The organism is Alteromonas marina (genome assembly GCF_000808575.1).
Classification (GTDB): Bacteria; Pseudomonadota; Gammaproteobacteria; order Enterobacterales; family Alteromonadaceae; genus Alteromonas; species Alteromonas marina_A.
In genome coordinates this window covers 1-57,671 of sequence record NZ_JWLW01000067.1, presented here as the reverse complement: position 1 = coordinate 57,671, position 57,671 = coordinate 1, and the positions used below count along the sequence as shown (strand labels likewise).

The 57,671-nt window shown below is 42.2% G+C and carries 49 protein-coding genes (1 of these 49 running past the window's edge); 20 read left to right on the top strand and 29 right to left on the bottom strand.

Annotation, left to right across the window (positions count from 1 at the left end; genetic code table 11):
- Positions 1-292, bottom strand: the 5' portion of a protein-coding gene (locus tag RJ41_RS18045; RefSeq protein ID WP_039223813.1) for a phosphoribosyltransferase. Its footprint begins 272 nt before the window's first position; only the first 292 of its 564 coding nucleotides appear in the window; its start codon is at positions 290-292; its stop codon lies off the left edge, out of view.
- Between the two features lie 77 nt (positions 293-369).
- The gene (locus RJ41_RS18040) at positions 370-1,731 is read right to left on the bottom strand and encodes an FtsX-like permease family protein (RefSeq protein ID WP_039223811.1); all 1,362 of its coding nucleotides are present in this window, start codon (positions 1,729-1,731) and stop codon (positions 370-372) included.
- Between the two features lie 190 nt (positions 1,732-1,921).
- Here RJ41_RS18040 and RJ41_RS18035 point away from each other — a divergent pair, with 190 nt between their 5' ends.
- From RJ41_RS18035 to RJ41_RS18020, 4 genes are all read left to right on the top strand, one after another.
- Entirely contained in the window at positions 1,922-2,524 is a 603-nt protein-coding gene (locus RJ41_RS18035; protein ID WP_039223807.1) for a PilZ domain-containing protein, read from the top strand.
- Between the two features lie 58 nt (positions 2,525-2,582).
- On the top strand, positions 2,583-6,080 hold the full coding sequence (gene mfd, locus RJ41_RS18030; RefSeq protein ID WP_039223805.1) for a transcription-repair coupling factor: 3,498 nt from the start codon (positions 2,583-2,585) through the stop codon (positions 6,078-6,080).
- Position 6,081: 1 nt separating this feature from the next.
- Complete coding sequence (locus tag RJ41_RS18025) at positions 6,082-7,650, top strand: CsiV family protein (RefSeq protein WP_039223801.1); 1,569 nt, start codon at positions 6,082-6,084, stop codon at positions 7,648-7,650.
- A 127-nt stretch (positions 7,651-7,777) separates the two neighbouring features.
- Positions 7,778-8,293 (top strand): cob(I)yrinic acid a,c-diamide adenosyltransferase, encoded by a 516-nt coding sequence (locus tag RJ41_RS18020; protein ID WP_039223797.1) that lies wholly within the window; start codon positions 7,778-7,780, stop codon positions 8,291-8,293.
- 130 nt (positions 8,294-8,423) lie between these two features.
- Here RJ41_RS18020 and nagZ read toward each other — a convergent pair whose 3' ends face one another.
- Positions 8,424-9,434: a beta-N-acetylhexosaminidase gene (gene nagZ / locus RJ41_RS18015; protein ID WP_039224112.1), complete on the bottom strand. Its 1,011-nt coding sequence runs from the start codon at positions 9,432-9,434 to the stop codon at positions 8,424-8,426.
- 98 nt (positions 9,435-9,532) lie between these two features.
- Between nagZ and RJ41_RS18010 the strand changes: the two genes are divergently transcribed.
- Together RJ41_RS18010 and ybaK are read left to right on the top strand one after the other, a co-directional pair.
- A complete protein-coding gene (locus tag RJ41_RS18010) occupies positions 9,533-11,962 on the top strand; it encodes a penicillin acylase family protein (protein WP_039223794.1) in 2,430 nt (809 codons plus the stop codon).
- Positions 11,959-12,429, top strand: coding sequence for a Cys-tRNA(Pro) deacylase (gene ybaK, locus RJ41_RS18005; protein ID WP_039223791.1), 471 nt, complete (start codon positions 11,959-11,961; stop codon positions 12,427-12,429). Before RJ41_RS18010 ends, ybaK begins: the two co-directional genes overlap by 4 nt.
- A 60-nt stretch (positions 12,430-12,489) precedes the next feature.
- Here the strand turns inward: ybaK and RJ41_RS18000 are convergent, their stop codons facing one another.
- The 5 genes from RJ41_RS18000 to pheS form a co-directional block, all read right to left on the bottom strand.
- Entirely contained in the window at positions 12,490-13,083 is a 594-nt protein-coding gene (locus tag RJ41_RS18000) for a hypothetical protein (protein ID WP_039223788.1), read from the bottom strand.
- A gap of 473 nt (positions 13,084-13,556) precedes the next feature.
- Positions 13,557-14,102, bottom strand: a complete 546-nt coding sequence (locus RJ41_RS17990) for a hypothetical protein (protein WP_039223785.1) — start codon at positions 14,100-14,102, stop codon at positions 13,557-13,559.
- A gap of 115 nt (positions 14,103-14,217) precedes the next feature.
- Complete coding sequence (gene ihfA, locus RJ41_RS17985; protein WP_012518129.1) at positions 14,218-14,517, bottom strand: integration host factor subunit alpha; 300 nt, start codon at positions 14,515-14,517, stop codon at positions 14,218-14,220.
- A gap of 3 nt (positions 14,518-14,520) precedes the next feature.
- Positions 14,521-16,908, bottom strand: coding sequence for a phenylalanine--tRNA ligase subunit beta (gene pheT / locus RJ41_RS17980; RefSeq protein WP_039223782.1), 2,388 nt, complete (start codon positions 16,906-16,908; stop codon positions 14,521-14,523).
- Between the two features lie 14 nt (positions 16,909-16,922).
- Positions 16,923-17,903, bottom strand: a complete 981-nt coding sequence (gene pheS / locus RJ41_RS17975) for a phenylalanine--tRNA ligase subunit alpha (protein WP_012518127.1) — start codon at positions 17,901-17,903, stop codon at positions 16,923-16,925.
- 329 nt (positions 17,904-18,232) lie between these two features.
- Between pheS and RJ41_RS18790 the strand changes: the two genes are divergently transcribed.
- A complete protein-coding gene (locus RJ41_RS18790) occupies positions 18,233-19,618 on the top strand; it encodes a glycoside hydrolase family 5 protein (RefSeq protein WP_052235515.1) in 1,386 nt (461 codons plus the stop codon).
- A gap of 103 nt (positions 19,619-19,721) precedes the next feature.
- On the opposite strand, the gene RJ41_RS17965 is transcribed toward RJ41_RS18790, so the two are convergent.
- The 10 genes from RJ41_RS17965 to RJ41_RS17920 all read right to left on the bottom strand — a co-directional run bounded on the left by RJ41_RS17965 (position 19,722) and on the right by RJ41_RS17920 (position 31,464).
- Complete coding sequence (locus tag RJ41_RS17965; protein ID WP_039223779.1) at positions 19,722-20,810, bottom strand: acyltransferase family protein; 1,089 nt, start codon at positions 20,808-20,810, stop codon at positions 19,722-19,724.
- Positions 20,811-20,861: 51 nt separating this feature from the next.
- Positions 20,862-21,575 carry a sulfotransferase family 2 domain-containing protein gene (locus tag RJ41_RS17960; RefSeq protein ID WP_039223776.1) on the bottom strand — a complete coding sequence of 238 codons (714 nt, stop codon included), beginning with the start codon at positions 21,573-21,575 and terminating at the stop codon, positions 20,862-20,864.
- A 42-nt stretch (positions 21,576-21,617) separates the two neighbouring features.
- Positions 21,618-23,450 carry a WecB/TagA/CpsF family glycosyltransferase gene (locus RJ41_RS17955; protein WP_052235514.1) on the bottom strand — a complete coding sequence of 611 codons (1,833 nt, stop codon included), beginning with the start codon at positions 23,448-23,450 and terminating at the stop codon, positions 21,618-21,620.
- 258 nt (positions 23,451-23,708) lie between these two features.
- Entirely contained in the window at positions 23,709-24,326 is a 618-nt protein-coding gene (locus tag RJ41_RS17950; protein WP_039223773.1) for a hypothetical protein, read from the bottom strand.
- A 145-nt stretch (positions 24,327-24,471) separates the two neighbouring features.
- Positions 24,472-25,632 (bottom strand): polysaccharide pyruvyl transferase family protein, encoded by a 1,161-nt coding sequence (locus RJ41_RS17945; RefSeq protein WP_039223770.1) that lies wholly within the window; start codon positions 25,630-25,632, stop codon positions 24,472-24,474.
- 2 nt (positions 25,633-25,634) lie between these two features.
- Positions 25,635-26,696, bottom strand: coding sequence for a nitroreductase family protein (locus RJ41_RS17940; RefSeq protein ID WP_039223768.1), 1,062 nt, complete (start codon positions 26,694-26,696; stop codon positions 25,635-25,637).
- On the bottom strand, positions 26,681-27,997 hold the full coding sequence (locus RJ41_RS17935; protein WP_039223765.1) for a flippase: 1,317 nt from the start codon (positions 27,995-27,997) through the stop codon (positions 26,681-26,683). Before RJ41_RS17935 ends, RJ41_RS17940 begins: the two co-directional genes overlap by 16 nt.
- Before the next feature lie 85 nt (positions 27,998-28,082).
- Positions 28,083-29,108, bottom strand: a complete 1,026-nt coding sequence (locus tag RJ41_RS17930; RefSeq protein ID WP_039223762.1) for an acyltransferase family protein — start codon at positions 29,106-29,108, stop codon at positions 28,083-28,085.
- A complete protein-coding gene (locus RJ41_RS17925; RefSeq protein WP_039223761.1) occupies positions 29,109-30,224 on the bottom strand; it encodes a glycosyltransferase family protein in 1,116 nt (371 codons plus the stop codon).
- A gap of 13 nt (positions 30,225-30,237) precedes the next feature.
- Entirely contained in the window at positions 30,238-31,464 is a 1,227-nt protein-coding gene (locus tag RJ41_RS17920; protein WP_039223759.1) for a hypothetical protein, read from the bottom strand.
- 331 nt (positions 31,465-31,795) lie between these two features.
- Here RJ41_RS17920 and RJ41_RS17915 point away from each other — a divergent pair, with 331 nt between their 5' ends.
- The 5 genes from RJ41_RS17915 to RJ41_RS17895 all read left to right on the top strand — a co-directional run bounded on the left by RJ41_RS17915 (position 31,796) and on the right by RJ41_RS17895 (position 36,914).
- The gene (locus RJ41_RS17915; RefSeq protein WP_240485827.1) at positions 31,796-32,407 is read left to right on the top strand and encodes a transglutaminase-like cysteine peptidase; all 612 of its coding nucleotides are present in this window, start codon (positions 31,796-31,798) and stop codon (positions 32,405-32,407) included.
- The gene (locus RJ41_RS17910) at positions 32,407-34,344 is read left to right on the top strand and encodes a bifunctional diguanylate cyclase/phosphodiesterase (RefSeq protein ID WP_039223758.1); all 1,938 of its coding nucleotides are present in this window, start codon (positions 32,407-32,409) and stop codon (positions 34,342-34,344) included. The genes RJ41_RS17915 and RJ41_RS17910 overlap by 1 nt, the downstream gene beginning before the upstream one ends.
- 132 nt (positions 34,345-34,476) lie before the next feature.
- Positions 34,477-35,046 (top strand): hypothetical protein, encoded by a 570-nt coding sequence (locus RJ41_RS17905; protein ID WP_039223756.1) that lies wholly within the window; start codon positions 34,477-34,479, stop codon positions 35,044-35,046.
- A 34-nt stretch (positions 35,047-35,080) separates the two neighbouring features.
- On the top strand, positions 35,081-36,499 hold the full coding sequence (locus RJ41_RS17900; RefSeq protein ID WP_039223753.1) for an O-antigen ligase family protein: 1,419 nt from the start codon (positions 35,081-35,083) through the stop codon (positions 36,497-36,499).
- Between the two features lie 4 nt (positions 36,500-36,503).
- Positions 36,504-36,914, top strand: a complete 411-nt coding sequence (locus RJ41_RS17895; RefSeq protein ID WP_039223751.1) for a hypothetical protein — start codon at positions 36,504-36,506, stop codon at positions 36,912-36,914.
- Between the two features lie 11 nt (positions 36,915-36,925).
- Here the strand turns inward: RJ41_RS17895 and RJ41_RS17890 are convergent, their stop codons facing one another.
- The 5 genes from RJ41_RS17890 to RJ41_RS17870 are packed head-to-tail and all read right to left on the bottom strand — an operon-like array spanning position 36,926 to position 42,372.
- Complete coding sequence (locus tag RJ41_RS17890) at positions 36,926-37,648, bottom strand: VpsP family polysaccharide biosynthesis protein (protein WP_052235513.1); 723 nt, start codon at positions 37,646-37,648, stop codon at positions 36,926-36,928.
- Entirely contained in the window at positions 37,645-38,370 is a 726-nt protein-coding gene (locus RJ41_RS17885) for a tyrosine-protein phosphatase (RefSeq protein WP_039223748.1), read from the bottom strand. Before RJ41_RS17885 ends, RJ41_RS17890 begins: the two co-directional genes overlap by 4 nt.
- A gap of 10 nt (positions 38,371-38,380) precedes the next feature.
- Positions 38,381-40,594 (bottom strand): GumC family protein, encoded by a 2,214-nt coding sequence (locus RJ41_RS17880; protein WP_039223745.1) that lies wholly within the window; start codon positions 40,592-40,594, stop codon positions 38,381-38,383.
- 21 nt (positions 40,595-40,615) lie between these two features.
- Positions 40,616-41,116, bottom strand: coding sequence for a polysaccharide biosynthesis/export family protein (locus tag RJ41_RS17875; protein ID WP_039224092.1), 501 nt, complete (start codon positions 41,114-41,116; stop codon positions 40,616-40,618).
- A gap of 44 nt (positions 41,117-41,160) precedes the next feature.
- Positions 41,161-42,372 (bottom strand): outer membrane beta-barrel protein, encoded by a 1,212-nt coding sequence (locus RJ41_RS17870; RefSeq protein WP_039223741.1) that lies wholly within the window; start codon positions 42,370-42,372, stop codon positions 41,161-41,163.
- 461 nt (positions 42,373-42,833) lie between these two features.
- On the opposite strand from RJ41_RS17870, the gene RJ41_RS17865 reads away from it, so the two are divergent.
- From RJ41_RS17865 to RJ41_RS17855, 3 genes are all read left to right on the top strand, one after another.
- A complete protein-coding gene (locus RJ41_RS17865) occupies positions 42,834-44,288 on the top strand; it encodes an undecaprenyl-phosphate glucose phosphotransferase (RefSeq protein WP_052235512.1) in 1,455 nt (484 codons plus the stop codon).
- A 29-nt stretch (positions 44,289-44,317) separates the two neighbouring features.
- On the top strand, positions 44,318-45,727 hold the full coding sequence (locus RJ41_RS17860) for a mannose-1-phosphate guanylyltransferase/mannose-6-phosphate isomerase (RefSeq protein WP_039223739.1): 1,410 nt from the start codon (positions 44,318-44,320) through the stop codon (positions 45,725-45,727).
- Positions 45,728-46,066: 339 nt separating this feature from the next.
- Entirely contained in the window at positions 46,067-46,438 is a 372-nt protein-coding gene (locus RJ41_RS17855) for a glutathione S-transferase N-terminal domain-containing protein (RefSeq protein ID WP_039223738.1), read from the top strand.
- 151 nt (positions 46,439-46,589) lie between these two features.
- On the opposite strand, the gene rplT is transcribed toward RJ41_RS17855, so the two are convergent.
- The 4 genes from rplT to thrS all read right to left on the bottom strand — a co-directional run bounded on the left by rplT (position 46,590) and on the right by thrS (position 49,848).
- Positions 46,590-46,946 (bottom strand): 50S ribosomal protein L20, encoded by a 357-nt coding sequence (gene rplT / locus RJ41_RS17850; protein ID WP_012518092.1) that lies wholly within the window; start codon positions 46,944-46,946, stop codon positions 46,590-46,592.
- Positions 46,947-46,964: 18 nt separating this feature from the next.
- Positions 46,965-47,162 carry a 50S ribosomal protein L35 gene (gene rpmI, locus RJ41_RS17845; RefSeq protein ID WP_012518091.1) on the bottom strand — a complete coding sequence of 66 codons (198 nt, stop codon included), beginning with the start codon at positions 47,160-47,162 and terminating at the stop codon, positions 46,965-46,967.
- 118 nt (positions 47,163-47,280) lie between these two features.
- On the bottom strand, positions 47,281-47,820 hold the full coding sequence (gene infC, locus RJ41_RS17840; RefSeq protein WP_071814473.1) for a translation initiation factor IF-3: 540 nt from the start codon (positions 47,818-47,820) through the stop codon (positions 47,281-47,283).
- Between the two features lie 111 nt (positions 47,821-47,931).
- Complete coding sequence (gene thrS, locus RJ41_RS17835; RefSeq protein WP_039223730.1) at positions 47,932-49,848, bottom strand: threonine--tRNA ligase; 1,917 nt, start codon at positions 49,846-49,848, stop codon at positions 47,932-47,934.
- 484 nt (positions 49,849-50,332) lie between these two features.
- Here thrS and RJ41_RS17830 point away from each other — a divergent pair, with 484 nt between their 5' ends.
- From RJ41_RS17830 to RJ41_RS17820, 3 genes are all read left to right on the top strand, one after another.
- Entirely contained in the window at positions 50,333-51,217 is an 885-nt protein-coding gene (locus RJ41_RS17830; protein WP_039223729.1) for a fructosamine kinase family protein, read from the top strand.
- A gap of 170 nt (positions 51,218-51,387) precedes the next feature.
- Positions 51,388-52,149, top strand: a complete 762-nt coding sequence (locus RJ41_RS17825) for a pteridine reductase (protein ID WP_039223728.1) — start codon at positions 51,388-51,390, stop codon at positions 52,147-52,149.
- Entirely contained in the window at positions 52,146-53,333 is a 1,188-nt protein-coding gene (locus RJ41_RS17820; protein ID WP_240485826.1) for a DUF3080 family protein, read from the top strand. Before RJ41_RS17825 ends, RJ41_RS17820 begins: the two co-directional genes overlap by 4 nt.
- A 133-nt stretch (positions 53,334-53,466) precedes the next feature.
- Here RJ41_RS17820 and RJ41_RS17815 read toward each other — a convergent pair whose 3' ends face one another.
- Entirely contained in the window at positions 53,467-54,813 is a 1,347-nt protein-coding gene (locus RJ41_RS17815; RefSeq protein WP_039223727.1) for a mechanosensitive ion channel family protein, read from the bottom strand.
- Between the two features lie 47 nt (positions 54,814-54,860).
- Positions 54,861-55,487: a CPBP family intramembrane glutamic endopeptidase gene (locus tag RJ41_RS17810; RefSeq protein ID WP_039223726.1), complete on the bottom strand. Its 627-nt coding sequence runs from the start codon at positions 55,485-55,487 to the stop codon at positions 54,861-54,863.
- A 425-nt stretch (positions 55,488-55,912) separates the two neighbouring features.
- Between RJ41_RS17810 and RJ41_RS17805 the strand changes: the two genes are divergently transcribed.
- The gene (locus tag RJ41_RS17805) at positions 55,913-56,746 is read left to right on the top strand and encodes a MurR/RpiR family transcriptional regulator (RefSeq protein WP_039223725.1); all 834 of its coding nucleotides are present in this window, start codon (positions 55,913-55,915) and stop codon (positions 56,744-56,746) included.
- A gap of 155 nt (positions 56,747-56,901) precedes the next feature.
- Positions 56,902-57,465: a DUF924 family protein gene (locus RJ41_RS17800; protein WP_039223719.1), complete on the top strand. Its 564-nt coding sequence runs from the start codon at positions 56,902-56,904 to the stop codon at positions 57,463-57,465.
- The last annotated feature ends 206 nt before the right edge of the window (positions 57,466-57,671 follow it).

Sequence of the window (57,671 nt, the reverse complement as noted above, 5' to 3'; positions counted from 1 at the left end):
CAATCAAAAGCTTGTCGTCAGCATTGGCATTTTCAACCAAGTAATGTAACCCGTGAACACGGATTTCTTTCGACTGTTTATTGATTCCATAGTAAGACGATGTACGTACTGCGATATGGTCGGTTGACGTATTCTTAAATTCGAAGAACTCTTGAACTGCGATACCAATTGGAGCACCACCACGCCAAATACCAATAATAAAGTCAGGGCGAAAGCCGTCTTCATACACCTTTGCCGCTAAGCGAAAGGAATCCTGTAGAAGCGATTGCGAGGTGATAAAATTCTTGTTCATGACGTCTCACTGGGCAAAGTTTAAAAGACCGCGAGTATAGTGAATTTCGCGGCCTTTTGCACGGTAAATTCAACTATTTATTCGTTTTGAAGCGCTTGTGAAGGAGCTATTTTCATCGCTTTGCGTGCAGGATAAACACTGGCTAAAACGCATAACAACAAAGACAACAATGTGATGCTTGTTATTTGCACTACGTCCATGTCAATTGGCAGGCCTCTACCGTCTGCAGAAAGCGCTAATGGCGAACCTATCGCGTCCAAGATATTGTTTAAATTAAGCGTAATAATTACACCTAAAAGCAGACCAATACCCGCACCTTTCACCCCGTTAAATAAACCATTTAATACAAATATCCACATAACCGAACTCGGCAACATGCCCTGAGTTTGAAGTACCGCAATATCGCCCTGCTTTTCGGTGACCACCATTACCAGTGCCGACACTATGTTAAAAGCCGCCACCGCAATTATGAGCAGCAGCATAAGCGTCATCATGTTTTTTTCCATTTTTACTGCATCAAACAGCGGCCCCTGACGCTCCCGCCACGTTCGAACGTTACTTGCAGAGACACCCACCCTATCCGTTAACTCATCAACAACGGCTTGGTAGTTAAACGCATCTTTTAAAAACAACCTGAGCGATTGTTCGCTCCCTTTAGGGTCACGCATTAGGCGATTCACATCCGCAAGGTTCATGTACATCACCTTATCATCCATCTGCGAGCCCATATCGAAGACACCCACCACTGTCACAAGCCGTTGACTTGGCATTCTTCCAAACGGAGTATAAACACTGGCGCCAGCAACCATAACTCGCAAGCGGTCGCCAACGCGCGCTTCAAGCTTAATGGCAAGAGAGCGCCCAATTATGGCGGCGAAGCTCCCTTCCGTTAAATCAATAAATCGACCTTGTTCCATATGATTTGCAACCAAAGTATGCTCAATCATCACATCAGGTTGAACGCCGTGAACCTGCACGCCTCGAAGGTCTGAGCGAGATTGCACAACTGCCTCTGCCTCTCTGTACCCCATGGTGGTCACGACACCTTCCATGGGTGTCATGCTAATTTCCTCTATAGCTAAACGCTTCAAGTTGGACGGTTTTTGAGTGGGTGTCTCGCTAACTGACCCAGTATTAACGCTTGTGTTGGGTGTCTCTGTAACGTCGTTGTTAAAGCTGTTTTGAATGGGTGTCTTGCTAAGGCTTGTTGTTGCGATGGGTGTCTTTGTAATTTCGATATGGGGGACTATGCCTAAAATGCGCTGTTTTAACTGCCCTTCTAGGCCGTTCATAACTGATACGACAATAATAAGCGCCATTAATCCCAGTGCGATGCCAGCCACTGAAAATCGATTGATAAATGAGACGAAACTGGTTTGGCTTGCTTTGTTAGACTTGGCATAACGATAAGCAATGAATGCAGAAAGAGGATAAAACATAGCGCCTTGCTTTTCAGTAATACGGTAATCTGCCTTACATTTAGCTATGCTTAATGAATAAATAATTCAGATAAGTAGCCCAAAGGCGAGATGACGGGTTAACCCCAAAATAGTAAAGTGGGTATACTACGTGGTCGGTATACTACTTATAAGTTACTAACTGCACAAGAATTAGTGGCAGAGGAATAATGTGAGCGAACTAAGCCTAGAACAAAAAAAAGCCCAATTCGATGAATACTTTTCTATTGCACACAGCATAAATGCAAACGTGCGCCCATTAGGTGCCAATGAAAAAGTACCTGATGAAGAAAACCTAGAAGAATCGATGCCCTATGCATTTCGCATTGCCAGTGAAATGGCCGCTTTAGAAGCGCAGGCAATTCGCCCATTAAGAAACTTGGGTGATCACGCCGAAACCTTGGCCGAATACCTAAATCATCAGTCCCGAAAAATTGACCTAATGATGTCGTTTGTGTTGCACCAGCAAGACGAACCAGAATACCGCTTCAAAACGGTAAAACTGGGTGGTGGTGGCGTAATTATTGAGTCGAGTGACCCACTAGAAGTAGGGACACACGCTGAACTAAAGCTTTTTCTTGATGCCGAAGCCGCAGCAATTTTTTGTTTTGGCGAAGTTATTACTTGCGAGCAAGTTGAAGATAGTTACCATATCGCCTTTATTTTTAATACCATTCGAGAGCAAGATCAGGAGCTTTTAGTTCGCGCCAGTTTGCATATTCAAACACAGCAACTAAGAAAACGGGCGAAAGAGAAAAAAGCGGGATCTGAATAACCCCTAACAACAGTATATAAGCCGTAAGACTCATCTTGCACTTAAAAAACAGGACGTCATGACAGCCACTTTATTATCGCTTCCATTACCTGCGCCTAAAAAAGAAGCCTCATCACAAGATCACAAACAATGGGGCCAACTGCAAGGCAGCAGCGCCGCGCTGTGTATCAGCCAAACGCTAAACCAATATAAAGGCCCTATTGTATTAATTACCGCCGATACGCCATCGGCAATGAAGCTTGAAAAAGAAATAGCATTTTTCTTAAGCGATAATCAAAAAGATACGCCCATTACCCTGTTTCCAGACTGGGAAACGCTGCCATACGACTCCTTTTCACCTCATCAAGATATTGTTTCGCAAAGATTAGAAACGCTGTTTCGCTTTACCCAACAAGTCGAAGGCGTTTTTATTGTTCCTGTTAACACGCTTATGCAGCGCCTTGCGCCTACCGACTATTTAGCAAAGTACCTACTGATGCTAAACAAAGGCGACACCTTAGACAGAGACCAATTTAGGCGCAACTTAGAGCAAGCTGGCTATCTTCACGTTAGCCAGGTGATGAGCCACAGCGAATTCTCGGTACGCGGAAGCATTATCGACCTATTCCCAATGGGAAGCGACCAGCCGTTTCGAATAGACTTGTTCGACGATGAAATTGACTCTATTCGCTATTTCGATACGGAAACCCAGCGTTCGGGTGAAGCGGTAAATAAAATTCGCTTACTACCGGCCCGTGAATTCCCAACAGATAAAGAAGCAATCACCCTTTTCCGCCAGCAGTTTTTAGAAAAGTTCGATGTAAACAACGCCTCTGAAAGTGTCTTTTCTCAGGTAAGCAAAGGCACCATGCCAAGCGGTGTGGAGTATTACCTTCCCCTTTTCTTTGAAAAAACCGCCACGCTCTTTGACTACCTTCACCCAAAAAGCCTGCTTCTACTTCACGGTGATGTGCAAGACGCCAGCGAGTTCTTCTGGGCCGATGTACAAGAACGTTACGAGCAATATCGCTATAACCTAGCTCGCCCGCTACTTGCGCCAGATGAATTGTTCTTACCCATCAACGAACTATTTGGAGCCATCAAACAGTGGCCTCGTGCTTCTCTAACCAGCAAGGTACTTGAAGAAAAACAGGGGTCTACCAACCTTCAGTGTGAAAAGCTTGATGACATTGCGATTAACTCGCAGAAAAAAGTACCTGCTGAAAGACTTATTAAAACCGTAAATCAGGCTACTGACAACGGGGCTAAAGTACTGTTTTGTGCTGAAACCCAAGGCAGACGAGAAGGCTTAATCACTGTGCTTGCCAAAGCAGGCATAAAACCCAAGATTATTGATAGCTTCAGCGACTTCATAGCAAGCCACGATACTATTGGAATCACGGTAGGTATGGTTGATAACAGCTTTCGCTGGCAAACCCAGGAAGGCGAACTGTTATTTATTACGGAAACGGAGTTACTAGGCCAAAAAGTAAGTCAGCGCCGTCTACGCGATAAACGCACCGCCACCGATGAAAGTGCCATTATTCGTAACTTGGCCGAACTTTCTATTGGCCAACCTGTAGTGCATTTAGACCACGGTGTGGGCCGTTATCTAGGGCTACAAACACTAGATGCAGGCGGCGTTGCTACTGAATATTTATGTATTGAGTACGCCAAGCAATCTAAGCTTTATGTGCCTGTTGCTTCGCTTCACTTGATATCTCGCTATACCGGCGGAGACGCAGACAGCGCGCCAGTCAGTGCTTTAGGCTCTGACGCATGGTCAAAGGCCAAGCAAAAAGCCGCTGAAAAAGTACGTGACGTAGCCGCCGAGCTTTTAGATGTATACGCTCGCCGCGCAGCCAAGCCAGGTTTTGCCTACCAAATTAATTGGGACGATTACCAAGCATTTTCAGACAGTTTCCCCTTTGAAGAAACGCCCGACCAAGCCCAAGCCATTGCTGCGGTTATGCACGATATGGGCAGTCCTTCAGCGATGGACCGCTTAGTATGCGGCGACGTAGGCTTTGGTAAAACAGAAGTTGCTATGCGCGCAGCCTTCCTTGCCGCTAATGCTGGTAAACAGGTGGCCATATTAGTGCCTACCACCCTGCTTGCGCAGCAACACTATGAGAACTTTAAAGACCGTTTTGCGGCATGGCCGTTTGAAATTGAAGTCATGAGCCGCTTTGTAAGCGGTAAAGCGCAAAAATCTGTGGTTGAGCGCATCGGCGAAGGCAAAGTCGATATCGTGGTAGGCACACATAAATTGCTATCTAGCGATATAAAATACAAAGACTTAGGCCTTGTGATCATCGACGAAGAACACCGCTTTGGCGTGCGTCAAAAAGAGAAGCTCAAGTCACTGCGTGCCGATGTAGATATTCTAACCCTTACCGCAACGCCTATTCCACGTACGCTTAACATGGCGCTATCTGGCATGCGCGACTTATCGATTATTGCTACAGCGCCGGCCCGTCGTTTATCTATTAAGACCTTTGTGCAGCAGCGAAACAAAGCCGTTATTCGCGAAGCCATCATGCGTGAAATATTACGTGGTGGTCAGGTTTACTTCCTTCACAATGAAGTGGAAAGCATTGCACGCACGGTGGAGGAAATTGCGGAAATTGTACCCGAAGCACGTATTGCAATGGGCCACGGTCAAATGCGCGAGCGCGAATTAGAAGGCGTAATGAGCGACTTCTACCACCAGCGCTACAACGTGCTTGTTTGTACCACTATCATTGAAACCGGTATTGATGTACCAAGCGCAAACACCATTATTATGGATAGAGCCGACCATTTAGGCTTAGCGCAGCTGCACCAGCTTCGTGGCCGTGTAGGTCGTTCACACCACCAAGCCTACGCTTACCTGTTAACACCGCATCCAAAGCGAATGACAAAAGATGCAGTGAAACGTTTAGAAGCTATATCTCAGCTTGAAGATTTAGGTGCAGGTTTCGCCCTTGCTACGCACGATTTAGAAATTCGTGGTGCCGGTGAACTGTTAGGCGATGACCAATCAGGGCAAATCGCCAGCATTGGTTTTAGCCTTTACATGGACATGCTTGATAAAGCCGTTAACGCGCTTAAAGAAGGTAGAGAGCCGTCATTAGACGATGCAACCTCAGGCCATACCGAAGTTGAACTTCGTATTCCAGCCCTGTTACCTGAAGATTATATTGCCGACGTGAATACTCGCCTATCGCTATATAAACGCCTGGCAAGCTGCACAACGCAAGACGACATTGATGAATTCCAGGTAGAATGTATTGACCGCTTTGGCCTATTACCAGAGCCTGCTAAAAACTTGATAGAAGTAGCTGAAATTAAACTAAAAGCCCAAGAATTAGGCATTCTAAAAGTAGACTTGTCGGCCCAAGGCGGTACCATAGAGTTTAAAGAAACTACCAAGGTCGACCCAGGCTTTATTATTAGCTTGGTACAAACCAAACCCAACACCTTTAAGTTTGAAGGTAGCCAAAAACTGCGTTTGGTGAAAAAGACCGAAACAGCTAAAGAGCGCATCGCGTTTATTAGCGATATTATTGCCGATTTTGCAAAGGAGTCGCGATAACATGAAGTTATCTCGCTGGTGCCCGTTAGTCGCATCAATTAGCGCTGTATTTTTAACAACAATTTCAACCACGGCCCACGCCAATGACAACTGGTGGTTTGATGTGGAAGTGATTGCATTTAAACGCAACGTGGCGCTGACGGAGTTAGAAGAGCAATTTTCACTGGCTGACGACCTGTCAGCCCCTCGCGCTCAGGCAGACATCATCAGCGACGTTATTGCACCAGATATTAGCTATTTGAAGCAAGGCTTACCCGTTTGCGGTGCAGACACTGCAATAAAATGGCCAAACGAAACCCTTTTTGACATTCCTTCAAAAGACATAGACTTCTTGTTACAACCTAGTGCCAATAGCGGGCAGCGAGATAGCTCTCAAAGTGAGGAAGGTTTAAATACCAGCCAAGATCGCGAGCCTTATTTATCGCTGGGTTATACCGAAAACCTTGGCTATGCAAATGAAGAAGTTGCAGGTAACGCACCAGATGCAGCCACTATCGCTAGCTACTGGACATCGTTTTTTGGCGTAAAAAAAACTGCGCCTGTTACTGTACCTGCCTTTAAATATTGCGAAGAAGCAAAGCCTTGGCTTAGCGCAGAATTTAACACTGTGCTAAACGTTATGGCCGCAACAGAGGCTGATGTAAGCAGCGAATCACTAACAAACGATACCTCAGACCACACTCTCCCAATTCAGTCTACACTGAAGCCGGCTATTGTCTGGAAGGTTAACAAGCCTGACAACAGAATGCCCGCCCCTGCTAGCCTGCCTATTGTGGTTGAAGGGCATGACTGGCCTCTAGCTTCAAAAGCTCACCTACTAACTAGTGAGCAACAAGCACTATCATCTATTTCTCGCCAAATTCGTTCGAACCGACAACTGGAGCGCTTATTTCATGCTACCTGGCGCCAGCCTGTTATGTTCGGCCAAAACAACGCTTTTGACGTTCGACTCTTCGGCGGTCAGAACTACGCGCAGAAATTCGACTTAAATGGCGACATGCGAGCGCAGCAAAGCAACACAGCACTTATTAAGTCAGCCAACAGTGAGTCAGAGTTCGGCTATGACGCTACTGCAGATTTGAATAGTAACGAAGGCAGTACAACCACTCAAAGCGTAACCGAAATAGCCACCACTTCAGATATCTTTGCTGATATTGACCGCCGGCTATCGAAGCCACAAGCTATAAAATATGAAGCGTTTAAAGCATTGGATACCGCCATAATTGTGGAGCAAGGCGACGACAACGCCCTAGACCCATCGCTTAGAACACCCATTTGGGAAATTGACGGCACAATAAAAGTATTCCTTAAATACATTAACCGCGTGCCGTATCTTCATGTGGATGGTGAGATGTTCTACCGCCAACCAGTGCCGCTAAGTTACTTTAGTAGTGAAGAAAGTAACGCCGCATCTGCTGGCCAAGCAACACCAACCGAATATAAGTTAGTGTCAGTCCCGTTAGCCGAACAACGTCGTGTAATAAGTACTCAACTCCACTACTTCGACCATCCTCTATTTGGCTTTGTGGTACAAATTCGCCGTTACAATCGCCCTGATGTCAGCGAATAGCATTATGCGCGCTTGCTAAAGATTGGGCGCTTTCTAGGTTGCAAAGTTTGCTAACAGTAAGTTTTTAGCATCGCGTTAAGGCACTGGTTAAAAGCAGCAAAAAATTTAGTTAAGAGAATTGGTTTTTATGAAAATTTACACTCGCACTGGTGATAAAGGCAGTACACAGATTTATGCCGACAAAGCCGTACGTGTTGATAAAGATGATTTGGTGGTACAGAGCTACGGCGACATGGATGAACTCAATAGCCATATTGGTTTGCTAGCCGCTCATGTTGATAAAGCACATCAGCCTATCCTGCACGATATTCAGCGTAACCTGTTCCAAGCTGGTTTTGCCATCTCTGCAAGCTCTACATTAAAGCAAGCCGACGTTGAAAGCCTAGAAAGCCTGATAGACACCATTACAAGTAAAATGCCGCCCAATACGTCATTCGTACTGCCCGGCGGCTGCAAAGCTGCTGCGCAAGCTCATGTATGCCGCGCTGTATGTCGCCGTGCTGAACGCGCTGTTATCAGCCTTGCCAAACACTACGACGTACCCGAAGTAGTACACGCGTATTTAAACCGCTTAAGCGACTTCCTTTTCACGTTTGCGCGCTTTATGAATGTAGAAGCCGGGGTAGACGAAACTAAGGTGTAAAATGCGGGTATCGAATTGCCAATGATGCGCCCATGGAAACAGGCACTCATTAAATCAGCTATAGAGCAGACAAACGTACACCGAGATAACTTACTAATATAAACGATGAATAAAACGGTAGGTATAACACCTACCGTTCGCTTAATTGCTTTATCAACTCAACGGCACTGTCGTACTTATCATTAAGCCCTGCAGGCATAACCCGCCCGTAAAGCGCCATAACTTTCTCTTGCTTCTTTGAGTCGCCCTCTTTCAAGTCAGAAAAGCGTGCTTCTAATCCATCTAGAATACTCTCGGCCCCTTCTGGATTATTGCAAGCAAGGACCATGTCGCAGCCAGCATTTAGCGCAGCCTCAGCGCGCTCCACATAGCTTCCGGCAACACTTGCTCCATGCATAGACAAGTCGTCAGAAAATACAGCGCCACCAAAGCGCAAATCACGCTTAAGTATATCTTGTAGCCATTTGGGTGAAAACCCAGCCGGTTTATCGCACACCTGGCTATAAATAACATGTGCAGGCATAACGCCATCAAGCATTGAACGCTCTATTAATCGTTCAAACACCACCATATCGGTGCTACGGATCTCCTCAAAATCGCGCTCATCTACTGGTAGTGCTATGTGCGAGTCTGGCGCCACGCTACCGTGCCCTGGAAAGTGCTTGCCTATAGCAGGCATATTCACGGCTTTTAACCCTTGAATAAGGTGGGTAGCAAGGCGTATGACCTCACGTGCATTGTCAGCAAATGCTCTGTCGCCAATAACTTGCGACACACCGTTAATATCAAGTACCGGCGCAAAGCTAAAATCGATATCTAGAGTTTTAAGCTCGTGGGCTAATACTAGCCCGCACGCCTTAGCGTACGCTGCACTTTCATCCTGATGTTCTGACTGCTTTAAAATATCACCCATTGCAGGTATAGCGGTAAAGCCCTCGCGAAAGCGCTGAACGCGCCCCCCTTCATGATCGACGGCTATTAGCACTGGGCGTTTTGCATAGCGCCTTATATCTTTAACCAGTTCAAAAAGCTGGCGTTTGTCATGATAATTACGACTAAATAAAATTACGCCACCCACAACAGGATGGGCTAATTTTTCCTTTTCTTCAGGCAGAAGTTCTTCGGCCTGACAATCCAACATTAATGGCCCCACGGCACCGCCTTAGTATGTGTCATAAAACATCACTTCAATTTTGCTAGTTCTGTGGTTAGGATAGAGAAAAATAGGGAGTTTTACACGTGATAAATTGGTTCAAGTGGTTGGTTTTAAGTGTTTTAACACTGCTTCTAATAGTGGCTTTGGGGCTTTATATATCGCTTCGGCTAAGCTTACCCGCGCTTGATGGCAATAGTGCCACCTATCACGTAAACGCACCCACCGAGTTAAGCCGCGACGGCTTAGGTCATGCCGTCATTAACGCCGACGATATTTTCGATGCAGCCTACGCTTTAGGCTTTGCCCACGCACAAGACCGCTTTTTTCAAATGGACTTACAGCGGCGCGCCGCTTCGGGAAGTTTGTCGCAATGGGTGGGTGATGTAGCCCTAGACATTGATAAAAAAGCCCGCTTTCACCAATTCGAAAAACGTGCAAAAGCCGTGTTTGATTACCTTCCCTCTAAACAACAAGAGCTTTTGGTACGCTATGCGCACGGTGTTAATGACGCTTTGTCGGAATACACCCTACCGCCTTTTGAGTACCTAGCCGCAGGTGTTGACATAAAACAGTGGCAACCCACCGACAGTATTCTTGTTATTTACAGTATGTATTTAGACTTACAAGGTACTCAGGTAGAACTAGATTTAGCAAGAGAAGCTTTGCTCACAACCTTTGGGAACGATATTTATGGGTTTATTACGCAGCCAAGCAACTATCAAGCTGCGTTAGATGCCAGCGAAATACCATTACTAGAGGCTGAAATTCCACAGTACCCTGCTTCGCTGCGTGCCGTTATTAATGAGCAAGACAGCGAACGCGACCAACATTCTGAACAAGGCACTGGAGAAAACACGGATTTAAACACAGAGCAAGACGCCTCACCATCTAGCGCAAACCATATAAAATACAACAATACGGCAATTGCTCGTGCCCAATACATGGGTACCGAACTTCCCGATATCGGCAGTAATAATTGGGCGGTTACCGGAAGTCACACCGCAACAGGTGCAGGCCTTTTAGCAAACGACATGCACTTAGGCTTGCGGGTACCTATTATTTGGTATCGCGCCCAGCTTAACTACCAGGAATCGGGTAGCAAGGTGCAGGTAACGGGCGTTTCTTTACCAGGTATACCTGGAATAGTGGTGGGTACCAACGGTCATATCGCGTGGGGCTTTACAAACGCGAACCTTGATAACGTGGATTGGATAGAGCTAGATAATACAACGCCCACGAACACTGTAACAGAGCGTATCCCCCTACCCGACGGTGAGCATGAATTCACATTTGAAGTAAGCGAGTACGGTCCTGTAAGAGAACTTAACGGCAAGCGTTACGCGCTTAATTGGGTAGCGCACCATCCTTTTGCTGCTAATTTGGGTATCATAAATTTCGGCACCATAAAGGATGTTCAAAAAGCTATTACTATAGGTAAGCGCATTGCCATCCCAACACAGAACTTAGTTATTGTAGATGAAACCGGTAATGCTGCGTGGCTACCTGGCGGCGCGGTTTTGGATAGGAAAAAAGCGTCGTTCACCGCTATAAAACAGCAAGACGCGACGATGCCAGAACGCGCTACAAAACTGCCTATGCTGTTAAACCCTGAAATGGGAAGAATATGGACAGCCAATGCCAGAGTTATATCAGCTGAAGATTTCAAGGTATGGGGCGACGGTGGCTATGCTCTGGGTGCTCGCGGCCAGCAGATAAGGGACAGGCTATTTGAAAAAGACACCTTCAGTGAAACCGATTTCTACGCCATACAGTTAGATAATCACGCTCGCTTTCTTATTCCATGGCAACACCTATTGTACGGCTTGCTGAACATGCAAGATATTGAGTTTAAGCCAGATCTTGCTTATTTAAACGCGTGGAAAGAATGCGCATGTGAAGACTCGGTAGGCTATACCTTAGTTAAACACTTTAGGCGCGAAGTGATACAAACCCTTTTTGGTGGTTTACTTTCGAACTTAGATCAACAAGGTGTAAACAGCCGTAGTCTGCTTAGAGGTATTGAACCAGCTACCTGGCAGCTTATCCATAGCCAACCTGATTCTTGGTTGCCTGCAGACACTGAAAGTTTCGACGAGTTACTGGTAGACGCTTACCGCCGAGCCAAACACAAGTTACTAGATAAGTATTCTCCGGTAGAAGCTGATATGGAAGCCCTAGCTTGGGGTAAGGTTAATGCCCTATCGGTAGAGCACCCCTTCGCTAGTCAAATTCCATTAATAGGAAGCATGTTAAATATGCAGCAAGTGGAAGGCTTTGGCGATACTTACATGCCCGCAGTGCAAGCCCCTAGCTTTGGCGCATCGGAGCGATTTTTTGTAAGCCCAGGTCACTTAGAAGATGCCATTTTAACCTTACCTGGTGGGCAGAGCGGTCATCCGCTGTCAGAATTTTTTACAGCAGGTTTTAACGACTACGCCACTCACGCGCCAACGCCCCTACTACCGAGCGAGCCTATTCACAGCCGAACATTCTATAAAAAAGAGGTTGAATGACACCCGCAATCACACTGCTTACTAAAAAACGTATCGCACATACGGTTTTAAAATACGACCACGATGCCAATGCTGCGTCTTATGGTCTGGAAGCCGTTGAAAAACTAAATCTTAACGCCGATACCGTATTTAAAACCTTAGTGGTTAGCACAGACACCAATAAATTGGCCGTAGCCGTAGTGCCCGTAAACACCAAGCTAAGCGAGAAGAAAATGGCAAAAGCATTAGGTGTAAAAAAGGTAGAAATGGCTCAGGCAAACGCGGTAATGGTTGCCACTGGATATGTATTAGGTGGGGTAAGTCCGTTGGGCCAGAAAAAGCGGTTAGCCAGCGTAATTCACAAAAGCGCTGAAGGCCTTGCCACTATGCACGTAAGCGCGGGAAAGCGAGGGTTAGAAGTGGCCCTTTCTCCTGCCGATTTAGCTTCGCTAACAAGCGCTAAATTTGCAGATATTTCGGTAAATTAACTTTTTACAACCCAATATATGGTTAGCTGCGTTAGCGAAAACTTACAATGCAGCTTTTAGTTATGCGACTGCTGCCATTATGTTCTTAAGGTTTTCGATTGGTTTGAGCCTTTTTTTAATCAGCACGTCTTCGTTTATCTTAAGGATTATACCTTTCAGTAAATCAGTGGTGTTTTCTATGTGAGAGAGTGATTTAAGGTGCTCTATGTCTTCGAATATCTTACGCCCTTTTAGCGATAGGCGCTTTTCTGATCTACCTTTTGCCAAGTCACTTTGAAGGTAACTCGCTATCTCTTTTGCTGACTTTTCATCTTCAGACAATGAGTGAATGTAGTACTTCATCATGCTTGGAACAAAGTCTGTAGTTGCACCAATTTCCATCGTCGCTAAATTTAGAATATCGATTAAATGCGCAGGTAAACGCCCTTCCACTGGCTTTCGCTTTGCTTCATATTGACGTTTAACCGCAGGTGTAGATTGGTGAGGTAACACGGTTACGCTTTCACACTTATCGCATACCCCCACCAAAACCTTTTTAACCACTCCCGTACCATCACTGAAAGGAACATCTCTAAGTTGAAATGTCGCATTTTCAAATGACTGGCACGTGCTGCATGCCGCTTTCTGCGACTCGCCGACTTTGAAAATTTTCATATCTTCTCCTTAATGATGTACGCGAATACAAACGCTATTCGGCTCTACGAAATACCATTTAACATACCAATTATGACCGGCTCGCCTAGTCTTAATTATGTGTACCGTAATGCTGCTATCAAAATGATGAAGGCTGGGCGAATAATCGTTTCCTCGACTTCGACCTATAATTTCGGCAACTTCCTTAAGCGACACTTGCCCAATTGCCAATAAATTTTTAACGTCAATATCGTTCCTCTGCTCATGGGAAACGTATCCTTTATTTAGACAGTCAATGATCTGTCGCTTTATTTCCTTGTAACCCACCCAGCACTCCACACGCACGACAAATGTACGCCAAATTGCGTACATCTTCAAATCAGGCTTTCAACAAATTTATAGTACGAAAAGTAGGAAGGTGTATGAAGCTGGTCTGTGGTATAGGTTTCTGATGAGTGTTTGAGTGCAGCGCGAGCAATAGCCTAAGTCATAACCTAATTGGCCGCCTGCGCTAACCACTGTTTACGTGCTTCTTCAAGCGCTGCTTCGTCAGGCTGTTCGCTTCCTGAAATAGCTACCCCTATTTGTTGAATAATAGCGTCGCGCTTTTCAATCAGCGCATCAGTGCGAGCAAACAAGTCTTTGGCTTCCGGATACTGCTCTTTAAGCGTTTCTACCTCTTCCAATGCATAATAACGCGCTTCAAACGCTTCGTTGTACAACTGACGCTTAGCATTGAATACTACGTAGTCTTTCGCAGTTTCTGAATTAAGATAATCCATATCTTCAGAAGATAGACTAGCAGCCAGCCCTACTTCACGGGCTTGCACCATCCATGAATTTACAGCTTCGTCATTTCCCTCTTTAACAGCCTGCTTAACGCCTGCTTGCAAATCGCTTGCGTGAAGAATTTCCATTACCGTTATAAGTGGAACTTGCGCTGCATCTTGATCTCGGTTGTCTGCATTTACCGACAAATATGCAAACCATGAAAAGGTAGCGGCAACAATAATAGCAAGAACAACAAGTGCTTTTTTCACACTTTCCTCCAAAGAAATTGCATATGAAAATCAGTGCGGGTGCACTGTTAAAAAGAAGCAATACAAAAAGAGCGAGAGACCCCGCTCTTTTTTCAGTATTGTAACGACCTAAAGATTATTGGTCGACAGGCTCAGAGTTTTCAACTCGGCTTTTCAATTTTTGACCCGGGCGGAATGTAACCACGCGGCGCGCTTTAATTGGAATGTCTTCACCGGTTTTAGGATTACGGCCAGGACGTTCGTTTTTATCACGCAGGTCAAAGTTACCAAAACCTGACAGTTTTACTTGCTCACCAGATTCCAGAGCGCCTTTAATCTCTTCGAAAAAAAGCTCTACCAGATCCTTCGCATCACGCTTGTTAATGCCTAGTTTCTCGAATAGGTGTTCAGCCATCTCGGCTTTGGTCAATGCCATAGTTTACTCTCTTAACGCGGCCCCAAACTCAGATTCCAGACCTTTAACCACAGTATCTACAGCTTGCTGAATTTCAGCTTCTTCCAAGGTTTTATCCGGATCTTGTAAATGAAGTGACAAAGCAAGGCTCTTATAGCCAGGCTCAATTCCCTTGCCTTTGTACTCATCGAACAAGTTTAGAGCAACTAGTTGATTTACGCCAATATTTTCTATGTAAGAAAGTACATTTCCTACACGCACTTCATCTTTAACCGTAATAGCAATATCACGGCGATTCGATGGGAAGCGCGATACTGGTACAGCTGACGGTAACTTGCGATCGGTAATGGCATCTACCACTAGTTCGAACACAAATACGCGGCCGTTAACACCAAGCAATTTAGTGAACTGCGGGTGTATAGCACCAATATAGCCAACTTCTTCATCATTAAGCAAAATTTTTGCCGTCATGCCAGGGTGTAACGCACTGTGTTGCCCTGTAACAAACTGGAACTCACCGGTTCTGCCTGTAAGTGCCAACAACGCCTCAACGTCTGCTTTTGCATCGAAGAAATCAACCGGGCTGTCGCCCAAGTCCCAATGTTCTTCGTTACGACGCCCTGCTACTACACCACCAATTACTTGTTGTTGCAATACACCATTTGGCGCATCTTGTTGAGGAATAAAGCGTAATCCGGTTTCAAACATGCGAACACGTTGTTGCTGACGCTTCTGATTATAAGCAGTAGCACCTAGCAAACCCGGCCATAAACTTACGCGCATTACCGACATATCAGATGAAATTGGGTGTGGTAACACCATGCCTTTCACGTCTGGGAACAATGCGTTTTGAATTTTAGGGTCTACAAACGAGTAAGTAATTGCTTCATTGTAGCCACGGCTAAGCAGCAACGACTTCATTGTATTTAGCGGAAGCTTAGCTTCTTGCGAAGGTAGCATTGCCAAGGTCGCTTTTGGCGCCACGTTTGGAATGTTGTTGTAGCCGTATACGCGCGCAATTTCTTCAATCAAATCTTCTTCAATTGAGATATCGAAACGATAGCTTGGCGCAACCGCTTCCCAGCCTGCTTCAGTTTGTGTAACGTCTAAACCAAGGCGGTTAAGCATTTCTGTTACTTTTGCATCATCAATGCTAATGCCAAGTACACGCGCTAAACGTTCACGACGAAGCGTAACCGTTGCCTGTTTAGGTAGCTTGTCTTCAGCCACAGCTTCAACAACAGGGCCAGCTTCACCACCACAAATTTCAAGAACTAGTGCAGTAGCGCGCTCCATTGCTTTACGCTGAAGTAGCGGGTCTACACCACGCTCATAGCGGTGCGACGCATCGGTGTGCAAACCGTACTGACGAGCACGCCCCATAATCGCATCACGGCTAAAGAATGCACTTTCAAGCAAAATGTTTTGGGTTTCAGTCGTTACACCAGAGTGTAGGCCACCGAAAATACCCGCCATTGCTAGCGCTTTGTTGTCATCAGCAATAACCAAAGTGTTGCTTTGCAGCTTAGCTTCGGTTTCGTCAAGTAGCGTAAGGGCTTCGCCTTCGTTCGCCATACGTACGTTAATGTTGCCTTCAATGCTGGCAAGGTTAAACGCGTGCATTGGCTGGCCAAGCTCTAGCAATACAAAGTTAGTCACATCTACAATGGGGTCGATGCTGCGAATACCACAACGACGAAGCTTTTCAACTAACCACAGTGGCGATGCTGCTTTTACATTTACGCCTTTAACCACACGGCCCAAATAACGTGGGCATGCGTCATCCGCGCTTAACGTAATTGATAATTTATCTTCAATAGTTGCGTTTACCGCAGCTACTTCAGGCTCGCACACGTCAAGGTTATTAAGCACGCCTACTTCACGGGCAATACCGCGAATACCCAAACAATCTGCACGGTTTGGGGTTAGGTCTACTTCAATGGCGTTGTCATCAAGTCCAAGGTAATCGCGAATGTCTTCGCCAATAGGTGCATCGGCTGGAAGCTCGATAATACCATCGTGGTCGTCGCTAATACCTAGCTCAGAGAAGCTACATAGCATACCGAATGACGGCTCGCCGCGAAGCTTCGCTTTTTTAATTTTGAAGTCGCCAGGTAATACAGCGCCAACAACAGCAACTGCTACTTTAATCCCCTGACGGCAGTTAGGCGCACCACAAACGATATCTAGTAGCTCTTCGCCGCCTACGTTAATTTTAGTTACGCGCAGTTTGTCGGCGTTCGGGTGCTGACCGCACTCAACGACTTCACCTACTAGCACGCCTTTAAAATCGCCTGCTACTGGCTCAACGCCGTCTACTTCTAGGCCAGCCATGCTCAACTGTTCAGACAGCTCATGTGCCGACAGCGACGGGTTAACCCACTCTCTTAACCATTTTTCACTGAATTTCATGTGTACTCTCTGCCTTAGTTGAACTGCTTAAGGAAACGAAGATCGTTTTCAAAGAACGCGCGCAAGTCGTTAACACCGTAACGAAGCATAGTTAAACGCTCTACGCCCATACCAAAGGCAAAACCTGTGTACTCTTCTGGGTCGATACCTACCGCTTTAAGTACATTTGGGTGCACCATGCCGCAGCCCAATACTTCAAGCCACTGACCGTTTTTACCCATAACGTCTACTTCAGCTGAAGGCTCAGTAAATGGGAAGTAAGACGGACGGAAGCGAATTTCTAGCGACTCTTCAAAAAAGTGATGTAGGAAGTCGTGTAAAATACCTTTAAGGTCGGTAAAACTAACGTTCTTATCAACCATCAAACCTTCCACTTGGTGGAACATTGGCGTGTGAGTTTGATCGTAGTCGTTACGATACACGCGCCCTGGCGAGATAATACGCAGTGGTGGCTTCTCTGCTTCCATAGTACGAATTTGAACACCAGAGGTTTGCGTACGAAGCATCATGTCTGGGTTGAAATAAAAGGTATCATGGTCGGCACGCGCTGGGTGATTCGCAGGAATGTTCAGCGCGTCGAAGTTGTGGAAACCATCTTCAATTTCAGGGCCAGTCTTAACTGAAAAGCCAAGTTCACCGAAGAACGATTCAATGCGCGCAATAGTGCGGCTAACCGGGTGCAAATTACCTGGTTTTTCAGTACGCCCAGGCAAAGTTACATCTACGGCTTCTTCTGCTAGCTTTTTGTTAAGCTCTTCAGTGCGTAAAAACTCACCTTTTGCAGAGATAGCTTGCTGAATAACTTGCTTAGCTTGGTTAATCTTTTGGCCCGCGGCAGGACGTTCTTCGTTCGATAACTTTCCAAGCCCTTTAAGTAAGTCGGTAAGTTTACCTTTCTTACCCATGAATTCGACCCTAACTTGGTCTAATGTGGCTGCATCTTGTGCAGCGTCAATCTGGCTTTGTGCCTGATTGATAATAGCGTCAAGCTCCATGTTTTCCTCAATTTACATGATGACTGCATGGCCAAAGCTTAGGAAGAATTTTTCTGTGCGCTAAGGCTTGCCTGAAATAAAAGCGGTAGTTTACACGAGTGACAGACATTACCGCTACCCTATATAGCTGATAATGGCGAAATTTTGTGGGATATAGCACCGTAAGCGAAAAGTTATATTAATTAATAGACAAAAGAATAGATTTGTCTTGTTACATAAAGTTGCGCTAACTACACTTAACCTGAGTTATTGCACAGTGCTTTTCATCGTTAGTCCCCAGCTGCCAATAAACTTGGCACTTCTCAAATTGCAGACCAAAGGAATTTCATATGAAAGTCCAAATCTTTATCGTTGCAGTTCTTAAACTTATTTTCATGCTTATAGCTAGTGTGGCTTTAATATCTTGTTCTTCTACCTCAAACCGCGTCGAACAATCTACCCAACTTGGCGATGTGCTTTTAGCTAGCATTGTAAGTCAAAGTAAAGTTGCTAATTTCGATTTAAATAGTTATGCGCAAACCTTTTTGGAAAAGCGTTTACCTGCAAAGCTTTCAGCCCAGCAGATAATGCAAATTGCAGAGATGTATGAAGATGGGACGTTAACATCAATTTCAGATGGAAACTTCGGCGCACTTGCTAAATGGGAAGATAATGCTATTGACGAAACAAAATCGAAAATGGGTGCCCTTTTAGCTTTATATCCAGCAAAAGCTAGCGTAATTGCCAAAAGCGCTGAAAATTACAGCATGTTGTACAAAGCAGAAATAGTTGAGTTACTGGTGAACGCAAATTTAGACCCTACGCTTAGTTTGAACTCGACCGCCGCTGGTGATAATGCTTCTAATAATACACTTCCAAAGCTGTCTACATTAGGAAATAAGTTTATTCAAGAAGATGGCACTGCCGTTACGCTTAAAGGTGTAAGTTTATGCTCGCTCGCGTGGCACAAGCCCCTAGACCAAATAAAGCAAGTAACAGATCCTGAAACCGGATGGAGCCCCAAAGTATTGCGACTGCCAGTTCAACCTAGAATGTGGGAAATTGAAGGCGCAGGTCCATACATGCGCAAGCGTATAGACCCTGCTGTAGAACTGTGTAATAAAAATGGTGTTTATTGCATTATAGATTGGCACAAAATAGGGAATTGGACCGATCCAGAAGTGAACGAAGAACTAATGAACTTTTGGTCGAACGTGGCACCACGTTATGCGAATAACCCTAATGTTTTATACGAAGTCTTTAACGAACCAACCAAACCCAAAGCTAGAACGCAAGAAAATTGGGATGCATACAGAGAATACGCGCAAACTTGGGTAGACCATATTCGCAGCTATGCCCCCGACACCGTAATTTTAGTTGGTTCACCACATTGGTCGCAGGCGTCTTCTTTTGCTGTCAACAACCCCGTAATTGGTAAAAATATAGGTTACGTAACCCATGTATATCCGCTTTGGAAACCTAGTAGATGGGACGGGCTTTTCGGAAACGCAGCAGAAAACATTCCAATGGTGTTAACTGAATGGGGGTGGAGCTCTGTAAATCAAAATCCTTTATTGAACGCCTCTCAAGAAAGCTTCGGAGAACCACTTAAACTGTATTTAGACGCAAGACCCCATATTGGATGGACCGCATGGAGCTACGACCCACGATGTGGGCCCGCTATGCTCGGAGAAGACACTGAGATGGCTGAATTTGTAAAGAGATGGTTGAATTAAGCAGAGCCCTCCACATGGAGGGCTATAAAGATGATATAAACGACTATAAAACAAAGGAATAGCGCTCTTTAAAATCTGGCAATTTTTTACCCAGTTTTGATCATCAGTTAGCTGTTAACGTAACAACTGGTTTTTCGCGACGACTTATCCATGTTCTCCCCAGACCGATAAATGTTTTCTCAACATATAAATGAAGTAGAAATGATATCGGAACCACAATAATAAAAGTCAATAATGTAAGCGTGTAAAAGTTTTCAATAAAAAAGAGATTTTTCAAAAAATATATTATCAAAAAGTGTGATATATAAGCTGAAAAACTTATTTTCCCTAAGAAAATAATCGGCCTATTAACTATAAAAAAATTATCTCGTTTAGAAACTGACAGCGCAATACACAGAAAAGAGAAGCCTGCTACATAATGATAACCTGGCTTAAGCACATACATAATAACAAGCCCAATAGCTCCGATAAACAAAAGGAGTTTTGAAAAGCTCTTAATTTCTAGGTATTTATTTAATTTACCACTTTTACCTATATGAAAAAATAAAATTCCGAAAGAAAAGCAGCCTATTTGGGAAATTATACTTCGATAAAAATACTGTTCGCTAAGTTTTTGGCCAAAACTTTTAGACATCTCGTTTATAAGATAAGCATCTGTTAGTTTAAGAAAAGCTATTCCTCCGGCTACTGTGATTATGGAAAAGTAAATTGCTGACTTAATATCTCGTATTAACGCGAAAAGAATTGGGCAAAGAAAATAAAAAATAACTTCACAGCTTATAGACCAACCACCTGGCACAACCGAACTAGGACTCTCAGGGTGAAATAAGTTAGTGAATGTAAAATGAAGTGGGTAATGCCATAGTTCAGGCCCCGGAAGCCAACCTCTAGACCCCAACCCAAAAATCAGGGAATAGACTATAATTCCCAGCCAATAAACTGGAGCGATTCTTAACAACCTTTTGATAAAAAAGTTGCTCACAGGAAAATTCTCTTTCCCCTTTGAATTATCGAGTGAATGAAATATGGTGAAAGCACTTATCATGAAAAATAGCTGAACACCAAGCCCCCCCCTTCCCGTTAAAGAAGTAAGCACTCCTTCATAATTAATGAGGGAGCTAACATGAGTAACTATGACTCCAAATATCGCCCACCCTCTTAAAGCATCTATGTAATCAAATCTTTTTCTCACATTCATCCCTTAAAGAGTAAAGTATTAATAATTTAACCAAAGAAAAATCATCTAAAACGGACGCTCGTATCCAAATTTTTTTATATCTCGACTATAGAAATTTTCAATTCCGACAATAGTTTTTTCATCGTTGTAGTAATCCCACATTTTTTTTCTTCGCACGGTCTTATTAGAGAAAGGTATATTAATGTCTTCTTGTAATTTTTGTTCTGCATAGACTTTCATTTTATCTAATTCTGTTAATTTAAAAATTTTATCGACTATCAATTGATTTCGGCTATCACAAATAAAATTACATTGCGTTTTAAAAACATCAGAAAGTTGGTCTTCTGTATACTCTTTTAAGAAATTCTGAGCGAACTCTTGAAATGTATTTGGTATCTTAAAACCAGCAGAATTTATAAAGGGTACTTTATCTGTCCCCCCCCCTTTAACAAACTCATATATAGAAATTGCTCGTTCCCAAGGGCACCTTGTAAGTGCAATCAATTCGATTTCTTTCCGTCGCCGACCTAACCCTTTGCATACTTCTTCCGCTGTAAAATGGCCAATACCATCAATGCCATAGAGACCTTTTACAACACTTGTTCCTGCAACTTTAGGAACGTGAATAAAAACGAGACCGGAATCGAGAACTTCTTTGGAATACACCCCTGATCCTGCAAGCCTAAGGGCTCGTTGACCTAACGATGTTGATTTGACTTTACCAAGGATTTTTCCGCGATATCGGAGAGGTAAAGTACGCCAAATTTTCTTTACGAGCATTATTGTTCCCTCAATATAGTGATGTTTAAGTTTGTGCTCCTGCTAATTTTTTTTGCTAGGAAAAATTGTTCTAATAATAAAAGCAGGATTACCTAACAAATAACGCTTTCCAAGCCTCACAGGTTCTTTATATAGACGATAAACCCACTCTAACCTACAACGTCTTACCCATTTTGGTGCACGTTTAGCTTCGCCTGCAACGAAATCGAACAAAGCTCCAACACCTATTGATATTTTTGCATCATGTAAGGTAGCGAATTCTGAAATCCAAAGTTCTTGTTTAGGGTTGCCCATAGCCACAATTAAAACGTCGATATTGAGCTCAGAAACCTCTTTGCAAAGCTCTACTGATTTACTCTCAGTCAAATAGCCATGGTGCGCGCCAACCCATTCATGTTGAGGATATCGGGAGCTCCAAGTTGCGAGAACTTTTTCGGCAATACCTTCTTTTCCACCCACCAAGTATATACGCTTTTTATGTGACTGTTTTAAGAATGCTGGAACGAAGTCTGTTCCATTTAAATTTTCTTTAAACTTTTTGCCGTATTTATATTTCGCAGCAAGATCTACGCCTACACCATCTGGCAATACTGTAAATTTCCCAAGAACACTTTTGAAAGCTAACGATGAATTAGCTTCATTAAGTGTGTGAGCATTGGCGAACGCTAATAGTAGCTTACTCTCGCTCTCGATGCTTTGTTGAATGTACTCAATAGCTTGTCCACTTGAAAAGTTTTTTATAGTTACACCATGTATAACCATTTCATCATCGCCTATTGCTTTTCTGTATTCATTATAAAAGGATCGCTCAACACTCTGCCAAGAGTACCTTTTACTAAACTCACGAGCTTTTAAACTTTCTCGCTCGAAGTCATCTAATTTAGATTGGATAAATTTTTTGCATTCAGTTAAACCACTTTCTGATGTGAATTCGTTTATATAGCCATTACCCGACTCAGTAACAATCCTTCTAAAGCTCGGTATATCGCTCACTATTGGAATGAGTCCTGCTGACATTCCTTCTATGATAGTCATACCAAAGCCTTCATAAGCTGATGCGCTGACTATAAAGTGCGACGATAGCAATTCTTCTTCAACTTCTTCATCGGTTAAGCCCGACTTTATAGAAATCTGATTACTAACTGTAGAAGTTTCTATCTTTTCAAGAAGAGAGGGTTTCAACCCGTCGTAGTCATTTCCAATAACTTGTAAACGCCAATTCGCGCGTCCCGAACTTAACTTTATAAACCAGTCGATAAGATCAGCTACTCTTTTATTGACTGATAAGCGGCCTACAAAAACAAATTTAACTAAGCCTTCAGTAGTTTTCTTTTCCTTATGAATAAACCTTGCTACATCAACGCCATTTTCAAGGAGCGTTACACTACTCGAGATGGAACTAAAACGGTCATGATCACTAATGCTCGATGCTAAAACAGACGAAAACCTGGCTAACGATGCCCGAGTAATTGTGTTGAAGTAAAGCGTTTTCAGCTTGCCTGCAAATTCTGTATGGAAAAAGCCGCCGTGCGTGGTTAAAACTAAGGGCTTTTTAAATAAAGTTCGCGTAAATGATAAGAAGTCTGAGAAGAAGTCAGTACAATGAACATGCACTAAATCACAATGCTTAACATATTTTAAAACACGTGGTGCGATAGGATATCTTTTAGAGCCAATAAAACCTATTCTTATAATTTCTACACCATTTATCAGTTCCTTTTTGTCAAACTTCTTCTTTGTCGAAAAACACTCATCTAGAGTCACAATTTTAACTGTCATTCCTTTTCTTGCTTGCTCTTCAGCAAGAGCTTTGACAAAATTTTCTAGACCACCAATTGCGGGGTAATATTGACGCACTACGTGGGTCACTTCCATGCTTCAAAGCTCCAAAATAAAAAAGAGATAGTAAATATTCAATAAGCGAGCCAAAACACCTAATTGTGTTTACAGAAAAATGAAGACACGCTCGCTTTTTTAGTAAAATTATAAAGAATATTTTTAAAGGAAAAAATCTTAAACGCAGATAAAGTATTACATAACTTTTTGTAAGGCTTGATCTTATACTTCACCGATAAAAAAAGCACCCTCGAAGGGTGCTTAGTAATCAATTTATCCGGTATTCACTTGCCAGAATTATATGCGTCGTCCGCGCAGACTCATTAATGCCAGTGAAAGCACTAGAAGCGCGATTGGTGCTGGTTCACTGACGGCGTTCACGTTGCTAAATGAAACTGCTACAAAACCAGATGCGTCTGCGTTTCCTGCGATTTCCTGAAATACACCGTCGATAGTCGTTCCGTCATCAAATGAGATTGACAACAACGCCCCAATCAAATCATCACCGTCAACGCGCTTTTTACCTGTGAAAAAGTCAACATCAATGTCCCATACAAATGATTCACCTGGGTTAAAGTCTGTAAAAAATTGAGTAAAACTAGTAGCGCCATCAGTCACATCGTAAGGTGTGACTAAGCCAGTGATAGACGCGGTGTTGCTGCCGGGCGTAAAAGCTACACCGTTACCATTATCAAAAGCACCGCCAGTTTCTGGGTCAAATACCAACCCCAGACTACCTAGGTCGAATGTAAAGCTAGTGATGTTTGCAGTATTGCTAGCTGAACTTATCAAGGTAAATGGGTTGTATGCTGTATTACCATCTATATCTAATGATACGATTAGCGCTGCCGAAGCGTTTGCACTCGAACAAATCATTGTCACTATTAATGCTAGCTTACATAATATGTTTTTCATAATTTTTCCAAACTACATCTATTTTTAGAAATTGAAGCCTTAGCGCTTCCCAAACAAGAAGATGCAAAACGTATACCAAAATTTAAATGCATGAAATTTAAAATTTTTTTTAACCCTTAACACGGTTAAAGCTAAATTTGTAAAATTATTTGACACTTAAATTTGCATTCTTGATTGCTGTGAATACCAAATCCCACATTTGCATAGACTGCTTCTTATACTCAAGAGCCTCTTCACTAAGCTCCATTTGCCCCTCATCGAGCGCTTCCTCGACTAGATTCGCTAACTTATTCTCAGAAATGTCACTTCCGACAAGTCTATGCCTTTGCCCATATTCTGAATATAGTTGTTCATATTTAAAGCTCCAACTAGTTCCAATGACGGGAACACCCTGACTAAGCGCACTGACGCACCCATGAAAACGTGAACAAATTAATGCTCTACTTGCACCAATAATTCCTTTTACTTTTAGCGGATCGCTCTCTCTAATTATTTCAATGTCTTGGTCAAGTGCAGCCTGGATTTGCTTACAGATATTATCATCTTTTATGCCCTCATGATTTAAAATCGCGACCTCGTAACCTTTTGAAAGTGCGTGTTTTCCGCTTGCTACCAAAATGTTCACATACCTATCAGACCACTCTGAATTGTTGTTTTTAGAACTCAACATCTTATTGTTTGGTATTATCAGGAATTTGCGATTTCCATTAGAGTAATAATTCGGCAGGTTACCCTTTACGATATTTGTAAAATCTGGAAAGTGATGAACGTTTTGTGTACTTGCCAATATTGCCTCAAGATTTTTAACGCTTTCTTTCTCTCTTGCAAAGATAAGCTCTGCTTTAGGAAGCGAGTTTGCTAGGGCTTCCTTATCTTTATCTCGTGAAAAAGGACCTAGCGCTTGCGGCAAGAAAATGTATTTTTTTCCATGCTTGTTTAGCCTATTTATTTCGAGACAAAGTTGTTGGATTGCCATTGAACTCCATTGATCTCCATAAGCAAAGCCAGAGCCATCGAGTACGATATCAATGTCTGCTTCAAAGACAACGCCAAACTTTTTCATAATGAAATTACGGATGAACTTAGGCATTATGTATGTGACAAAGTTAAGATTTAATATATTTTTCTGTAACGTTACTTTCCTTAACGCACCTATTGCATCAACCTTATCTTTGGGAGACTTTTCAGAATGGCGCATCGCTAGCTTATATTCAACTCCACACTCTGGAAGCTTCTGTAGGATTGCTCTTAGCATCAACTCAGCGCCCTTGTTTACAAACTGTAAACCCCTCAATTCAATGATCATCTCTAATTTTCCTTTAAAATAATATTGCTTGGTTTTTTGGCTGAGAAAGGTATTTGCCCTTTAGGATCTGGATAACCTAGCGCAATGAGCATAATTGGTCTCTCATAACTTTCTAAACCAAGAAACTTTTCCATCTTTCGCTCTCTTTGTTCCACATCTGGCCAGTTAATAGGACATGTTGCCAAATCTAAGGAATCACAAGCCAACATAAACTGCATTGCTGCCAGCGAACCATCTATATATATTACGTGACGGTCTCGCTCTTTGGGGTATGCCTCCAGCGTGCCAACAACGACTATCAAATTTTTTATTGAATCGACCCAACCAGCTGTCCCCATAGCAAAAGAAGCTGCTTTTTTAACTTTTGTTGAATCTGTCAAATGAATAAACTTAAAGGGTTGACGATTACAAGCGGATGGCGCGAGTGTTGCTGCGTCTGTCGCTTTTAATACTAAATCTTTGGGCACATCTTTGTCTAAAAACCATCTGACAGACCTTCGTCGCCTAAATACGGTCATCAATTGTTCAAATCCGACTTCCTTCGTGACAAGCTCAGAATACTCATATGGAATCCAGTCATCGTTAAATTTCAACCTACATTGCTCGAAAATTTTACGACACTCTAGGGTGAGAGTGTTCTCTTCGACTACCTCAAAGTATTGATTTAGTACATCTGTCGCCCATTGTTTTTCATCTAAACTAAGGGCTTCTCTTTTAATAACATTTTGATAGCAGTTTACTGTTTCTAATATATAGTCAGAGGCAAACATAGACCGCCTAGGGCGCATAATAAGCCCCTTCTCTAATCTATGCGTATTTCTTCTCAATAGAGCAGAAGTGTCTCCAACCTCGACTAGGGAACGTTTGTAAGCAACACGACCACTTAGTACTGCGCAATGCTCTCTATAAAATTGGGTACTAAAAAACGTGTAATATAATGATGATAAAAATCCTGATTTAGAAACAAACGGTATAACTCGCAATTCTAAACTTTCCTTCGAACTTTCAAATGCCCTTTTAATTGGGCGGAGGGTACTTTTTACCCTTCCTAATATTTTTTCCATGAGATTTTCCTCAAAATAGGTAAATAACGGTCTGCACCATAAAAAGGCAACATTAATGATTTGTGTATCATAAAAGCAACTGGTCGAGTATTGGCAGAAAAATAGAAAATCAACCATCCTGAAAATATATATGACCCTACCGTCGCCACAGCGGCTCCAACTCCGCCATAATTTGGTATTAGATAATAATTAAATAAAATATTAGATATCGCTCCAATACCCTGACTGTAAAGAGATACTTTTAATAAGTTCTCTGCCAGTATCCACTTACTTACGAGAGAACGCATAAATACAAAAACAGCGCCCCAAATATGAATTGATAATATAAGGGAACTGCCAGCGTACTCTTCGCCAAATATGAAGCTTATAAAGTACGGAGCAACTAGAGAAACAAGAACAGCAATAATCACTGCTGACCAACAAAGGGCATCATTGCAATATTGAAGTTTATTATAATATTCTGAATATGAGTTTTTTCTTGCGCGTATGAGTGATGGAAAAACTGAGCTGACTAATGCAATAGAAAAGAAATACCAAACTTCCGATAACCTAACCGCCACTGAGTATATTCCGTTTTCCTCGTGTCCTGCCAGTTCTGACAACATTACTTGATCAATCTTAAGATAAATAACTGCGGCAATACCAGATAGAAATAACCAAAACGAATTTTTAATCAAGGCTTGAGCGTAGGATTTTTCAAAAAAATAAAGAGAAAGTTTCCCTTTATTCGTTAGATAAACCACATAGTAAGTAACTCCTCTAAAACATGCTTCTATACCGTAAATTAACAACAATAGATGTAATGGATTTTCTTCAAGAGACGTAAAAATCTTTAAAGCTGAAAATGCTACAAAAACAATTAGTCTGCTGACAACAAGCGGTTTCATTTTAAGCTTAGCTTGAAACCAAAATTCAAGACCTTGAAAAAAGTTTGTGACATTCAGCAGAACAAGTAGCACAAAAATTTCAAACAAAGCATTAGATAAAGTCAGTTTAAAATAACAAAAGGCAACGATTAAAATTGAAAAGAACACTGTTCCAGCAAACCTTAAAGTCGTCCCGCTCGAAAAGATCACTGGCTCTTTTTCTGGCGAAGCCAGAAAATCCCGACTTAATATAGCATTTATCCCAACTGTCGAAATTGGTGTTAGTATTGCAATAATAGCCAGAATAAAATTAAGTGTGCCAAAATCTTCAACGCCTAGCTGGCGAGCCAAGATTACAGCTAAAAATAAGTTCAATACCATAGTAACGGCTTTCTCGAGGAGAAGCCATGATGTGTTTTTAAGAATATTTTTCAAAATTAAATTTAGACTCTTACATCAAACCTTTATATTTTAAGGAAAATAAATTCCTTAAAGACAATGTGAATTTAATACAATCACGTTACTTAGTTCTCAATAAACTTATACACCTTTTCTCGACTATAAGGTAAAAACCGATTCCCAGTAGCGCGGAGCTCAGAATTGCAGTTAATGTAAACATAGCTACGTTTATGCTAGCAATGTTCAAACCCAAACCAGTTAAAAAAACACGAAGGCCAGCTAAAATAAAAATATGAGTTAAGTATATGCTATACGATGCATCTCCTAACAGTTCGAGTACCTTCGACTTTACAACTTTATAACTATTTTCATATTGTAGAATGAAGTAGATGGCTAAAAAAGCAGGAAAACCAAGCGAAATTGAACGGTAGTTATGAGTATCATAATCATTATAGAGAAGGATAAAAAATGAGACAAAAATCGCACCGATAAGAATTTTTTTATTGCCTTTTATTTCAAAATTTTTATCCAGAAATAACTTCCCGAGTACCACACCAAGCAAAAACTCTATAATGACGTCATTTAAGTAAAATTCTACAATAGCAATGTGACTTTCAACAAAAAATGATAGTGAAAAAGCCACTAGAATAATCACCGAAACGAATAAGAGCCTAATTTTAATTTTAGTTATCAACAAAGAGAGCCCAAATATGAGATAAAAGAAAAACTCAAAATTTAAAGTCCATCCGGGAATTATAACGGGATATATTCCATCAATCGCCGGAGCCGGGTTATAAGCAGGGATAAAAAACAACGATTTTACTAAGTGAGGCACGTCAAAAACTGTCGATTTCATCAAATCGCCAAAGAATAGAGCTAACAGTGTTGCAGCTAGAGTAAGTATCCAATATATCGGGACTATCCTTTTGATTCTTTTCACTATGAAATCAACTGGGCCTATTTTTCTATTTGCCGTAGTCAGCCACATAACGAAACCACTTAGAACAAAAAAGAGATCAACGCCGCTTTCGCCTATAATAGGCAAATATATATTTTCATGTCCCGCATTCTTCAACTGTGTAAGTGAATGGAAATAAACAACTAAGAGTGCGGCAACACCTCTTAAATACTGCAATGAAAGTAACATTTAATTTTCAAACCCTACAAAGTTTTCTATTACTTGTGACTTTATTTCCCATGACTCAAGTTTCGCACACTCTTGCAAGCGTGATTCATATTCACCCTGCTCCAACAATATAGTATCGCTAATTTTTTCAATAGCGGTTTCAACGTTGTCGTATGTGAGAACCACATCGGTTTCCAGCGCTTTGTACTTTGCACTTTCCCTAACCAAAGTAATCAAACCAGCAGCCTGATATTCGAAAAGCTTCATTGGCGAGCGACCAACGTTCGCAGGGTGATCATTGAGTGGTATTAATCCGTACCTATACGTGTGCAACAAGTCGGGGACTATCGAGTAATCAACGCTCCCTTTAAAACTTAAATTATTCGGGAGCTTCTTAGAGTTTATTTCAATAGATACGCTACCAAATATGTCAAAGTTTTCATTCGGCAATAGACTCGCAAGCTTTATGAGGAAATCAAGATCAAATCGAAAATCGATTGCACCTACATAAACAAAACCTTTGCGAGCCGCTGAACTTCTAGGTTTGCTGAAGAATTCATAGTCAACGCCGTTCTCTACAACTATATTTGGTTTCAAGAGTGCTTTACTTCCTAGCGCATCCAATACTTCTTTACTTGTTGCAATTATTCCGCCGCATATTTCGACACTCTTCTCCTCATGCTTCTCATATTTGCCCCCCCCCATATTTTTATAAATATCCGTTGGTCTGTAGAACACTTTTTTACTCGCTATGTAAGTCTGATAAAAGCCGATAAAAGAAGGTTGATCTATGAGAGTTACTTCACACTTTGTTGGAATATTGAATAGCTTAAAGTAAAGAAAGGCGAACATGTCATTGAGTTTGTCCATCCAACCAGATACACCATAAGGGAACAAAACTAGTGGGATAAAATCAGTGAATCCAAACTCTTCTTTGAATTTAGGAAACAAGCTGTTCCTAAGCTTTCTGATACCTACCTTGCCTTTTAAAAAATGATATGGAGTTACAGCAGAGCTTACATGATACACATCGTATTTTTTAGCGTAACATTTTGCGAGTTGATGACTGCCTACTACAAATCCAGTCGAGAGACTGGCATGTGATAGAAATAATAGCTTAACTGGGGCGGATTCCATTCGATACCTCGGATTAGAAATTTAATGCTTTATTACGTTTAATAGTCGTGTTACCCAGCTTTTCGTAAGCAATTACGAAGCCAATGAGTACCCAAAGGATACTAGATACTTTCATCGAATAGATTGCAGTACCTCCAATTAGCATATTTACAAAAACATAAAGTGTGAGCCCGAAAGCCGCTCTTTTACTAAAAGAAAAGGATTGTCTAATACTGAAAAGCACTAAATAAGCTAATATCAAAGCACCGAACACTGAGTTTGCTGCAATAATATAGGCATAGCCACTGTCGTAGAGTTTATTCAGATTATCCGCTGCTGTACCAAAATAAGCACTAGCTTCCAAGCTTAGGAGATGCTCCATACTTAATCTTATTCTTCCTGTAAGGTTGTCACCGACTGCATCAGGATTGAAAAAAAACACCAATAAAGCAGTAATTATCACACCGATGGCTGCTAATACATTAGAATATCTGGGAAACAAGGGGAAAGTGAAATAGCCAATAAAAAGCACAAATATTAATATTGAAGTAGTTCTAGTATTGTTTGACGTGATGATAAGGAATACCGTAAGCATCATTAATAAGACTTGTTTTCTCGGTATGATTTTATAAAAGATTAGAAGGAACAAACACAAGACTGTTGCGAAGTTAGCAAGTGATACCTGCTCTAGAAATATTGATGAGGTGCGAGGCCCATCAAATAGCCCAAACGAAAAGCGACTTGCAAAGCCTAATGCATTATTGAAGAGCCCTAACTCATTGAATTCGCTTATTTCCATCCCCCTAGTTTTAGCAAAATAGTTACCCGGTTCGAAAATAGCCACATATAAGCGAACATCAACTATTTCAACTAAAAGAAAAAACAAAACGATCCACGTCAGATATACAAATGTTTTATTAAGTTCTTCAAAAGACATTCTCATTCCGAGCAATGCGAAAGAGGAAATAATTAAAAAATTTCTCAAACCATCAACAAGTACCTTACCATTCAAAACCGTTAGATAGAGCGAGAGCACTGTGAATGCCCCAATAAACAGAAGAAACGTCGCGTCAATTCGTTTGAAGCCACTGTTTACGGTAAGAATGAAAGCACACATGATGATAACTATCTCGCACAATGCTGCTATGGCAAAACTAACCGGAACACCTAATGCATTCATGACGGCTAATATACAATTATACGCTACAGCGAACATTGGAATAAGAATGAAGCCTGGTCGGTTTCCGAAAAAGTTTTGCATTACAGATGGACTCTTTTTACTTCACGCAGTGTTGATATTTTACAGTAGATTTGAAAGAAAACTACAGCTCACTGCTAGCCGTATGCGGCTTCCATGTAGAAGATTCATAAAGATACACAAGTAATGTTACATTTGATAGTCTGAATATTATGATTTGCGACATTTTGTATTAAACTTTCAGATTTAACAGTTAGCATGGCGTGTTAATGAAAATTCATAAAGTAACAGCATGAGCGTTATAAATTTGTGTTCAAATCAACATCGAAGTAATGGGAACTGGTTAAAGCTTGTTTGTCTGTTAGTCCTTTTATGTGCAACATGCTCCACTTTGGTGCGCGCTAAGATAGATTTTAATTTAGACTCTGAATCGTACTTTCGGATAGAGATAGCCTATGGGAAAGAGGCTTCAAAAAAAGTTAAAGGTTGGCGAAAGCTTATTAACGAATTACAAGGCGAAGACCTAGACGAAAAGCTTTACGAAATAAATCGATTTTTTAACCGCTTTGATTTTGTAGACGACCTTGTTCACTGGCAACAAAAAGATTATTGGGCAACGCCAATTGAGTTTATTTCTACCGGTGCAGGCGACTGTGAAGACTATACCATAGCCAAATATTTCTCTTTAATTGAGCTTGGTATTCCAGAACAACAGTTGCGACTAATGTATGTTACTGCGTTAGAATTGCGCCAACCTCACATGGTATTAGCGTATTATGAAACCCCAACCTCTATTCCACTTGTTTTGGATAATATAAACAGGCGTATTTTGCCTGCCAATAAAAGAAGAGATTTGTCGCCTATTTATAGCTTTAACGGTAACGGACTGTGGGCTGCTAAAGCTATGGGCACTGGCCGCAAACTTAGGGGAAGCGGCCCAATGAAAATGTGGGACGACATGGTAGAGCGGCTAGACCGCGTTATGTACGGAGATAAACAAGAATAATGAGACTATCTACCCAATTAAGTTCAAGCTTACTCGTTTTTTTGATACTGGTTTTTGCTGGTTCTTTCATAATAAACGTTAAGTTAACCAGAGAGTATGTAAACGAGCAGCTTGCTACCCACGCGCAAGATACCGCAACTTCATTAGGGCTTTCTGTTACGCCCTATTTGGGTGACGCTAACGGCCTGATTGTGGCCGAAACTATGGTAAATGCTATTTTCGACAGAGGGTTCTATCAGTATATTACCATTACTGACATGGAGGGGAACCTACTGATTGAAAGACGTAACCCAGATACTGTCGATACGGTTCCAACCTGGTTTACTGATATTGTAGAAGTTACTCCCCCCGTTGAAAAAACAGAATTAAATGATGGTTGGACGATGGCGGGTGAACTCGCGGTTCAAAGTCACCCAGGCCTTGCCAATGAAACTTTATGGGAAAGCGTAAAGCAAAGTGCGTTTATGTTCTTTGCTGCTTTTGTTTTTGCCTATATTGCGTTGCTTTTTATTATTACTGCAATTACAAAACCGCTTCGCATTGTAGTAAACAAAATTGAAGATATTCAAAACCAAAAGTTTTCCCACATTAACTACAAACCGTTCACCAAAGAACTTTCTTTTATAACCCAGGCAGTAAACAGGCTTTCTACTTCCGTTGAGGTTATGTTTAAAGAACTAACACAAAAAGCCGAACAGTTCAGAATTCAAGCCTTTGAAGACAGCCTTACTGGTGTGCAAAACAGGAACGCTTTCACACGCCATATGAATGCGCTACTTAGTAAAACTGCCACTTCGGATGAAGGCTATGTTATTTTAATACGTCTTGCACAACTAAACGCTATTAACATGACATTAGGTGCTCAAGATGGCGATAAGTATGTTACGGGTGTAGCTGAAGAGCTTAAAAACTTCTCATCTAGCATTCAAGAAACATCATTTTTGTTTAGAGTATCGGGCGCTGATTTTGTTTTGGTTACAGAGGCAATGACAAAGCAAGATTGCGAAGCCCACATAAACGTACTCTGTAGTACTCTAGCGCCTTGCAACCCACTTAAAGATGGCAGTAAAGCAGTATGGATTGGCGCTGCACAATTTAATGACCAGCAATCCTTTTCCGAAATTATGGAAAATGCTGATAGCGCGCTAATGGCTGCCACAAAGCAACCCAACGGCTGGCAATTTGCTTCTGAGCTTTCTCATATTCACAGCAATACGGCGTGGAAAGAGCGTTTAAACCAAATATTGCAACAGCAGTATGCCGATATACTTATTCAACCTGTAATGAACGTTGACCAAAACACGCCCGTATATTGCGAGGCGTTTGCACGATTTAAAGACAAAGATACTGGCAACCCTATTCCTATGACTCAATTAATTCCGGCATCAGAGCGTTTGAACTTAATTCCTGAGGTAGATAAGTTAGTAGTAAGCCTAGTACTTAATAAGCTAGCAAAAGATAAACGTAATGTTGCCATTAACATTGCAAACGCATCGCTAGCCAATGCTTCGTTTAGACAGTGGTTATTAGGTTTACTGAACCAAAATGAAGCACTGTGCACTTATTTGATCTTTGAATTAGAAGATTCAGCGTTAATACACCACAAGAACGACGCGGTATCATTTTGTAAGTCGCTGGTAAATTTAGGCTGCAAGATTACTATTGAACATTTTGGAGACAATCTTGCATCATTAGCTGGGTTGAGGGCTATTCAGCCTCATTTTGTAAAAATTTCCGGCAAACTTACGAAAGATATTCACTCAGACCAAGACAGTCAGCTGTTTGTAAGTAGTTTATTGAGTATCGCTCGTGGGTTAAGTATTAATATTATTGCTGAGCTTGTTGAGAATGAAGCGGAATGTGTCGCTTTATCGAAGTTAAATGTTTCATATCAGCAAGGTTTTTATTTCGCGAAACCTTCGCTGTGGCAGTATTAATACACGCGTAAAATGAGCAAAAGTAAATAGATGTACAACAAAAGCGAGATCTTGTACGTTCACTTGTTGTACAATATGGCCATATGGCGTTAGAAAGAAGCTAACCCGACGTTTTTAATCTAAGGATAAGTTATGCGTAGCAACGTTTTTTTATCTGTGCTTTTAAGCGCTTTAATCGCCTTTTCGACAGTTTCTTTTGCACAAGAAGGTAGCGTACCAGGCTTACAAGTTAGAAACCTTTTGGTTACTGAAATTGAAGAAGGTGCCGAGGTTGAGCAAGCCGCTAGTGAAGTAAGCCAAACCGTACTTGATGAAGGTATGTTTTTTGATGCCGCAGGTTTATCTTACTTAAGCGCGAACCAAGCAGCCTACCAGTCGATGGTTGCCCTTTTAAACGATAACGCTACCGGGTTTGAAATTGCTATAGCAGGTTTTGGTGAACTGCCTGACCAACCGGCGCAAGTTGTCACTATTGCTATTTTAATGTTCCCAGAAGACGCAAATGAAATTTATAACATTGCCCTTCAGATGCAGGTTATCAGCGAAGAAGATGCGCTATTAGCGGCTATTAATGCTGGTATAGATCCAAGTACACTTACTGCAACTGCAGCGGGTGCTACGGGTAATACAGTTACTCCGTTGGGTGCAGGCACTGGTGCTGCTGGCGCAGGTGGCGGTGATACGACCATTTCGGCGAACTAGAACTTTATTGAAATTTCAAGCTAGTATGTTGTAAGTGTTTTCATTAAATTCGCAAAAAACCGAAAAGTTTCTTTTCGGTTTTCTTTTGTTTACGATTGCTTGGATAGCTCTCCCGCTGGGCTCTAATAGACCATGGGCTTGGTCGCTCATGCAGATTTCGTGTTTTAGCATAGGTTTGTTCATAGCAGTAATTCAACCGCAGCAACTTGTTAAAGCATATAAAAAACATAAGTTGTTGCTTTGGTTGTGGATAATTTTTATCTGTTGCCAATTAATAAATATAATCCCAATACCAATCAATATAATAGAGGTAATCCGTCCAGAACGGCTCGCTTTTAATGCAGTTAACACAGCGGCAATTTCGACAGACGATACTCTAAAATGGCTTTCGCTCAGTTTCGATGTGGGTCAAAGCAAAGTGGTATTGTTAAAATCGATAGCTTATTTATTCCTATTTTGTACTGTTTTAATCATCGTCAACTCCACTCATCGCTTAAAAATAGTACTTGCAATCATATGCGGCACAGGTGTGTTTCAAGCACTGTATGGCACGTTAGAAGTACTTTCTGGATTAGAGACAAGCCTGATTTTCCATAAAGAAGTTTCTGACATTGCTACAGGAACATTTGTCTATAAAAACCATTTCGCTAACTACTTAGTCTTAACGTTAAGTGCCGCTATTGGGTATTTAGTAGCTAGCTTACCTACTGCTCGCTCATCGACGAACCGAGATAAATTAAGAACGTTAGTCAAGTTTTGGCTTAGCAACAAACTCTTGTTTCGAATTGGGGTTATCTTAATGGTGATTGCCTTAGTGATGTCTAGGTCAAGAATGGGCAACACCGCATTTTTTATCAGCTTAACCATAACGGCTACCCTAGGTTTGTTACACTTCAAACCTAGGCGAAAAAGCTATATCGCGTTTTTTATAAGCATGCTGGTCATTGACATACTTATATTAAGTAGCTTGTTTGGACTTGAAAAAGTACAACGGCGCATTGAAAGCACGTCTTTTTCACAAGAGAGTAGAGATGAAGTAGTTAACAATACACTGCCCTTAATTAGTGAAAACGCTCTTTTCGGTACAGGTGGAGGAACGTTTTATACCTTGTTTCCACAAAATCAACCGGAATCGATTCAACATTTTTATGACCATGCTCATAACGAATACATACAATTCTTATTGGAATTCGGCTTGTTAGGCTCGTTGGCCATAGCTATCGTTACATTGATATGCTTAAGTTACAGTATAAATGCAATGAAAACTCGCAGGCACCCTACTGCGAGAGGTACAGCTTTTGCAGCAACAATGGCGATAATTGGTATGCTATTACACAGCACTGTAGATTTTCCATTACAAGCCCCAGCAAATACTTTCATCTTTACCATTTTTCTTGCTATAGGAATACAAAGCAAAAATGTAAAAGTTTCTCCTGCACCAACCAGAGGATAAATTGATGGTATTGAAGATAAAGCGTCCTATGAGGCAAGAACCTAATATTCAGCACATTTTAGAGCGAATGCCTAAAGATGTTGCTAATTCATTTACAGAAGAGCAGTTAGCACACATTAACACTGCATTAGCTGGAAGGCATTGGGGAAATCACAAGCTAGATCTACGTGGAACGATTAGCTTGTGGAAGAATAGATATTATTTTGTATTATTAGCAGGTAAAGACAAGCGTGACTACTCTAGGGCACAAAGTAAAGTTGGGCGTTTGTTTATTGCTAGTGTAACTACCGCATTTCTCGCTATATCAATAATTGTGGGGCTTATTGTTCTTTACCTTCTAAAAAGTTGGTTGGGGATCAACCTAGTTGAAGGTTTTTCTTTGGGTCTATGGGATTGGTTCAAAGAAAACACATAGCCAACAGTATATTAGACCGGTTCGACGCATCCAAGTATTCTTCTTGAATTACTGTTTGGATAATTATTCAGCCATACACATACAGTTTGCTTAGCGTTATGTTTGGAGATTGACTTCAACACAGCGTTTCGACTAAGCGGGTTCAGTAAGCCTAAATGAATATGCTTTTTAAGCTGCGATTTTACTCTAACAAAATGTATTGAACGTATTGAAAACATATTCAAGCCAAATTCCGCGTAAAATATATGCGTGAGCGAATCTTGCGGTCCAAACTTCTCTGCTTGCTGTAAATATGAATAAAAGCTTTCGTCTAATTCGTCCAGTTTCCATTTTATTGTGGCCAGTCCAACCCAGCTACCCGCCCATGCAGGCCGAAGCTCTAAACTTTTTTGATAATCTTCGTAAGCAACATTCAATAAATCTAGTTTCTCGCTTTTTCTTTCAGTTGGCTGCGCATAAACCAACCATTCTATCGTTTGCGCTCGTAGTTGATAATACAGTGCATTGTCAGGAAACTTTTCAATTGCAGAATCTATCTCTTCAAGCATGATTCGTGCGGATGTCTCATTAGCCAACGATGGTGATTGCTGCCAGGTATCGAGATTATTCTTAACTCTGTAATATGAGTTACCAACGGTAAGTTGTTGCCAACTAAAATAAAGTCCGTAGAGTGCAAGTAGAAAAACACTCCATTGAAGGTAAGATCCTTTTGAAACAGGAACACCGACCTTCATTGGTTATTATTTCCATTTACTATAGTTTGTGGTACATGCTTAAAGGTACTTAATGCAAAACTGGAATCGAACTTTTCAACTATTGAAAAAGCCTCTGCCATGTCATTCGGCCTTCGGGTTAAATCATGTGTGTCAGACGCTACTACATTAAAAGCTTTTTCTCGCATCAAGAAAGTAGCAAACTTCTCAACCTTATCTCCAAAACGACCAATCAACGCTCCGGCAGTTAGCTGGAACATACAACCAGTTTTCTTTAACCATTCAAACTTATGGGGCTCAGATAATAATTCTCTGTTTCTTTCAGGGTGAGCAATTAAAGGAATAATATCTTGCTGCAAAAGCCATTTCACCAAAACATCTATCCCCTGAGGAACATGGCTATGGGGCATCTCTAGTAGCAACACATTCATGTTATTGTATGTTCCGAGAAAAGGAAGTTCACCTTGTCGAGCCCAAATAGGAATCTGTTCGCCAACTCTTACCTCTGCAGCAAAAGAAAGAGTTAATGGTATATGTGCTTCTTGAACTTCCTGTTCGAACTGCTTAAAAGAAAGACGGATACTTGAAAGTGAATTGTCGAAGTAGCCCTTATGGATATGAGGAGTACATACTATATGCGTAATACCACATTCGACAGCTTGATTTGCCATCCCTAACGCGACGTCTAAACTTCTGGCACCGTCATCGATGCCAGGTAAGATATGGCTATGTAAATCTATCAATTAATATTAGCTAGCTTTTATGACTAGTATATCCATACTCGTCGTAAAAACCGCCGTACCTCTGTGCTACATCTGATTTTTTCAAGTTTACTTGATTTAGTATCACACCATCAACTCTATGCCCTACTTGGATAAATCGAGAGAGCCCACTTTTAATGACTTTATCACTCGTACTATCTGCTTTAACAACATATAAAACAGAGTCACACGAATTAGCCACAATCATAGAATCGCTTACCGCCTGAGTAGGTGCAGTATCTATAACTACATACTTGTATTGCGTTTTTAACTCGCTAATAAGCTCTTGAAAAGCCTCGCTTGCAAGAAGCTCCTGTGGGTTAGAAGGTATGGTTCCTGCAGTCAAAATATCAATATTTGAGTCTTCGTCCTTAATCAAACATTCTTCAAATGTGTGTGATTTAAGAACAAGATTTGCGACGCCAGGTTGGTAACTTGGAACGTTAAATTGCTTCGCTACGGTCGGCCTGCGCAAATCAGCTTCGACTATTATTGTTTTATCCAATTGACCAAGCGCAAACGCCAAGTTAATTGATACCGTAGTTTTACCTTCTTTTGGAACACTTGAAGTGACCATTATCGCTTGTTGGTCTCTTTCCAAATTCAACAACGACAGGCTTGTTCGCAGTGTTCTTACTGCCTCTGCAAATTGGTGTTGCTTTCCATCGAAAAACGTTCTGATAGGTAAATCGGTTTTCTTTTTATGCGCCAACCAAGGTATCAAACCCAACATACGTTGCCCTAGCTTGCGCTCAACATCTTCTACTGACCTGATACCACTGTTTAAAAAGTCCATTACTAGCGCTAGAACCACACCTAACCCTGAACTCAATACAAATGCTGCAATGATCAGTAACTTTTTATTCGGTTTTGAAGGCACGCTGCTCGCTAATGCTTCATCTAGTACACTAGCGTTAGCAGATTCAAAACCGCCTAATTCGTCAGTTTCTTTCAAACGCGTGAAAAATGAATCGTAAAGCTGCTGATTAGTATCACGCTCGCGTTCTAGGGTTTTCCTTTTATTATCTAATGCAGCAAGCCTTCTGAACCTAGCTTTCGCCTCACTTACTTCTTGTTGAAGATTAGTTACACGCTCTTGCGATACAGTATATTGCGTTGCAATACTGGAAATTAAACTATCTATTTGTCTTTCGAAGGTTTCTTGAATTGCGTCTAACTCAGCTTGCGCAGAAATCATGGTAGGATGCTTCGGGCCGTACGTTTTTGCAAGTTCACTCACTTTGGTAAGCGCTCTGCTCTCTTCTCGTCTCACATCTTGAATGAGTGGATGGTTGAGCACTTCTGGAATTCTGGCTAAAGATTCAATTGAAACCCCAGCTCTGGTTTGCTTATAAATAAGAGAATTAAACTCCAGCGAAGTCTGTGCTTCTAATAACTGTTTATTTAACTGTTCTAGCTCAGTGGCTGCAAGACCAACAACACCATCTAAGTTGACAACTTGGTTTTCCTCGTAGAATTCAGATAATGTTTTTTCCGACTGCTGCAGTTTCTGTTGAAGGCCATCTAAGCTGTTTGTTAGAAAGCGCGTGGCTTTTTCGGTCATATCTAACTTTGCTTGAAGATGGCTTTCAATGAAAACATCCGCCATAGCGTTCGCTATATCTGCAGATAAACTTGGCTTTGTAGTTGTTACCGTGATTTTCAAAATCTGTGTATTCTTAACCATTGCAACGCTTACAGATTGAATCAACTTGTTAACAGCACGCTTTTTCTGAAGTGCTAATGTCTCAGCCTCTGTAAGAGTCTTTGCTTCAGACTGAGGTAAAAATGGTAATAATTCCGCTGCACCAGAAGTTAAGCTTTTAAGAAAAGGTTTGCTTGGCTCATTACCAATAAAATCAATATTGTTGTGAAGCGATAGACTTTCAACAGTTCTTTCTGCAATCTTTCTAGAGCGCAATATTTCATATTGCGTTTGCATATAGTCTTTACGCTCTGTGTCTAGACCATACACTTCTTCAATGGAAACTACATTGGCTTTATTAGCCTCAATGATTAGCGTAGCAGTGGAAGAGAATTGAGGTGTCATGCGAAGAACAACAACAGCACACAAAGTGGTAAAAGCCAATGCGAGAATAAAAATCCTTCCTGAATAAGCTTTTACAGTTTTAATATATTGCTTCAAATCCAGCGCATCATTTTCCGACGGGCTATCGAATAGCACTTCCCGAAAGTCCTTTGTCATTGATTTATCCAATTATTGTTATCAGAAGAAACGTTGATTGATTGTAATGATATCACCAGGCTGGATCATATCACTCACAGTAACGGTTAACTCTCTCGTCTGGTTTGAAGACTCTCTCACTATGACTATTTTATCTCTTGCCGCTCGCTCTGTGTAACCACCGGCTAACGCTGCAGCTTTGTTAACTGTTAAGCCAGGCTGATATGGATAACCGCCTGGGCGTTTAACTTCTCCGTCTATAAAAAAAGGGCGATACTCGACTATAGATACAGACACCGAAGGATTGACCAAATAGTCCCCAAGTAAACCATTGTGAATTAATTGTTCAACTTCAGCAGCTGTAAGTCCTACAAGCTTTAACTCACCTAAAAAAGGGTAATTAATGGTTCCAACGTCGGGGAGCCTTACTTCCATAGACAACTCTTCTTGACCGAACACGCTAATGCTAACTTTGTCACCCGAGCCTAGTTGATACTGGCTCATACTTGCATTACCAGATTGAGCTAAGACTTTAGTACTCATTGATAATGTAATTAAAACACAGAAAAAGCCTAAAAGTTTAAACTTCACAACGATACCTCTGCACTAACACCCACTACATTCCTGTCATAACCAATTAATTCGCGGTTACTTGTTCTATCTTGAATTTGGTAGAATAGTGCGAAACTGAGCCATCGTCTCGCCGAATAATTCAATGTCGCTGAATAACTCATCAAATCATCATCTCTATTATCTAGACCGCCATCGTTAATGTATTCATCATCACTTTTGGCAATACGAACAGAAGAGCTTAAGCGCTCTAGCCACTCGTGCTCCCATGACAAGGAATAATTCCGTCCTCGGATAAAATTACCTTCGCCATTGGTTTCAAGAGTATCTGCGCTGGTGGAAAAAACAAAAGTTGAGTAAGACAGCGGCTGCCACTCTACACCCACTTCCCAGTCTGTACCATAAAATGTATCTCTACTTTCGGCTTTGAAGTCTTTTTCTTTATAACCCACTTTTGCAAAACCAGTGGTCGCTGCGCTGCCTTCCCAAGTAAGACCCACCAATACTCTACTCTCGTCACTGTCTCTTGATACTATACCGGTTTGATTATCATACCTTACAAAAGATTTGACAAAATCTAGAACCAAACTAGTAGACGCACCTATCTGGTAGAAAAACTCAGTGCCAACATTTGTGCTCACTCTGTCTCGAATTAGGTACTGCTGCTCGCTTCTGTCGTAATCTAATGTTTGTCGGTCAGCTTTGAACTTAATGCGACCATCAGACGTGACTGCACCATAGAAATAATCTGCACCTATATAGGAGCTTTTATATCTGTCTGGAGATGTAAGATTATTCCCTCCACCTAGGGAAAAACCAGTCCCCCTATCTTCATGTCCGTCTTCGAACTGACCTATGAGGTTTACCGCATTTCTTGCATTTATCTCTAAATCCGCTGATGCTTCAAGAAAGTGATCTGTATAGTCGTCTGAACTACTCGAAAAATAGACGCCTCTATCAAGTCTGTATCCTACTTGAACAGGGTTTCCAGCAACTTCAGTTGCTGCGACAATCTCTGGCGATAAAATTGAACGCCAGCTGTAAATTTTGGGGTCATCTTCATTTGCGTAAGCTACATTGTCTACATAAGACAAAGAAGTTGTAAGCGAAGGGATTACATCAAATTGCCCAACTTTGATTCTGCCTTCTTCACTACTTTCTTGCGCCTCAATTCCACTAGTTAAAACTAATGAAACAAGAGCTAAGTGAATTTTATTCCATTTGTTCATTGTTACTCCTCGTAAATGTGCTCAACGGCTTGAAGATAATTAATCTATTCGTGCTCTAATTTTGTTAGCCAATCAGACAATTTTAAGATTAATGATGCCATTTACATGCCACAACCGTCTTTGGCTCGCCATTAAGCTATAGCTCTTATATTTCAGAATTATTTAACACCTAGAAGCTAATGGTAAAATAAAGGAAGGAAACTTACTACATGCAATGCAAAACAATTGACCTCCATTTTGTAATAAAATTACAATGAAGCTATAATATTATTTATGCTGTCAATGAAGTACTCATTCACTGCAAACAGTGAGGAGCTATTGATACGCTTCATAAAGGGCATAAGACTTGCTTTAAGCAAATGGACAACCGTGCTTTCGCCATCAATGTACTCGGTTCATTTCGTATCGTGGCAAACATTCAAATAATAGGCATTTCCTATTAACTATTAGAGATACTCAAAATGGATAATCAAGTAGAATCTAACAAAGTACTGAAGTCTCACCCAGTTGACTCAAGCGCTAACGGCGGCCTTGTAGTACGAAATAAAAGTGGTTTTTCAACGCTTTATCGCCTAATCGATCTGTCGTTAGTGACACTTATGTACTATTCCTGTGCGGTGTATTTTAAGTCAACTATTGATTCCACTAGTCTTATTCTTTTATTCGTCAACGTTATTTGTTTTCAGATATCAGCTGAAGGCGTAGAGCTTTATCGTTCTTGGCGAGGGCATCGCACCCCTGAAATGCTAAGAGCTGCGGCAATTACTTGGGCGCTAAGCATTTTAGGCACCCTCACAATTGGTTACTTCTTCGTTCAAAACATCAATACTCCCCCGATAGTAGTTTTAGCATGGTTCGCTACTTCGTTTGTTGTCCTTATTGCTTGGCGTTTTGTAATGCGGAAGTTCCTTTTCCATATAAGAAAGAGCGGTATGAACTCTCGTCGCTCAATTGTTATTGGCGCAACGCATCTTGGAGCAAACGTTGCACTTCAGATACAGCAAAATGAGCATCTTGGCATAAGATTTAACGGTTTGTTTGATGATAGAGATACGAGTCGCCTTCCTCATGAAATGCAAAACACTGTGTTGGGAAACATCGAACAAGCCATAGAAATGGCTAAACGAAATGAAGTGGATTATATATATATTGCACTGCCAATGAGCGCAGAGAATAGAATTCGCTCAATTTTAGAGCAATGTAGTGATACCACGGCTAACGTTTATGTGGTTCCAAACTTCTTTATGTATAACCTATTGAATGCCCGCTGGCAGACAGTGGGTAACGTACAAGCGCTAAGTGTTTACGATACGCCATTTCAGGGTGCTAGTGATATATTAAAGCGTTTTGAAGATATTGTTTTAAGTACGCTTATATTGATCATGATTTCGATACCCATGCTGTTTATTGCGGCAGCGGTCAAACTGACTTCTAAAGGCCCTGTAATTTTTAAACAAAAGCGCTATGGGTTAGACGGTAAACAAATTACGGTTTATAAATTCCGTTCTATGACCACGCAAGATAACGGCGCTGTTGTGAAGCAAGCAACGAAAAACGATGCGCGTTTAACTAAGATTGGTGGTTTCTTACGAAGAACTTCTTTGGATGAACTTCCACAGTTTATCAATGTTTTACAAGGCCGTATGTCGATTGTAGGGCCTCGCCCGCATGCAGTCGCACACAACGAGCAGTATAGAAAAATAATTACAGGTTACATGCTACGTCACAAGGTTAAACCTGGTATTACAGGCTGGGCGCAAGTAAATGGCTTACGTGGTGAGACAGAAACAGTCAACAAGATGGTTCAACGTGTTGAATACGACCTAGATTACATTCATAGGTGGTCGGTGTGGTTTGATATCAAAATCGTGTTCATGACCGTGTTTAATGGTTTTATCAATAAAAACGCTTACTAAATTTAATTTATAAGAAAGGGATATCAATAATGAAACCTGTTGTATTAGCTGGCGGCACGGGTAGTCGCTTATGGCCAAAATCGCGCGCCGCTCTACCAAAACAATTTTTAGCGCTAACTTCAGAAAGCACTATGTTGCAAGATACCATTACTCGCTTAAGCGGTACTGATGCTGAAGCTCCAGTCTTTATATGTAATGACGCGCATCGCTTCTTAGTTGCGGAGCAGCTTCGTAAAAAGAATATCAAGCACGGTGGTATTCTGTTAGAGCCTGTTGGTCGTAACACGGCTCCTGCAATAGCACTTGCAGCACTACATGCCACTAAGAATGGCGAAGACCCTGTACTTCTTGTTCTTGCAGCAGACCACCTAATTAAAGATCAGCTCGCTTTTCACAGTGCTATTACTAAAGCAGAAGCTTTGGCAAATGAAGGAAAGCTTGTAACCTTTGGTATTGTTCCAGACCAACCGCATACGGGCTACGGCTACATCAAGGCTGGAAATGTACTCAATGTTGGGTTTGAGGTAGCTGACTTTGTTGAAAAGCCGGAACTAGAAACCGCTAAACAATATGTTGAATCTGGTGAGTTTTTCTGGAATAGCGGCATGTTTATGTTTAAAGCCAGCCGCTATATTGAAGAATTAGGTAAGTATCACCCCGAGATGCTAGAGATTTGTCGTCGCGCCATTGAAACCGAAGCCCCTGATTTAGACTTCATTCGTGTTGATTCTGAAATATTTGCTACCTGTCCTGACGACTCAATTGACTATGCTGTTATGGAAAAAACTGACAGCGCTGCAATGGTTCCATTAGATGCTGGGTGGAGTGACGTCGGCAGCTGGACATCACTTTGGGAAACAGCAGATAAAGATGACCGCGGGAACGTTTGTGTAGGCGATACTATTCTAGAAAACACCATAAATAGTTATGTAAACGCAGAGCAACGCTTAGTTTCGGTAATTGGTTTAGAAGACGTGATAGTCGTTGAAACTAAAGACGCCGTAATGGTCGCTCACAAAGACGATGCCCAAAGCATTAAGAACGTTGTAAATAAATTAAAAGCCGAAAAGCGCCCTGAATTTGAATTCCATCGTGAAGTTTTCCGTCCTTGGGGTAGCTACGATTCAATTGACAGCGGCGCACGCTTCCAAGTTAAACGTATTACGGTAAAACCAGGTGAGAAACTATCTGTTCAAATGCACCACCATCGTGCCGAGCACTGGATTGTGGTCTCTGGTAGTGCCAATGTGACTATTGATGACAACACTCAGTTAGTAACAGAAAACGAATCTGTCTATATCCCAATTGGTGCAGTACACGCTTTGGAGAACCCCGGGAAAATCCCTCTAGAGCTTATAGAGGTGCAATCTGGTGCTTACCTAGGCGAAGATGACATAGTAAGGTTTTCTGACCGCTATGGGCGTGTAGAGAAGAAATAAGAGAGAACGCTATACGCTAACGTGATAAATATGAGCAGAGCTTCGGCTCTGCTTTTTTGTGTTTGAGGACACAAAGGCTCCACTACCTACAACAATTGAAGCTACAGTAACAGGTTGTCCATTCGAGATAAGAAAATCTCATGACGGGTAAGGCTTCGATTTTCGGAAAACCCACTATCGGTGAGGTTAATTGTTGGCTTATCCGTATCGGTCGTTGCTACTTACTTTACTGCTATGCCCTTGCACCTGGAGCTTATTCGCAATTCCTTCATATAAGATCTTATATAGAAGTTTTGCTATACTGCGCCGCTGTATTTCTTAACCTATAAAGACACAAAATTGCGCTTATTTATTTCCCTAGTTCGTAACGCACTTGGCGGTGTTATCGCCTTGCTTGATTTAATAACTCGTGGCAGAAAACTTAAACGATTGCCACAAGAACAACAGCAAGTCGAAAACGCCGTACAAGAATTAACGCTTTATCAATTTTTTGCTTGCCCCTTTTGTATTAAAACACGCCGCGCTATATACAAAATGAATTTGCCTATTCGTAAACGCAGCGTATCGAGTGGGTCACCGTATCGTGATGAATTGGCGCAAGGCGGCGGGAAAGTACAAGCTCCTTGCTTACGTATACAAACCCCTGAAAAAGATATTTGGTTGTACGAGTCTTCGGAGATTATTAAATATTTGCAGCAACGCTTTCAGTAAGTTGTTTATATTCGCCGATTGAAGGAATACAAGATTGGCAACAAGGTAAATTTGCTTAAAAGAAAGTGATTTATCTAAACCCCAAAAACGAAAAAAGGCGAGCATCCTGCTCGCCTTTTTCCGAAAGAACTTAAACTTAATTAGTTAATAATTAAGCTAATGCGCCTTTAGCCGCTTCGACTAGTGCGCTGAAAGCTGCTTTGTCATGTACTGCGATGTCGGCAAGGATCTTACGATCGATTTCAACAGACGCTTTCTTCAAACCGTTAATGAAACGGCTGTATGACATACCATTTTGACGAGCAGCAGCGTTAATACGTGCAATCCATAGTTGACGGAATTGACGCTTGCGCTGACGACGGTCACGGTAAGCATATTGACCAGCTTTAGTTACAGCTTGTACCGCTACGCGATATACACGTGAACGTGCGCCGTAATAACCTTTTGCCTGCTTGAGGACTTTTTTGTGACGAGCACGTGCGATAGTGCCGCGTTTTACTCTAGCCATTAATCAGTCTCCTAAGTCTTATACGTAAGGCAGCATGCGCTGAACCAATTTGGTATCAGAGTCATGAACCAGTTTTTTGCCACGAAGGTGACGTTTACGCTTAGAGCTCTTCTTAGTCAGAATGTGACGTAAGTGAGACTGTTTGCTTTTAAAGCGGCCAGAACCCGTTTTCTTAAAACGTTTGGCGGCACCGCTTACAGTTTTCATTTTAGGCATTGCTAAAACTCCGCATTGTTTAATATCGGTATTTTTCGTGTTGCAGTCACTTCATACCGGTTAATGTTTAGCAGCAAGGTGTTTAAGGGTGCAGATTCCTTAAAACTTTAGACCGTTACTACTTCTTATTTGGGGCTAGCACCATGATCATCTGACGGCCTTCCACACGACGTGGGAAAGACTCGCATGTAGCGATATCTTCTAAATCGGTTTTAACGCGGTTTAGTAGATCGATACCGATGTCTTGGTGCGCCATTTCACGACCACGGAAGCGGATCGTAACTTTGGCTTTATCACCACCTTCAAGAAAGCGACGCAGGTTGCGCAGTTTGACCTGGTAATCGCCTTCATCAGTGCCAGGGCGAAATTTAATCTCCTTGACCTGAATTTGCTTCTGTTTTTTCTTCTGCTCTTTTTGAGCTTTACTTTTTTCGAAGAGGAATTTGCCATAGTCCATAACTTTACAGACTGGCGGCTCGGCATTCGGACTGATTTCTACTAGATCTAGGCCCGCTTCTTCTGCGTTACGAGTAGCTTCTGCTAGAGAAACCACACCAACCTGTTCACCGTCTTTGCCAATTAATCTTACTTCTCTGGCTTTAATCTCATCGTTAATGCGGGCTTTGTCGCCCTGAGCCTTGTTGTTAGCGCCTTTAATGTGCTATTCCTCCAAACATTTAATTCTTTTGTCTGCTTTTGAGAGGTCGGTTAACCCAAAGTAAAGCCAAAAGCAGACACCTTAATTGTGTATTATACACAATTTGCTCAACTACTTAATCGTCTTTTCAACAACTTCTTGTTGAGCCATGGCAATAAAGTCTTCCAGGCGCATTTTGCCTAGGTCGTCACCGCGACGAGAGCGCACTGCTACTTCGCCCGCTTCCATTTCTTTATCGCCCACAACTAGCATATACGGAATACGCTTCAAAGTGTGCTCGCGGATTTTAAAGCCGATCTTCTCATTTCGCAAGTCAGACTTTGCTCTAAAACCTAATTCTTGCAGTTTTTTTACACAATCTGAGGCATATTCAGCTTGTTTGTCGGTAATATTCATTACCACAACCTGCTGAGGAGCCAACCAGAGCGGGAAGAAACCTGCAAATTCTTCGGTCAAAATTCCAATGAAGCGTTCTAGTGAACCCAAAATAGCGCGGTGAATCATAACCGGCACTTTGCGTTCGCCATCTTCAGCTACATAAGTAGAACCTAAACGACCTGGCATTGAGAAATCTAGCTGTACGGTTCCGCACTGCCATGCACGGTCTAAGCAATCGTGTAGTGTAAACTCAATTTTTGGTCCGTAAAACGCACCTTCTCCAGGCTGATAATCGAACTCGATGTCATTAGCTTTAAGTGCATCTGCAAGCGCAGCTTCTGATTTGTCCCAAATCTCGTCAGCACCTACGCGCTTTTCTGGGCGAGTAGACAACTTAACTTTGATGTTTTCGAAACCAAACGCAGCGTATGTCTCGTACACCATCTTAATACAGCCACTCACCTCTTCTAGGATCTGTTCTTCAGTACAGAAAATGTGAGCATCGTCTTGTGTAAAGCCACGAACACGCATTAAGCCGTGTAGTGCGCCCGATGGTTCGTTACGGTGACAGCAGCCAAACTCAGCCATACGAAGAGGCAGGTCGCGGTACGATTTCAAACCTTGGTTAAAAATTTGTACGTGGCCTGGGCAGTTCATTGGCTTAACGGCATATTCACGCTTTTCAGATTCAGTCGTGAACATGTTTTCAGCGTACTTGTCCCAATGACCTGATTTTTCCCAAAGCGAGCGGTCCATCATTAATGGGCCTTTCACTTCGTCATAACCATATTCACGAAGCTTCTTACGCACGTAGCTTTCAAGCTCGGTATAAATTGACCAACCATCGTTGTGCCAAAACACCATGCCCGGCGCTTCTTCTTGCCAATGGAAAAGGTTAAGGGCTTTACCAATTTTACGGTGGTCGCGCTTTTCAGCTTCTTCTAAGCGCTGTAGGTAAGATTTAAGCTGCTTCTTATCTGCCCACGCAGTACCGTAAATACGCTGAAGCATTTTGTTGTCGCTATCGCCGCGCCAGTAAGCACCTGCCACTTTCATCAGTTTGAAGTGATGGCAGAACTTCATGTTTGGCACGTGAGGGCCACGACACATATCTGTGTATTCTTCGTGGTGATAAAGTGCCGGGCGGTCGTCCTTGCTGATGTTCTCATCAAGAATTTCCATTTTGTAGCTTTCACCGCGTGCTTCAAATGCATCGCGCGCTTCTTGCCAGCTCACTTTATTCTTAACCACGTTGTAATTGGTTTTAGCCAGTTCAAGCATACGCTTTTCTAGTTTGGCTAAATCTTCCTGGGTTAGGCTTTCTTCCATATCAACGTCGTAATAGAAACCGTTGTCGATAACCGGGCCGATAGCCATTTTGGTGTTAGGCCAAAGTTGTTTGATAGCGTGGCCTAACAAGTGCGCGCAACTGTGACGAAGAATTTCTAAACCTTCATCGTCTTTTGCAGTGATTATTTGAAGTTGTGCGTCCGCGTCAATCATATCAACGGCGTCAACTAACTCACCGTTTACTTTTCCTGCAATGGTTGCTTTGGCTAAACCAGGGCCAATGTCGTTTGCAACGTCTAGTACAGAAACAGCGTTATCGAAAGCGCGTTGGCTTCCATCAGGAAGGGTAATTACAGGCATTTTAATTCCTTTACAGTGGTGACGCCTACTCTGCGCCACATGCATATTTTTGAAAAATTTAAGCGTGCTATCGAGGGTCAAAAGGCCCGAGCACTCGAAACTTGCTTTATTTTTTTAGAGGCTTGTTTTAAATGAACGGCGTTTGCACCTATTGATGAGTACATATAACACAACCGCTAACAGTCTCGCATAAAGCAAGTGGTGGATTATAACTAGAGTATGGTCAACTTCAATATTGAAAAGCCCGAATTGACTAATTAGTGCAGGTTTGTTTTCCGATAGGCAAGATTTTGGTAGAGGAATTTATGCATTTCACTATTTTTAACCCATACTTTAGTTTAACGCGAGGCCACTGGCTGTAGTGGGCAGGTTACTGAATTTTGCAGTGCGTTTAGCATGCACTTTTTACTGCAATGCAACACGAGTGCATTCTCGCTAAATAAGCGCATTGGACCAAAGCATTAAACCAAGCAGAGCGTGCATTATGTGGCATTTTATCAGCGAGCATATTTCAGATGAGACCCAGCAATTTTTCAGCTGCCAGAAAGCCGATCGCGTCAGTGGTGGAGATACCCACGACAGTTACATTATAAAAGACTCCACTCATCGCTACTTCGTTAAAACCCGAAAGTATGACGACACCCAACAATTGTCCCATGAAGCCGAGGGTATTAACGCCATAGCTAACACCCAAACCATATCAACACCGCGGGTCATCTGTCACGGCATAACTGTTAACGAAACGCCGAACATGGAATATTTGGTACTTTCGCATGTTAGATTTGTTGAACCTACCGTGCCTGACTATTTCACTTTAGGGCAGCAGCTTGCTGCGCTGCACGCAGTTAACGCCTACACAAGCTATGGCTGGCCCCATGACAATTACATAGGCGCAAGCGTGCAAACCAACGGGCGCATGGCGTCGTGGGCTGACTTCTTTGCCGAAAAACGCATCGGTAGCATGCTTGAACGCTTGGCTTCAAATGGGCTATGGTCGAAAGAGAGCGGTGACATAGATGGTATCGTTACGAAAGTGAAGCATCTTTTAAGTTTGCATCAGCCCCACCCTTCGCTATTGCACGGCGATCTATGGGCCGGCAATGTGGGCTTTAACAAAAAAGGGCCGGTGTTATTCGACCCTGCCGTGTATGTCGGTGACGCCGAAACCGACCTTGCCATGGCAGAACTCTTTGGAGGCTTTCCGCAAACCTTCTTTGAAGGCTACAACCAGCACACGCCAATTGAAAAAAATTACCAATTAAGAAAACCAATTTACCAGCTTTACCATATTTTAAATCACGGGTTATTATTCGGCGCGCATTACATTGCGCAAGCCAGACAAGTAGTAGACGACATCTACAGCCACTAGTGCAGTAATGGAAGCGACATGCAACCTAACCCGCTTGTTTTGTATACCAACCGCTTTACCAGCGAACTGCTGCAAAAGCGTTTGCATGTGGTTATACAAGGTGCGTAATGAAAATCATCGCAGGCTGTAATTAGCCATAAACAGATTTAAAATAGAGAGAAGCTTTTATTATGAAAAACTCAGGCCCTGGTGCGCTTCCTGTTGCATTGATTACAGGGGCAGCAAAACGCATAGGCGCCGCCATGGCATGTAAGCTTCATAGCGAAGGCTACCGCATTATCATTCACTATGGGCACTCTAAAGACGATGCTTTTGCACTGGCCGACAAGCTTAATAGTCGGCGTGCAGATTCCGCTGCCTGCTTACAAGCCAACCTATGTAACACCGACGAGGTAAATGCGCTTGGCCAGCAAGCATTACGTGTTTGGGGCCAGATTAATGTTTTAGTGAACAATGCGTCTAGCTTTTACCCAACGCCTGTTGGCGAAATTTCCCAAGACGATTGGACATCGCTAGTTGGCAGCAACGTAAAAGGCCCGCTGTTTTTGTCTCAAGCACTGGCGCCAGCGTTACAGGAAAGCAAGGGCTGCATTATTAATATGGTCGATATGCACATTGACCGCCCACTTCCCAAGCATAGCGTTTATTTAATTGCTAAATCAGGCCTTGCCTCGCTCACTCAATCTTTAGCGATAGACTTAGCGCCCCATGTTCGCGTTAATGGAATTGCGCCAGGGGCAATATTGTGGCCTGAGCGCGAAATGGATGACGAGGAGAAAGACAAGCTTTTATCGAGTATTCCTCTAGGCGAGCTCGGCACGCCTGAAGATATCGCAAATACCTTGTCATTTTTAACATCGGCTTCGTACATCACTGGGCAAATCATTTATGTTGATGGCGGGCGCAGCCTTTATACCGGAGCATCCGCGTGAAAGTCATTCAACAAAAAACAATGAATCCCAACGCTGGCCGGCAACCTGCTTTGCGACTTAAACGATTGTGGCTTCCCCACCTCAAGCAGCAAACATTGCAGCTTAAAAGCGCATTTAGTTTTGAAGCAAGAAATTGGTGCCACGTTGGAATTATCAGCGCTAGCTTATTTACGCTGCTAGGCTGCTTTGGTGGCAATACCGTAAAACACAGTATTGAAGATTATGCGCAGCGTCTTTCTCGTGTGATTGATACCCCGCTACCAGATACATTCAACAATAACATCACCACACCGCTTCCCAAACTTGCCGACTCGACCACGTTGAAGCACACAGTTGAAGGCGTGAGCATAAACCTGCGTGAGTTTTATGCGCTGCAAGATTGTGAGTTGGGTACTGTTGTGGCCGAGCGCAATACGTCGTTAGGCAAAAGCCAGCTGCCATCACAAAGGTTAGTATACGAAAGTAAGCTGCTGACTGTACTTAAAAGCTGTGAAGCAGCGCTCTCGGAAGAAGACGAGACAAATAAAAATAACGCAGCGCTGGCAGCAACCATCGCATTATGGCGTGAACAAAAAACACAAGACTACACCAAAACATGGGCAAACCTGATTCAAGGCAGCCAAGAATTGCGTTTAGCGCTGAATACTCCTGAACGTCTAATGTCAGTTGAACACAATAAAGATGCTCTTTCTAGCGTGAACGCGCTGTATTATATCGACAGTTTACATATACAAAACCAAACCCCAATAGACAGTAGCGAGCTAGAGCAGCAGCTACAAATTATACGCTCTGCACGATTACCCGCTACCCTTTGGCACACCCAACAAACCTTAACGCAAAACCTTTCTCTACTTACAGATATGCTTGCTACCGAACTCGATACTGTAAGTTGCCCACAGGGCCGTGCCAGCGACAAAGCCGAAATACTGCGCAACGTGTTTTACTTGTTTTTCATTGAAGAAATACAGCCTGTAGGTAGCCTGGTAAACCAGTATCATTACAAGCTAGCACCGTTGTGGGAAGACTGGCTTGAACAGCCGTCGCTACATGAAGAATTCAAACGCTATATAAGACAACAGTCGCAAGACGGTTTTGATAAATACACCCGTGCCATGAAAGCTCATGTAAACCTATGGCAAGATTTTCTTGGAAGATGTAACCTTTCGCCTGTACCACCTGTATAGTCCTGCTGCGCATAATGGATAGGTGATCGCAGGCTAAAGTAGCGCTACTTTGATACTTTAAGCCTGCTGAAGCACATTTAGCGTAACGACTTTATTGTTTCCAGCAAGGTTACACCCACAGCAGCACTTTGCTTTATAGAATATTCTCACCGGCCTCTGGATCCCTTGACCTGCGGGCCTGTTCTCTTATTTCATGCGCTTCAGAAGATGTGTCATCTTGCGTTGGCGTTCGCCGTTTGAGCTTGTTATCGTGCTCTTTAGCACCTTCAGGTTCAAACCCATAATCATCGGCAGCGTCATGACCTAACGGGTTAGCACTTTGATTGCCTTTAGCCCGACAATTTTCATTAGTTGCACTATCTCCCCTGTTTTCATTGGCCAAATCCTTGATACCAGACTTGCTGCCAGCGCCTCCCGTGGATAAGCTTTCTTGGCCTTCTAATTGATTCACTGGGCTGGCTTCTTCACTCTTTGAACCTGTGCTTTCAGTTTGCTCAATACGAAGCTGCATGCCTTCTGGGAATATGCGCTCACGAGCATCGTCAGGCATACTAATACTGGCGTCTAAAAACGCTTGTGTGATGTTACGCATTAGCACAGACGCCATTTTCAACACACTGGTTCTCTCTACATCCACCCAAAAATACACCTTAACGTTGTATGTAGAGGAGCCAAGTTCATCTATTAACACTTGTGGTTCAGGGTCGTTTAATACATTTTCTTGCCCCTCTGTAATTTCCAGCGCTATTCGCTGAGCCTCTTGTATGTCTGCATCGTAGCCCACGCCAATAACAAACTGCCCCCGCATAAGTGGGTTAGCCGTTAAGTTCTTAATCACTCCTTTGTATATGGTGGCATTGGGTATTTGAATATGATTACCATCGAAGTCAACCAAGGTAGTGGCACGTGCCGTGACTTTTTGAATAATGCCAGTAAAGTCGTTTATTTGAACGATATCGCCTATTCTGAATGGACGTTGAATAGTAAGTAGTAAGCTTGATATAAAGTTCTCTGCAATATCGCGAAAGGCAAAGCCAAGAATAAGCCCTACTACCCCTGTGCCACTTACCACCGCAATGGCAAACCCGGTCAGCCCAGCTAAAAACAGAAAAAGATAAATACCAAGCAGCATTAAAATTAGGCTAACGCTTCTTTGAATTACTGAACGCAATAATGGTGACGTGGTAGTTTTGGTAAGCGGCTTGACGAGTACGTTTGCAATATGTGGCGCTAGAAGTATAAACGCCACCATGATAACTATTCCTAGCGCCAAGCCTGGTAAACGATAGACAAAGCTCTCCCAAAGCTGAGAAAGTAGCGACTGTGCGCTTGATAAACTGCTTATTGCTGCGCCATCTTCGTTTTGCTGCAGTAAGGATTGAACAAAGCGTTCACTTAGGGGCGTTTCAATTTGCGGATAAAGAAGCCCCATGCGCTTATCTAGAATATGAGACACTACAATTTGCTGAACACTGAACATGACCTTACTCCTTGGCGTTCATGTGGATAAATTTTTAATACAAATAATTACGCTGCAATAACCAAATAAGATCCCAACCCAATAGTGAACAAAAAGCTTCCCCACAAGGCATGCTCGATCACCACAACGGGCGTTGATTTTGTTTGCATATATCGGTAACCAAATATGGCACCGCCAATCCAAGAAACCACTACCGCTACCCAGTTACCGTACACTAAATGTGCGAGACCGAATAAAAAAGTACTTAATGCCCACCTCGTGTATTTTGAGGGCAAGATTTGCTTGTAGCGATGAAAGAAATAGGTGCGAAAAATAATCTCTTGGGGGATCACCGAAACAATGGGGTAAATCAGCAGGGTAGCCACCCACATCCACGGCTGGTTCATAGGCCAGTGCAGAAATAATTCAGGCTTTAAAAAGTACACCACCAGCGCCAGTAAACTTGCCCATGGCAGAAATAACCTAAGTGTACTTCTAAGATGTATTCGATAGTCTTCCCAATGCCACAATTTAAACCGTTTAAATTGTTTATCTGCTAACAAGACAGCTAAACAGCAAAGCCCCATTCCCCCTAAGATGGGCATGAGATAATCTGCAAAATGCTTAATCCAGTAGAGAACAGCAAAAGGAACTGCTACAAATAGCAAGATCAATTCAGACCAAAGCTTTGCCACAACTCACCTCTTTCTCTATGTTACGTCGCCGCTGCTCTACGATCTGCAAAAAATTTACGCTTTCGAGACCCAAGTAAGACCAACAACATAATTACCAACCGATGACACTTTTATGAATTTTTACGGTTACTATGTATGAAAGTGTAGTGCCAATTTGCGGGGTTTGAATTATTAATTAGGTGATACTTTAGCCCTATAAAATACGCTATTTGCGTAACCTATTATAAGATTTAAACTTTTTATTTTCGAAGGTACTAGATAGTGCTTGTTGTACCCAGATTTAAGAAATAAATACGCTTAATGCAAGGTCGTTTTACCTTCCACTTTATCCGTATTTGAAGGTGAGAGACGGAAGATTTCACGTTGTGTTTGTATATAGCACAAAAGTCGTGAAATAATTGCGTTAGATGTAAAAGGCGATACCAATGACAAAAAGTAGCCCTAGCGACGTTTTACAACAAATCGAAAAACACTATGCCTCGTTATCTCCTTCGGGCAAATCCATCGCGCATTATATACAGCAAAACCCCATTGCCGTGTTAAGTCAATCCACATCGCTCATTGCTGATAAAACAGGGACGTCGAAAGCGACCGTAAGTCGGTTCTTTCGTCAGCTTGGCTTCGATTCTCACCAACAAGCCAAAGAAGCTCTTGTGCAGTTACGTGAGCAAGGCGTACCTGTAATAAGCCCGTCAAGCGGCGTTTTACAACACGAAAGTGATAGTAAAAACCTAGCCAACACGTTTGAAGGCACATCGTCTGAAGCATTAAGTGATATAGCTAAATTGCTTGCCTCGGCGGGTCAAGTTACTTTGATTGGGTTTCGCAACGCTTATCCCATAGCCCTTCATTTTAGGCAGCAGCTAAAACAGATTAGGGCATCGGTTCGCGTACTCCCCCAGCCAGGTCAAACGCTCAGTGAAGATATTATCGACTTAACCGAAAATGACCTGGTGGTACTTTTTGGCTTTCGCCGTAGAACCCGCCAATTCAAGTTTGTTTTAAATAGCATTAAGCACTGTAAAACCGTACTTATTACTGACCCCACGGGCCAAGGTTATCGTAACGATGTCGACCACTTAGTTGTAACCCACATCGGCAGTGACTCGCCTTTTGATAGCTATGCTGCGCCAATGAGTCTAGTAGCATCACTGTGTAACCTGACTTATGAAGTATTAGGTAGCAAGGCTGCCGACCGTGTTGACGCCATTACTGATATCTACATTCAGATGGATGAACTAGAAAGCCCAAAACGTTAGCCCTTCCCACAGCACACTTTTTAAGCAATACTATGCAATAACTGCTAGCAGATGATTGCTATTTTGCAAGCAAAAACGGAACTTTTTTGCTCAAAGTCAAGTATAAGTCTAGATGACTTTAATTTTACTGCTTTGAGCGTGTTGTTGGAGTAGATATGGAAAAAACGCAAGTGGTTATGGAAGAAGCTAACGGTGTATTAGACTTTTGGTTTGGCGAATTATCGCCTGAACAATGGTTTACGGAAGATGCCGCACTAGATAAAACAATTACATCGCGATTTTCTTCATTACACAAAGCAGCGACGCGCGGTGAACTCTGGCCTTGGCGTGCTACTGCATCAGGCAGGCTAGCCGAAATTATCGTTCTCGATCAATTTTCACGAAACATCTATCGCAACCATCCTGACGCATTCAGTGCTGACAGTATTGCGCTAGTACTTGCTCAAGAAGCGGTAAGCGTAGAAGCCGACAAAGTGCTAACACCACAACAACTAGCCTTTCTTTACATGCCATTTATGCATAGTGAATCGCTAGCTATTCACGATGTAGCAATGGAGCTGTTCTCACAAGAAGGATTAGAGCGGGAATTTACGTTTGAAAAACGCCATCAACAGGTTATTGAAAGGTTTGGACGTTATCCACACCGAAATACAATCCTTGGACGCGAGTCTACCTCTGACGAAGTTGCTTTCCTAAAGAAGACACCTCAAGGTTTCTAACACTGGCTTGTCTTCACTATTGAACCTGTTTTTATCATTCAGCCTTGACGCCAACGGCTGCCGCCCTTTCCGTTTAAGCTTACACTCTTTGGTTCGCCATCTAGCAAACTTGGCAAGTTGCGCCTTTAAATATTGCTTGATGTAATTGCACGGTTATTTTTATCATTACAAAGTAACAATCGTTTCTCTTGACTTTCTAATGAAAC

Bases quoted from the DNA above. Each gene is read 5' to 3' on its own strand.
- RJ41_RS18040 (WP_039223811.1), bottom strand. From the start codon at position 1,731: ATGTTTTATCCTCTTTCTGCATTCATTGCTTATCGTTATGCCAAGTCT.
- mfd (WP_039223805.1), top strand. From the start codon at position 2,583: ATGACAGCCACTTTATTATCGCTTCCATTACCTGCGCCTAAAAAAGAA.
- RJ41_RS18025 (WP_039223801.1), top strand. From the start codon at position 6,082: ATGAAGTTATCTCGCTGGTGCCCGTTAGTCGCATCAATTAGCGCTGTA.
- RJ41_RS18020 (WP_039223797.1), top strand. From the start codon at position 7,778: ATGAAAATTTACACTCGCACTGGTGATAAAGGCAGTACACAGATTTAT.
- nagZ (WP_039224112.1), bottom strand. From the start codon at position 9,434: ATGTTGGATTGTCAGGCCGAAGAACTTCTGCCTGAAGAAAAGGAAAAA.
- ybaK (WP_039223791.1), top strand. From the start codon at position 11,959: ATGACACCCGCAATCACACTGCTTACTAAAAAACGTATCGCACATACG.
- RJ41_RS18000 (WP_039223788.1), bottom strand. From the start codon at position 13,083: ATGAAAATTTTCAAAGTCGGCGAGTCGCAGAAAGCGGCATGCAGCACG.
- ihfA (WP_012518129.1), bottom strand. From the start codon at position 14,517: ATGGCATTGACCAAAGCCGAGATGGCTGAACACCTATTCGAGAAACTA.
- pheT (WP_039223782.1), bottom strand. From the start codon at position 16,908: ATGAAATTCAGTGAAAAATGGTTAAGAGAGTGGGTTAACCCGTCGCTG.
- pheS (WP_012518127.1), bottom strand. From the start codon at position 17,903: ATGGAGCTTGACGCTATTATCAATCAGGCACAAAGCCAGATTGACGCT.
- RJ41_RS18790 (WP_052235515.1), top strand. From the start codon at position 18,233: ATGAAAGTCCAAATCTTTATCGTTGCAGTTCTTAAACTTATTTTCATG.
- RJ41_RS17960 (WP_039223776.1), bottom strand. From the start codon at position 21,575: ATGCTCGTAAAGAAAATTTGGCGTACTTTACCTCTCCGATATCGCGGA.
- RJ41_RS17955 (WP_052235514.1), bottom strand. From the start codon at position 23,450: ATGGAAGTGACCCACGTAGTGCGTCAATATTACCCCGCAATTGGTGGT.
- RJ41_RS17950 (WP_039223773.1), bottom strand. From the start codon at position 24,326: ATGAAAAACATATTATGTAAGCTAGCATTAATAGTGACAATGATTTGT.
- RJ41_RS17945 (WP_039223770.1), bottom strand. From the start codon at position 25,632: ATGATCATTGAATTGAGGGGTTTACAGTTTGTAAACAAGGGCGCTGAG.
- RJ41_RS17940 (WP_039223768.1), bottom strand. From the start codon at position 26,696: ATGGAAAAAATATTAGGAAGGGTAAAAAGTACCCTCCGCCCAATTAAA.
- RJ41_RS17930 (WP_039223762.1), bottom strand. From the start codon at position 29,108: ATGTTACTTTCATTGCAGTATTTAAGAGGTGTTGCCGCACTCTTAGTT.
- RJ41_RS17925 (WP_039223761.1), bottom strand. From the start codon at position 30,224: ATGGAATCCGCCCCAGTTAAGCTATTATTTCTATCACATGCCAGTCTC.
- RJ41_RS17920 (WP_039223759.1), bottom strand. From the start codon at position 31,464: ATGCAAAACTTTTTCGGAAACCGACCAGGCTTCATTCTTATTCCAATG.
- RJ41_RS17910 (WP_039223758.1), top strand. From the start codon at position 32,407: ATGAGACTATCTACCCAATTAAGTTCAAGCTTACTCGTTTTTTTGATA.
- RJ41_RS17905 (WP_039223756.1), top strand. From the start codon at position 34,477: ATGCGTAGCAACGTTTTTTTATCTGTGCTTTTAAGCGCTTTAATCGCC.
- RJ41_RS17895 (WP_039223751.1), top strand. From the start codon at position 36,504: ATGGTATTGAAGATAAAGCGTCCTATGAGGCAAGAACCTAATATTCAG.
- RJ41_RS17890 (WP_052235513.1), bottom strand. From the start codon at position 37,648: ATGAAGGTCGGTGTTCCTGTTTCAAAAGGATCTTACCTTCAATGGAGT.
- RJ41_RS17880 (WP_039223745.1), bottom strand. From the start codon at position 40,594: ATGACAAAGGACTTTCGGGAAGTGCTATTCGATAGCCCGTCGGAAAAT.
- RJ41_RS17875 (WP_039224092.1), bottom strand. From the start codon at position 41,116: ATGAGTACTAAAGTCTTAGCTCAATCTGGTAATGCAAGTATGAGCCAG.
- RJ41_RS17870 (WP_039223741.1), bottom strand. From the start codon at position 42,372: ATGAACAAATGGAATAAAATTCACTTAGCTCTTGTTTCATTAGTTTTA.
- RJ41_RS17865 (WP_052235512.1), top strand. From the start codon at position 42,834: ATGGATAATCAAGTAGAATCTAACAAAGTACTGAAGTCTCACCCAGTT.
- RJ41_RS17860 (WP_039223739.1), top strand. From the start codon at position 44,318: ATGAAACCTGTTGTATTAGCTGGCGGCACGGGTAGTCGCTTATGGCCA.
- rplT (WP_012518092.1), bottom strand. From the start codon at position 46,946: ATGGCTAGAGTAAAACGCGGCACTATCGCACGTGCTCGTCACAAAAAA.
- rpmI (WP_012518091.1), bottom strand. From the start codon at position 47,162: ATGCCTAAAATGAAAACTGTAAGCGGTGCCGCCAAACGTTTTAAGAAA.
- thrS (WP_039223730.1), bottom strand. From the start codon at position 49,848: ATGCCTGTAATTACCCTTCCTGATGGAAGCCAACGCGCTTTCGATAAC.
- RJ41_RS17830 (WP_039223729.1), top strand. From the start codon at position 50,333: ATGTGGCATTTTATCAGCGAGCATATTTCAGATGAGACCCAGCAATTT.
- RJ41_RS17825 (WP_039223728.1), top strand. From the start codon at position 51,388: ATGAAAAACTCAGGCCCTGGTGCGCTTCCTGTTGCATTGATTACAGGG.
- RJ41_RS17815 (WP_039223727.1), bottom strand. From the start codon at position 54,813: ATGTTCAGTGTTCAGCAAATTGTAGTGTCTCATATTCTAGATAAGCGC.
- RJ41_RS17805 (WP_039223725.1), top strand. From the start codon at position 55,913: ATGACAAAAAGTAGCCCTAGCGACGTTTTACAACAAATCGAAAAACAC.
- RJ41_RS17800 (WP_039223719.1), top strand. From the start codon at position 56,902: ATGGAAAAAACGCAAGTGGTTATGGAAGAAGCTAACGGTGTATTAGAC.